This is a genomic window from Arthrobacter sp. CJL-S3 (assembly GCF_056711635.1).
Window position 1 is genome coordinate 3310104 of record NZ_CM160046.1, and the last position, 54929, is coordinate 3365032.

Here is a 54929-nt window from a genome sequence, read left to right on the forward strand (position 1 = left end):
TCCTACGCCCTGCTGACCTGCATGGTCGCCCAGCAGACCGGCCTGGAGCCGGGCGAATTCGTCTGGACCGGAGGCGACGTCCACATCTATGACAACCACATGGACCAGGTCCTCAAGCAGCTCGCCCGCGAGCCCTACGAGTCCCCGCAGCTGAGGATCACCCGCAAGCCTGCCTCCATCTTCGACTACACCCTCGATGACTTCGAGGTGGTCGGATACCAGCACCACCCGACGATTAAGGCCCCGATAGCCGTATGAGCAACGACGACCTCCAGGGCGCACCGCCCGCCGACTTCTCCGACACGCTTGCCGCCCTGACCGGGCTCGGCGTTGTCTGGGCCCAGACCAGCACCGGTGTCATCGGCAGGGACGGCGGGATGCCGTGGCGCCTGCCCGAGGACATGCGGCACTTCACCCGGCTCACCGCAGGCCACCCGGTGATCATGGGCCGCAAGACCTGGGAGTCCTTTCCCGACCAGTACCGCCCCCTGCCCGGTCGGACGAACATCGTCATCACCCGGCAGGAAGACTGGGGCGGGACACCGGCGGCGGAAGGCGCCATCGCGGTCAAATCCCTGGACGACGCGCTGCTGGAGTCCCAGTTCGCGCCGGGCCATGAGATGGTCTGGATCATCGGCGGCGGCAACATCTACGCGCAGTCCATGGATCTCGCCAACGTCGCCGTGATCACCACGATCGATGCCTCGACGGAGGGCGACACGTTCGCCCCGGACCTGGGCTACGACTGGACCCTGGGCGCGAGCCTGCCGGCCGACGGCTGGGAAACCGCCGACGACGGCACCCGCTACCGCATCAGCGTGTGGCGCCGGACGGAGGGCTAGAAGAATGCTGCAGAAACCCGAAACCCTTTTTGTCCTGGGCTACATGCTGCTGCCGCTGCTGGCGCTGCTGTCCGCGATCGTGGGGCTGACCATGATCCTGGGCGGCAACAAGATCGTCGGCGCCATCGTGCTCGTCGTCGTCACGCAGGCCTTTGCCTTCGGGGCGTTCTACGCCCTCCGGAAGCGGAAGCACGCGCTGCTCACGGAGCGCAGCGGCGAGTAGCCGACCCCGCCTGCCCGGGCTGACCGCGGATGGGGACATCACCCCATCGCCGGTTGCCGCGGCTCCGGCTACCTTGGTCCCGGTGAGGTACTCACGCCGGAATGCACCAGGTCCCGGCCGCAGCCGGTTAGGCTGATGCAGGTCCAAGGGGGAGGCACAATGGCAGGAAACTTGTGGGGCGCCGACGTCGCCCAGCTGCGCACACTCGCACAACAGTTCGGCAAGACGTCCGAGACGCTGCTGCAGCAGTCGACCGCGCTGACGTCGGCCATCAACAACAACACCGCCTGGAAGGGTGCCGACGGCGCCCGCTTCACGTCCGAGTGGAACAGCAGCCACCGCGCCCTGATCCAGAAGACAGCCTTCGCGCTCAAGGCAGAGTCCACGCGGCTGACGACGCACGCCGATCAGCAGGAGAAGGCCAGCAACGCGGCGGCGGGGTCCGGCGGCGGCCCGCTCGGTCCCATCGGGTCCGGGGCGGGCGCCCTGGGAGTAGCAGGCGGCGTCCTCACCGGCAGCGCCGCATTCCTCAAGAAGTTCATGGGGATCCAGAGAAACGTCAAGGCCCCTCTCACCTTGGCCAAGCATATTGGCCAGTACGGCTGGGTGCTCAAGAACCAGCGCGCGGAAATGGCCCGAGAACTTTTCACCAAAGGCCGCCATCGCTTAGGCGGACCGGCCTTCGAGACCCGCAACCTCTGGCAGACCACTGCCGGAAATAAGGCCTTGGAAGGACTGCTCCGGGAATCTTCCAAGGGCAGCCGCACGCTCAACGCCATCGACAAGGCCTCTGACGTCGCGTCCTTGAAGAACCTCAACAGCTTCATCAAGCCATTGGACAAGCTGGGAGGCCTCATTGCCGAGAAGCCCTGGCTGGGTGCAGGGACCAAATACGAGTGGGTTGGCAAGTCGGGCATTGCTCGCGGTCTCGGCTGGGCCGGCGTCGGTTTCAACACCTTCGATTCGGTCAAGAGCTTTGCGGATGGCGATATCAAAGGCGGAGCCATGAGTGGCGGCAAAGCCCTACTCGGCGTCGGCTGCTTCCTGCCGCCCCCGGCCGGAACCGTCTGCCAGGTCGCCAGCGTGGGGATCGCCGTCTACGAAAACTGGGACACCATCACAAGCGTCGGTAAGAACGTCGGAGAGGGCATCGTCAACGCTGTCAAGGATCCCGGCAAATTCGTCAGCGATACTGCAGGCAACGTCACGGATGCCGGCAAGTCCGTGGCCAAGTTCTTTGGCTTCGGGGATTAGGAGACTCAAATGACCGTTCAGCACGAGATCCACCAGGAGCCGCGGCTCGGGGTCGACGTCATTGGCTTTGGCGTGGGCGAGTTCGCCTACCTCCTCAACGTCTTGGAGGGCCCCGCCCGGGATCGCTCCGTGAGCGTCTTCAGGGCGGAGGAGCTCGTCGACGATGTCACATTAAGCACGGCAGGCGCCTCTTCCCTCCTGGCACGGGACCTCGCCGTCGTCGACGACGACGGCGACCTTGGCGTCAAGGGCGTTGCCGCCGCCGTCGCCACTGCCCTGGGCCTGTCGACGCGCTGGACCGAAATGTCCCTGCTGACCGAGGACAGTATGGACAACGTGGTGCTGCTCGAGGCTCCGGAGGTGTCCCTGATGCTGCAGCCCCGGGCGCTCGGCACCTGGTTCGCCTTCGCCCAGGATCCCACGATCAGCTCCGCGGAGGCCACGCTGCGGGTCATTCGCCAGCACGTGAATGAGCACCCAGGCGGCACGGCCTATCTCGTCTTCAAGACCCTCGACGACGAGAAGCACCTCCTCGTCCGCCACGACGGGAAATCCTGGGCCACCGGTGTGCCGGACTTCGCCACCGACGAGGTGACGGAGACCGGTCCGCTGGATAATGCCGGTCTGCTGAGCGCCATCGAGGAGTCCCGTGGCGAGGCGTAGCAGGGACGTCCCGCAGGAGCCCGGTTACGTACCGCCCCCTCCCCCGGAGGCGCCTTTGAAGCACCGCCTGGCCGAGAACGGCGAAATCGTCAGCTATACGGATGAAGAGTACGGGGTCAGGAAAGACGACGGCCTCGGCATCATCAAACCCGTGAACTCTTCGGGTGGCCTGCTGTTCCTCTCCCTCCTGATGTCTGCCCTGTTCGGGCTGATGCTCTACGGAATCGTTCAGATGGCCGTGACCGACCAGTGGGGAATCCTGGGCGAGATCTGGTGGATGTACCTGCTGGTCCTTTATCCGCTGTTCGCTGGCTGGTCCGGATACTTCAGGGAACGAAAAGCCGAGAAATTGCGCGGTGCCCGCAACCTGCCACGGCCGGTTGAGTAGCGTGTCACCCGGGAGGAGTGGGGCATCGGCGGCTCGCAACCCAACGGGAACTACTCGGCCCACACAGTCACCGGGCTCGTCACTGCCACGGCCCTGATGACCATTCCGGCCATTCTGGCCCCTCTGATGCTGGTCATCGCCGCCTTCAGGCTGGATCTCGGCATTGCCTTGTTGTCCCTGGCCTGCACGGCGCTTTTCACCGGTGGATGGTTCTTGGGACTGCGTGCACTCAGAAATGAGTCCGCCGCCGGCAGATTGCGGCGCCTGAAGGGCCTGCCCAAACCGCGATTCGCCGTCACCGATGACCAGGCACGCCAGTGGTTCGAGAAGATCCCTGCCGGGATACCGTTGACCCGGGAGAATTTCCCGGACAGCAGCCATCCCTTCCCCGAAGGAGATCAGTGACAAACGATCCTCTTCGTTCCGAGCGTGAACGCCGCAACGATGACGTGTATGCCGAACACAAGGAGGCGCTCGCACGGGGAGAAAAGCGCGTGCTGCGAAAGACCGACACCGGTGAACTGCACAGCTATCCCGCCGACGAAGTCGGCTTTTCTCCCGGCCGCGGACAGGTGCAGGTCCGGTCCTAGTGGGGCATGGGAATCCTCACCGCCGTGATGGGACTGCTCGTCATTCTGTCTTTGGTAGTAATGCTGGGACCCGTGGGCCGCGGTGAGCAGCCGTTCTGGGGCGCACTGTTTCTGACGGCACTCGCAGGGTTCGGCGCCTGGTATACCTTCGGCATAGCAAAAGACGAGTACCGGGCGAAAAAGCTGCGCAACGAGCGGCGTGTCCCCGAACCGGGAGCCGGGCATGTCCCCCGGTGACTCTCAAGCCAGGCACGCGGCGGCCACTGCAAAGCATGGCGAGCGGATCGTCCATCGCACCGTGGCTGGGGAACTCCACAGCTATTCGCGGGAAGAACTCGGAGTGGTCACCGCCAGTTCCCACCCCCAGGTGCGGTCTGCCGGCGGTTTCGTGATGACGGCCGTCTTCTTCGCCGCCGGTGCCGTCTTCTCCATCATGCTTTTCGCCGGCCCCAGCACCCGAGGCCAGGATCCATTCTGGGGTGCGTTGGTCCTGACAGTCGCTTCCCTGGCAGGCGTGGTGTACACCGCGCGGATGGCGGCCATAGCCTCCAAGGCCAAACACCTCCGCGCGGAGCGGGGAATTCCCGAGCCCACCGCCCGCCAATTGGCCAATAAGTAACGGCCACCCGTTGCGCAGGGACAAGGACCGCCCGCGGCCCGTCGAATAGCACGGCAGGCGCGGGCCGGCGCCGTACCTTGCGTAAACCGTTGGCGGTGACGTAACCGACTGCGCCCCGGGGCCGGCGAAGTCTAAACTGGGCCCATGACTACAGCAGCTACTCCGTCCATTGGACTCGTCGGTTGGCGTGGCATGGTCGGCTCCGTCCTGATGCAGCGCATGCAGGATGAGGGCGACTTCGCCAACATCAATCCGGTATTTTTCTCCACCTCGAACGCGGGCGGTGCCGCCCCCGCCTTCGCTGCAGGGGCCGGCAAGCTCGAGGACGCCTTCGACGTCGAGACCCTCGCGAAGCTGCCGATCATCGTGACCGCCCAGGGCGGCGACTACACCAAACAGGTCCACGGCGAGTTGCGCAGCCGCGGCTGGGACGGACTCTGGATCGACGCCGCGTCCACCCTGCGGATGAACGACGATTCGATCATCGTGCTGGACCCGATCAACCGCGAGGTGATCGACAAGGGCCTGGCCAACGGCACCAAGGATTTCATCGGCGGCAACTGCACCGTCTCCTGCATGCTGATGGGCCTGGGCGGGCTGTTCAAGAACGGCCTCGTCGAATGGGGCACCTCCATGACCTACCAGGCGGCCTCCGGCGGCGGCGCCCGGCACATGCGCGAACTGCTGAACCAGTTCGGCACGCTCAACGCCCAGGTCAGCACGGAACTGGACGACCCGGCGTCGGCCATCCTGGAGATTGACCGCAAGGTCCTGGCCCACCAGCGCACCGACATCGACGCCACCCAGTTCGGCGTGCCGCTGGCCGGGTCGCTGATCCCCTGGATCGACGCTGACCTCGGCAACGGCCAGTCCAAGGAGGAATGGAAGGCCGGGGTGGAGACCAATAAGATCCTCGGCACCTCCGGCGATGAGCACATCATCATGGACGGGCTGTGCATCAGGATCGGCGCCATGCGCTCGCACTCCCAGGCGCTCACGCTCAAGCTCCGCGAAGACCTCTCCGTCGCCGAGATCGAGAAGCTGCTGGACGCGGACAACGAGTGGGCCACCGTGGTGCCCAACACCAAGGAGGACTCCATGGCGAACCTCACGCCGGTGGCGGCCTCCGGCACCCTGGACATCCCGGTGGGGCGCATCCGCAAGCTGGAGATGGGGCCGCAGTACATCAGCGCCTTCACCGTCGGCGACCAGCTCCTGTGGGGCGCGGCCGAACCGCTGCGCCGCATGCTCAACATCGCCACCGGCAAGCTCTAAGGGCTTCACCACCCCGTTCAGGTGCCGATAAACCGCCGGTACTTCGCGGCCTGCAGCTCAAAGGATCTTTGGGCGGCAGGCCGCAGCCCGTTAACCTCATCGAAGGGCTCAGGCACCACCACCACGCCCCTTCCGCTGCGGGTGACCTCCCAGGTGCCGACGATCTGGCCGCCGGCGACAATCGTCCTCCGGAACACCCCGTTGCCGCCCGGGACGATCTTGTCCGCATGGGCCGGCGGCAGCACCAGCGACCGGTCCGTGTAGCCGAGCAGGAACTCGTCGAAGCCGGGCAGCGCCAGCACCAGCCGCCCTGCGGGGACGCCTTCGTCGAGCAGCGCCGCCGTCTCCGGGGACATCCAGTAGCTGGTCCCCTCGAAGGTCACCTCCGCCAGCTGGTCCTTCACCCCGGCCAGGGCCGCGCGGACCTCCGTCAGGGGAATGCCGGACCACCAGGAAAAGTCGCGCTCCGTCGCGGGCCCGTGGCTGCGCAGGTAGCGCAGCAGCCACTCGGCGGTGCCCTCCGCACGGTCCAGGACCCGCGACTCGGTGATCCAGTCGTCGAAGGCCACCACCAGCTGCTGGTTGCCGGCCAGCGGGCCCTGCACCAGCCAGCCCCGCTGGCACAGGATCCCCAGCAGGTGAATGCCGCGCTGGCCCGCCGCGGACTGGCCCGCCCGTTCGAAGGCCTGGAACAGCTCCGCCCGGCTGGCCGCTGCCCCGCCGGCGACCAGCCGCAGCGCGGTGCCCGCTGCGGCGTCGACGTCCGCGGGAGTGATGCCAAGTTCCCGGTGACGCCCGGCCAGGCCCCGGATCAGCCGATCGGAGGTGATGGCCAGCATCCATTTGAGGTCTTCGGGCGCGAGCAGGTGCAGTGTGCCGCGCATCGGCCAGGAGCGGACGATCTCGCCCCGGTCAAGGGCGCTGCGGACATCGCCGACCCGCGAACCCGGCACCCGCTGGCCCACGGCCCAGAGGGCGGACTGCAGATCCTGGGCCTGCATGGCCGTCATCCAGCGCACGGCCGCCGGGACGCTGCCGAATCCGGACCCGGCCAGCCCCTGCGAGGCCAGCCGCAGCCGTCCTAGGATCCCCCGGCTCAGCCGGGCACGCGCCGTTGCTGCCATGCACCCATGCTAGGACTCCTGGCGGGCGGTTCCCAGCCGCCGCCCAGCCGGACTCCCTACCCTTGATGGATGACCTTGAGTGAGATGTGGCCGCTGCTGCGGCCCCTGAGCCGGAGGCTCGCCCTGCTGGGCTGGGCGTCCAGCGCTGCCGGCATGGGCGCCGGGCTCGCCGTTGCCATCGCGAGCGGGACGCGGCTATCGCCCATGATGAGCACCCTGCAGCTCGTGGCCATGATGTCCATGGCCGTGGCGGTGACCAGTTTCGTCACGGCCGCCGCGGTGCAGCCGCGCCCTCCCGTGCGGGGCGCCGTCGAATCACCGGAGAGCCTGGACCCCCGGGAATTCCCGGACACCGCGCAGAGTTTCCTGCTCGGCTCCCTCGCCCTGCTGGCCGGGGCGGTCGCCTTCGCCCTCGCCGGCCTGGTGCTCCGCAGCGGGCCCAGCGCCCAGTCCGTGGCGTTCTGCCAGGTCTTCTTCCTGGGCGCCGCCGCGTCCGGCTTCACCTTTATGCTCTTCAGCAGGGTCGCCGGACAGCGCCGCGGGAACTGAGGCGCGCCGTTTCCTAGAGTTCGACGCCGATGAGCAGCGGTTCCGGGTGCAGTTCGATCCCGAAGCGTTCGACGACGCCGCGGCGCACCTCCCGCGCGACCGCCAGCAGGTCCGCGGTGCTGGCGTTCCCCCGGTTGGTGATGGCCAGGGTGTGCTTGGTGGACAGCGAGGCCCGGCCGCCGGAGACGCTGTCCGGCTCGAGCCCGAATCCCTTGCCGTAGCCGGCCTGGTCGATCAGCCAGGCCGCCGAGAGTTTCGTCAGCCCGTCCGCGCCGGCCGGGTAGCGCGGCGCGTCGTCGGGCAGCCCGGCGGCGACGGCTGCCGGCACGATCGGGTTGGTGAAGAAGGAGCCGGTGGAGTAGGTGTCCCGGTCCGCGGGGTCCCACACCATGCCCTTGGACGCCCGGAGCCGGAGAACCTCACGCCGGACATCGTTGGAATAGGCGCGCTGGCCGGCGTCGACGCCCAGTACTCGGGCCAGCTCGGCGTAGCGGACGGGGGCGCTCATCCTGCCCAGCGGCAGCTGGAACTCGACCGTGAGCACGACGTAGCGCGGGGAGCCGTTGACGGTGGTCTGCTTGAGGATCGAATCGCGGTAGCCGAACTTCAGCTCCGAACTGGTGAAGGTCTGCACGGCGTTGCGTTGCCGGTCCCAGGTCCGTACGGCGGCGATGGTCTGGGAAACGTCCGAGCCGTACGCCCCGACGTTCTGGACCGGGGTGGCGCCCGTGGCGCCGGGAATGCCGGAGAGCGCCTCGATGCCCGACCAGGCGTGCCGCACGGCGTGCTCCACCAGGGCGTCCCAGTTGTGGCCGGCCTGGACCACGACGGCGACGCCGCCGCAGGAGTCCTCCGCATTGACGGTGAACCCCTCCGAGGCGATTTTCAGCACGGTGCCGGGGAACCCGTCGTCGGACACCAGCAGGTTGGAGCCGCCGCCGATGATCAGCAGGGGCTCACCGGCGGCGTCCGTTGAACGGACGGCCTCGATGATCTCCGCCTCGGTGAGGGCTTCGATGAAGGAGCCGGCGGGACCGCCGACGGCGGCCGTGGTCAGGGCGGAAAGCAGTGTCTGGGTCACCCGACCAGCCTAGCCGGGTAACGCCGGACTCCCCTAAGCAGGGCCGCGCGCTAGGCGATCTTCCGGGCCACCGGGGAGAGCAGGAAGCTGACCACGAGCATCACCATCACGGCCAGCAGGGAGTGGAGGATGCCCACGTGCTCGGCCAGCAGGCCCAGCAGCGGCGGCCCGCAGAGGAAGGCGCCGTAGCCGATCGTGGAGACCACCGAGACCCGGGCGGCGGCCTTGAGCGGGTCGTCGGCGGCGGCGGACATGCCCACCGGGAACCCCAGCGAGGCGCCGAGCCCCCAGACCGCGAGGGCCACGTACGCGACCCAGGGCGCCGGAGCGAAGACGAACAGGCCCAGGCCCAGCACGGCCAGGGCCGCGCACCAGCGCATCACCGGGACCCGGCCGAAGCGGTCCAGCACCACGGTGCCGGCGAACCGGCCCACGGTCATGAACGTGACGAAGAGCCCGTACCCGGCGGCGCCCGCGGCGTCGGACTGGCCGTGGCCGTCGGCGAGCGCCAGGGCCACCCAGTCCCCCGCCGCGCCCTCGGCGAGGGCCAGCCCCAGCACGAGCACCCCCAGCAGGAGCGTCCGGCGGTCCCGCCAGGCCGCGGCAATCTGGCGCTTGCTGTCCAGCGGGGCCTCGGGCCGGGCCGTGTCCGGCCGGATGATCGGGATGGGCCCGGTGGAGGGATCCTCGAAGGTGTCGGGCCTGGCCGGCCGGAAGCCCGGGCCGCCCTCCACGGGGGTGATGTCCGCGCGGAACCAGGCGGCGGCGGTCGCCACGGAGCCCGCGACCAGCAGCCCCACCACGGCGAAGTGCCCGAAGACGGGTACACCGGCCGCGGCGGCCCAGGCGCCCGCCGCCGCGCCGGCGACCGTGCCCAGGCTGAACGATCCGTGCAGCCGCGGCATGATGTGCCGGCGGACGGCGCGTTCCACCGCGGCCCCCTCGACGTTGGAGGCCGTGTTCCAGCTGGCGGTGCCCAGGCCGATGACGGCCAGCCCCGCGGCGACGGCGAGCGGGTTGACCAGCACCGAGGTTCCCAGTCCGGTCAGGACCAGCCCGGCGCCCACCATGATGCTGCCGATCCGGATGGTCTGTTTGGATCCGAACCGCAACACGATCAGCCCGGACGCGGAGACCGAGATGAAGGAGCCCAGGGTCATGCACAGCAGCAGCAGTCCGACGTTGCCGGGCGTGAGGTCCAGCCCGTCCCGGATGGCCGGCAGCCGGGACACCCAGGTGGCGAAGGCGATGCCGCTGAACGCGTAGGCGGCCACGACGGCGTTCCGCCAGTGTGTGACCTCCGTGGCCCGGCCGGTGCTGACGCTCACAGCATCGCCATGCGGCTAGGCCAGCCTGACGACGGCCTGGGCCTTCATGAGCACCTTCAGGCCGGCGCTGGTGACGGTGAGGTCCACCCGGGCGGTCCCCTTGTCAGCGTCGATCGCTCCGATGGCGCCGCTGACCTCGATCACGGCGCCGGCGTCGGGCGTTCCCGTGGTGTCGGAGACCGGGACCGGTTTCGTGAAGCGGGTCTGGAAATCGACGACGGCGGCAGGGTCGCCGGCCCAGTCGGTGACGAGCTGGACGGCGGAGCCCATGGTGAACATGCCGTGCGCGATCACGCCGGGCAGGCCCACGCCGGTGGCGAAGGCCTCGTTCCAGTGGATGGGGTTGAAGTCGCCGGAGGCGCCGGCGTACTTGACGAGGTCCGTGCGGGTGACGTCGATGCTGCGGCTGCCGATGTCCTGGCCGACGGTGAGGTCCGAAAGTGTGGGTGTCATGGCTACTGTCCCTCTCCGCGGACCAGAATGGACGAGGTGGCGGTGGCGACGGGCTCGCGCCCGGCGTCTTCTGCGGCACCGGCGGAGGCACCGGCGGCGTCAGAGGCACCGGCGGGCAGGGCGAAGATCTCCTGGCGCGTGGTGATCATGGCTCCCCCGCCCATGGCGCGGACGCCGTCGACGTGCAGTTCCGCCACGAGCCGGTCCCCGGCGACGATGGGCCGGTGGTGGATGAACCGCTGGTCGGCGTGGACGACGCGGGAGAAGTCGATGCCGGCGTCGGGGTCCTCGATCAGCTGGGCGTCCGCCCGTTGCGCCACGATGATGGCGAAGGTCGGCGGTGCCACGAGGTCGCTGTGCCCCAGCGCCCTGGCCGCCTCCACGTCGAAGTGGGCGGGGTGGGTGGCCTTGACCGCGCGGGCGAACTCGCGGATTTTCTCGCGGCCGACGTCGTACACCTCTTTGGCAGGGTAGCTGCGCCCCTGCAGATCCGGATTGATAGTCATGGGTTCAAGCCTAACGGCAAGCCCCCGGGCGCCCGCGCCGATGACAGGGGGCCGGACAGAATGACGGCCATGCGGTATGATGAAAACATCATTTCATCAATTCACTGCCGGGTTCACGGATCCGCAGTGACGAGAAAGCCCAGGCAGCGATGATTTCACCAGCGCAGACCCCCTTGTACGAGATCAAAGCGAACCTGTTCAAGGCCCTCGCCCATCCGGCGCGGATCCGGGTGCTCGAACTGCTGTCCGCAGCGCCGGACAACGCGGCGCCCGTCAGCTACCTGCTGGCCGAGACGGGCCTAGAGGCCTCCCACCTGTCCCAGCACCTCGCCACCCTGCGGCGGCACGGGGTGGTGACCTCGTCCCGGACCGCGAACGCCGTCACTTACCGGCTGGCCCATCCGAAGATCGCCGAACTGCTGGCCATCGCCCGGACCTTCCTCCTGGACACCCTCGCCGATTCCAACGAACAGCTCAAACTCGCCCAGGGACTCCCCAGCGAGCATCTCCAGGGTTCCGCTTCATGAGTGCCCTGCCGGGCACGCTCACCCGGTTCCTGCCGTCCCGCCGTGACTACGAGGGGCTGCGCTCATCCTGGAAAACGGATCTGCTGGCGGGAATCACCGTCGGGATCGTGGCCCTGCCGCTGGCGCTGGCCTTCGGAGTGAGTTCCGGCGTCGGCGCCGAAGCCGGACTCATCACCGCCGTCGTGGCCGGTCTGGTCGCCGCGGTGATGGGCGGCTCGCACGTCCAGGTCTCCGGACCCACCGGCGCGATGGTGGTGGTGCTGGCCCCGGTCGTTGCGCTCCACGGGGTCGGCAGCATCGCGCTGGTCTCCCTGATGGCCGGGCTGCTGGTGGTGATCCTGGGCATCAGCGGGCTGGGCCGGGCCGTGGCCTTCATCCCGTGGCCGGTGGTGGAGGGCTTCACACTCGGCATCGCCGCGATCATCTTTCTCCAGCAGGTTCCCCTGGCCACCGGCACGGAGGCGGTGCCGGGCCACAACACCCTGCTGGCCGCCTTCGAGAGCGCCTCGCAGGCCACGCTGCCCACCGTTCTTCAGACGCTCGGCGTCGTCGCGGGGGTGGCGGCCGTGATGTTGCTGCTCCCGAAGCTGAAGAAGGCCCTGCCCGCGAGCCTGATCGCGGTGCTGCTGGCCACCGTGGCCGCCGAGCTGCTGCAGCTGGACATTCCCCGGATCGGCGACCTGCCGCATTCCCTGTCGGCACCGTCGGTCCCGGCCCTGGATCCGGCCCTGCTGGGCGGGCTGCTGATGCCGGCGGTGTCCATCGCGATGCTGGCCGCCATAGAGTCCCTGCTCTCCGCACGGGTGGCCTCCGGCATGGTCGGCCCCGACGGGAGGCCCTCCGGGGCGTACAGCCCGGACCGGGAGCTGATGGGGCAGGGACTCGCCTCGGTGGCCGCGGGGTTCTTCGGCGGCATGCCGGCCACGGGCGCGATCGCCCGGACGGCGGTCAACGTCCGCTCCGGAGCCAAGACCCGGCTCTCCGCGATTGTGCACGCCCTGGTCCTGCTGGCCATCATCTATCTGGCGGCGGGTCTGGTCGGGAAGATCCCGCTGGCCGTCCTGGCCGGGATCCTGATGGTCACGGCCACGCGCATGGTGTCCCGGCGCACGGTCACCGCCATTATGGGCTCCACCCGCGCCGACGCGTTCGTGTTCGTCCTGACGGCGCTGATCACCGTAGCCTTCGACCTGATTGTGGCCATCGAGATCGGGCTGGTCGCCGCGGCCATCTTCACGCTGCGGAAGTTCGCCTCGCTCAGCGGGGTCAAGCGCGAGGAGATTCCGGGACCGCGCGAAGAGGGGGACGAGCACATCGCGATCTTCCGGCTGGACGGGGCGATGTTCTTCGGCGCCGCGGAACGGGTCCTGCAGGAAATCAGCCAGGTCAAGGACATCCAGGTCGCCATCATCCGGCTCTCACAGGTGCGGATGCTCGACGCCACCGGGGCCCACACGCTGGTGGAGGTCATCTCGGCGCTGGAGCTGCGCGGTGTGACGGTCCTGTTGAAGGGCGTCCAGCCGCAGCACCTGGAGCTCGTGACCAACGTCGGGGTGATCCGCTCGCTGCGGCACCACAAACACCTGTTCACCACCCTGCCCGAGGCCGTGGCGCACGCCCGCAGCCATGTGCTGCGGAACGCGGCCGCTAACGCTTGAGGTTTTTGCGGATCGTCTGGCCGCGGACGACGATCCCGGCGATGTGCAGGACCAGGCCGAGTCCGATCACGGCCAGGGAGGCGACGGCCAGGTCCTGGTTGCCGGAGCTGTTGCCGACCAGGTTCAGGACGATGCCGACGCCGAGCAGGCCCATGGCACTGAAAACGAGCACCTTGTAGGTGGTTGGGGCGGAGTCCCAGAATTCTTTCAGCACCGTGCCAGTCTACTGGGGGCCGCCGGCCGTCCTGCGACACTCACAGTGCCTGTCGACACCCGGAATACCCTGCGACGCCCGAAATACCTGGCGACGCCGGAATACGGGCGCGTCCGGTATTCTGCGCGTCGCGGGGCGCCTTCCGCGTCAGAACCGCGTCAGAACACTGTCAGAACAGGGCTTCCTGGACCGCCGGGACGCCGGAGCCATGGTCCCCGAGCTCAATCGTGCGCGCCTTCAGCTGCCCGAGGTTGACGACGAATTCGAGATCGGCGCCGTCGAGCCGGGCCAGCGCGATGCTGCCGCTCAGCGAGTCGATCCGGAACCCGTGAGCTCCGGTGCTGAGCTCATGCGGGTAGGCGTGCCGGGCAGCCGGTGCGCAGACCTCATCCGACAGGCCCGGCCGCTGCCAGTGCTCGTCCACGACGCCGAAGCCGCCGCCCCCGGCTCCGGCCAGCAGCGCGCGGACCTCTGCGGCCAGCCGGCTGTTCCGGGCATCCAGTTCGGCGGCGGGCGCCGGCCCGGTAAGGGCTGCGGCTTTGGCGGCGGAGCGGATCTGCTGGGGGATGCCGGCGTCGCGGGTCACCAGGTCCTCGAGGTTCCTGACCACCCGGCCGTCGTCGGCGCGGGCGACGTAGCGGGCGGCGACGGCGCCCTGCTCCGCGAGCCTCTTCCATTTGCGCAGGTTCGCCGCGGTGCCCACCTTGCTGGCGCCGTTGGCGAAGGTGGCGATGTAGAGCCAGTGCGGCTGCATCAGGTAGGCCCGCAGCCCGGGCGGGACACGCCCCCCGCGGTGAAAGTCGTGGATGAGTCGCGAGTCGTCCACGACGAAGCACCGCTCGCACTGGCTGCCCTTCACGGCCGGTGCACGGTCCGGGCAGAGGACGTGATCGCGGTCGGCGGGCCCGTGGACCAAGTGGTGTCCGAGGCAGTGCTTCCCCGCGGCGGCGAGCCGGAAGCCGAGCCGGGTTCCGGCGTCGAGCGGCAGTTCGGTGAAGCCGCCGTCAGGGTCCTGCAGGCGCAGCGCCGGGGGCCCGCCGCCGGGCTCGCCCGCCGGACCGGCCTGGCCGGCGGGGCCGGCGGGGCCGGCATCCCAAAAGACCCCGTGGACCAGATAACGGGTATCGGTCACGGGGTCTCCTTGGGTCGGGGCAGGCTACAGGGCCGGCTGCACCCCAAAGGCTACCGCGAGCTTCATGATCTTCTCGGCACGGCCCAGGCGGGGCAGGTCGGAGCCGTCGCGGATGACGCGGCCGTTGGCCTCGAAGTCGGCCATGAAGTCGGTGGCCCAGGCGACGTCGGACGGCGTCGGGCTGATGACCTCGTTGATGACGTGGGTCTGGTCGATCGCGAGGCAGAGCTTGCCGGTCATGCCCATCATCACGGTGATCCCGGTCTGCTCGCGCAGGATCGGGTGGTTGGTGCCGACGGTGGGGCCGTCGATGGGGCCCGGCAGGTTCCCGACGCGGCTGGCCACGACGAGCTTGGCGCGCGGGTAGGCCATGGCCTCGGGGGTGGCGGCCATGCCGGTGTCGCGGCGGAAGTCGCCCGAGCCGAAGGCCAGCCGGAACGCGCCCTGGGCCTTGGCGATGTGGTTCGCTTCCTCGATGCCGACGGCGGATTCGACCAGCGGGATGACCGGCGTCTTGCCGTCCATGCGGTGGAAGCTCTCGGTGACCTGGTCCGCGGACTCGGTCTTGGCCAGCATCACGCCGAGCAGGCCCGGGGTGCCGCGGAGCCCGGCAAGGTCATCGGCCCAGAAGGGGCTCGTGGCGTCGTTGATCCGGACCCAGGCGCTGCCGCCGGCGGTCAGCCAGTCCACGACGTGTCCGCGGGCCTGGTCCTTCTGCGAGGGGTCCACCGCGTCCTCGATGTCCAGGATGATAGCGTCCGCGCGGGAGGCTGCCGACTGGTCGAAGAGCTCGGTCTTCATGGCATTGACCAGCAGCCAGGAGCGGGCGATTTCGGCGGGGATGTTGCGTTGGGTCCGGAGGGTCCCGGCAGTGGTGGTGGAAGTCATGTATCTACGCTATCCGCCCGGGGGCGTTTGCGGTTAAGCGATCCGGCCCTCCGGGGCGACCATTACGACCAAAATCACGTCCCCGCCCATCTGACTGGCAGCAGGGGCCGTTCTCGGCTGTCAGAACGGCCCCCTGCTGCGAGTTACATGGGTGGAGCGGGCCGCTAGGGGATGTTGCTGCCGCGCGCCGTGACCCAGAGCCGGTACCACTCGGCCCGGGTCATGGCCGCGGCGACCCCCGCCGCGTCCGCGCAGGCCCGGATGCGGTCCGGCCGGGCGGAGCCGATCACCGGGGCGATGCCGGCCGGGTGCTTCATCAGCCAGCCCAGCACGACCGATTCCCCCGTCGTCTTTTTCTCCGCGGCCAGCTGCGCCACGAGCCCGGCGGTCGCTTCCTCCGCGGCCGACGGCGCCGCGGCCGGGGCCCCGGTGTAGAGGCCCCGGGCCAGCGAGCCGTAGGCCTGCAGGGTGATGCCGTGCCGGACACAGTGCTCCACGGTGCCGTGCGGGAAGCTGTAGTCCGTCCCCTCGGCATGGTTGACCAGCACCGTGCTCTCCAGCCAGGCGCGTTTGAACAGGCTCATCTCCAGCTGGTTGGCGACCACCGGCGTCTCAAGCCGGTCCTGCAGCACCTCGATCTGCGCCCCGGACATGTTGGACACGCCCAGCGCCCGGACCTTGCCTTCGGCCATCAGCTGCCCGACGGCGGAGGCCACCTCCGCGGGGTCCATCAGCGGATCGGGGCGGTGGAGCATCAGCACGTCCACGTAGTCGGTGCGGAGCCGGCCCAGGCTCTCGTTGACCCGGGCCAGGATGGCGTCCCGGCTCAGGTCGTAGTAGCCCTCCAGGCCGTGCTCGTTGAGCCTGATGCCGCACTTGGTCTGCAGCCGGATCCGGTCGCGCAGCCCCGGGGTCTGTGCCAGCACCTCGCCGAACACGGCCTCGGACTTGCCGCCGCGGTAGATGTCGGCGTGGTCGAACAGGGTGATGCCGGCCGCCAGGGCGGCGTCGACGGCGGCAGCCGCCTCGTCCACGTGCGCGGACGAGTGCGGCTCCGGCGACCAGCTGCCGCCCAGGCCCATGCAGCCGTAAATCAGTTCCTGGGCCGGCTGCCCGGCGGGACGACCGGTTTCCCGGCCGGCCGGGGAACTCACCGCAGCCAGACGGTGGTGCTGCCCGGCAGGAGGTTCTTCTCCAGCGGTCCGCTGCTGAGCAGCACAGTTCCGGCGGGCAGCTCCACGGGTTTGTCACCGAAGTTGGTCACGGTCTGCCAGCCGCCGGGGCGGCTGAAGTGCAGCACCGCGGGGCTGGCCGTGGTGTGCCACTGCAGCTCTTCGGAGGTCTGCAGTTCCCGGCGCAGCTTCAGCGCCTGGCGGTAGAACTCCAAGGTGGAGCCCTCCACGCCGTCCTCGGCGGCGACGGCGTACCGGCCGAACCACGCCGGCTGCGGCAGGTGCGCCCCGCCGTCGCCGAAGCCGAAGGAGCTGCCCTCGGCGGCCCAGGGCAGCGGCACGCGGCAGCCGTCCCTGCCGATCTCCACGCCCTTGTTGCGGAAGAAGGTCGGGTCCTGCCGCTCGGCGTCGGGGATGTCCGCGACTTCCTGGAGCCCCAGCTCCTCGCCCTGGTACAGGTACGCGGACCCCGGCAGCGCCAGCATCAGCTGGGTGGCCGCGCGGGCACGGCGCAGTCCGAGCTCGACGTCGAGCTCTTCAGCCGGGGCGCCGGCCAGCAGCCAGCCCTTGCCGTCCTGGCCCTTGGCGTGCTTGCCACCGCCCTTGGGCAGCCCGTAGCGCGTGGCATGGCGGACGACGTCGTGGTTGGAGAACACCCAGGTGGAGGAGGCGCCCGACTCGGTGGCCTCGGCGAGGTTCCGGGTGATGATTTCGCGGAATTCGTCGGCGTCGAAGTCGGCCTGGAGGAGGTCGAAGTTGAACGCCTGGCCCAGGCCCTCCGGGCTCGCGTAGCGGCCGCGGCGGCTGGCGTGGACCCAGGCCTCGGCGACGGCGGTGCGCGGCGGGTTGTATTCGTTGAAGACCTCGCGCCACTCGACGTAGATCTCGTGGACCTCGTCGCGGTCCCAGAACGGGTGCGAGCCGTCGTCGAAGCCGTCGGTGCCGCTGTTGGCCTCGCTCAGCTCGACCTTGGACAGCAGCGGCTCGGTGAGGTCCTTGGTCAGGGCGTGCGCGACGTCGACCCGGAAGCCGTCCACGCCGCGGTCGGACCAGAAGCGCAGGGTCTTGAGGAAGTCGTCGCGGATTTCCCGGTTGGACCAGTTCAGGTCCGGCTGTTCCTTGGCGAAGATGTGCATGTACCACTGGCCGGGGGTGCCGTCCGGCTCGGTGATGCGTTCCCAGGCCGGGCCGCCGAAGACGGACTCCCAGTCCGACGGCGGGAGCTCGCCGTTCTCACCCTTGCCGTCGCGGAAGATGTAGCGTTCCCGGGCGTCGGAGCCGCGCGGGGAGGCGAGGGCTTCCTGGAACCAGGCGTGGCGGTTCGAGGAGTGGTTGGGGACGATGTCGGCGATCAGCTTGATGCCGGCAACGTGCAGGGCGGCGGACATCTCATCGAAGTCCTCCAGCGTTCCCAGCTTGGGGTCCACGTCGCGGTAGTCATCGACGTCGTAGCCGCCGTCCGCGAGGGCCGAGGGGTAGAACGGGCTCAGCCAGACGGCGTCGATCCCGAGCTGCTTGAGGTAGGGGACCTTCGCCGTGATGCCCTTGATGTCGCCGAGTCCGTCGCCGTTGGAGTCGGAGAAGCTGCGCGGGTAGATCTGGTACACGGAAGCCTGCCGCCACCAGTTGGGGTCGGCGGCGAGATCGGAACCGGACAGGGTTGCCAGCGTGGCGGTGTTGGACAAGGGGAGATCCTTCGGGTTCGGAGCGGTGCTTCTGATAATTTAGATACAAGCTAAATATATTGCCGGATCAATTATGGGTCCGCAGTCACGGGGAGGTCAAGATTCTGATGCCGCACGCAGCCGCCGCCACGCCCCAGCTGCTGCGCCGGGTCAACGCCCGCTCCGTGCTCGGCGTCATCCGGACCACGGAGGTGGCCACCGGGACCGAGCTGATGGCCCGGACCGGGCTGACGCGGGCCTCGGTGATCTCCGTCTGCGAGGACCTGATCCGCCGCGGCTGGATCCGTGAACTGGAGTCCCGCGACGAAGAGCAGCCCGGGAGTCCGCGCAAGGGGCGCCCGGCCCGGCGCTTCGAGCTCAACAGCGGCGCCGGGTATGTGCTGGGCCTCGACATCGGTGCCGCCACCACCACTGCGGCGGTCGCGGACCTGCGCGGCACCATCCTCGGTCGATCCAGCGAGAGCTTCCGGGCCGCCGACATCCCCGCGGAGGAGCGCATCGACGTCGTCGACCGTGCCTGCCGCCGGGCGCTGTCCGCCGCCGGGACGGGCCCGGACAAGGTCCTGGCCGTCGGTGCGGGCATCGCCGCCCCCGTGGACCGTGACGGCAACGTGCTGGTCACCCAGCATTTCTGGAGCCTGTTCGACGTCGGGCTCCGCGCGGCACTGAACGAGCTGCACGGCTGGACGGTACTGCTCGAGAACGACGCGAACCTGGCCGCCCTGGGCGAACGCTGGCGGGGCTCCGGCGCCGGCGTCGACGATCTCGTGGTGCTGCTGGCCGGCGAACGGCTGGGCGCCGGGGTGTTGGAGTCCGGGCGGCTGCTGCACGGCCGAGGCGGCGCGGCCGGCGAAATGGGCTACCTGGACCTGGTCGAGGGCGTCGGCTCCAGCGACGGCATCGCCAGCCTCGCCCGGCAGTGGTCCGCCGCCGGCGGCGGCCCTGCCGCGGGCGGTGCGGCGAGCGCGCGCCGTGTGTTCGAGGATGCCGCCGCCGGGGACCCCGCCGCGCTGGCCATCCTGGCGCGCATCTCGGACCGGATGGCACGGGTGATCGCCACCGTTTCCAGCTTCGTGAACCCGGAGCAGGTGGTGATCGGCGGGGCGGTGGCCGACTCCGCCGGCGCGCTGCTGCCGGGCATCACCGCCCTGCTCCCCCGGTACACGGCGACTCCCCCGCGCGTCACGGTCTCGCCCCTGGGCGACGCGATTGTCACCGTCGGCGCCGTCCGGCATGCCCTGGACTACGTCGAGGCGAACGCGCCGGAGCTGGAGCTCGCGCGGTAGGCCCCGGCACTCTGCGGCGGGGCGCACGGCACGGCGGGCGCACCGGCTTTGCTCAAGATTAGGCAACGATTCGCTACGTAAGACGCAAGATTTTTGCAGGTTCCCTGTTCTAACGGCGCGCCATCCGTAGACTGACCTCACTTCCCGGTCTCCCGGCCGTCCTGCTGAGGATTCAGTGGGGCGGCGGTCTCATGAAAGACAAAACGTGAACTCAATACGGAAGACGACGGCGCTGTTGACAGCGTTCGTCGTTACCCTCGCCTCGCTCAGTGCTGTGACGCTCTCGCCCGCCCTCGCGGATCCGGCGCCGCCACCCACGTCGACGGCGTCTGCCACGCCCACGGCTTCGGCCGCGGCGACGGCGACGGTCTCTCCGGCTCCGGCCGCGACGGCGACTGCCACGCCGGCGCCCGGTCCGACAACGACCACGGCGTCCCCGGCCACGGTGGAATCGGAGACCCTGACCAGTCCGGAGCCGCTGTTCACGGAGGTCATCGGCGGCAGCAATCCCACCTCCAGCCACGGGACGGAAGGCCACGGGCCCAAGGGCGCCGAACAGCACACGGCGGCCACCGAGGCTTACTCCATCGCCCGGAGCGGCGACATCAAGGTGAAGCTCGTTATGGTCCAGCTGGCGGACAAGAAGGCGACCATCCCGGAGGCGGACGCCCGGGCCGCCATCCAGACCAGCAGCCAGTACTGGCAGGCCATGTCGAACGGGCGGCTGTCGATGAGCGTCGACACCGTCGAAAACAGGTCGAGCAAGGCCACCTCAACCCAGAGCTACTCCTCGATGATGAACACCATCGCCGCCGAAATCGGCTGGGTGCCCACTTCCTTCACGGCCCTCGTAGCGTTTGTGTCCACTCCCACGTTGTCCGACGGGGCCTACGGCGCCGGCTGGAGCTACAACGGAACCAGCGGACGCGTCCTCATGCCGCTCCCGGCAGCCCTGACCAAGAGTGTGCTGACCCACGAGTTCGGGCACGTCCTGGGGCTGATGCATGCCAACCGGCTCCGGTGTGGCAACGGGGCCGTGGATACCGCCAGCAACGCGGACGGAACGTTCGCCAACGGCACGTGCAGCATCGAGGAGTACAAGGACAACCTGGACCTGATGGGGGTCTCGCAAAGCAGCCAGCCGGTGGTCAGCTCCCCCATCTACCAGTTTGGCGGATTCGGTTCCGGCAACGAGGTCAGGGACCTGGGGAAAGCGGTGGGCAAGAACTCCTACCAGTTGAGAGCCTGGGGAAGCGCGGACGACTACCGCGCGGTGAAGTTCTCGGATCCCATCAGCGGGGAGACCTACTATCTGGAGCTGCGTCTTCCGGTGGGCAACGACGCGGCAACCGCCCTCAACGGCAACCGCGGGGTGAAGGTGGTCCAGGCCTACGGCGCAGGTTCCATCGCGCTGCAGCCCAGCACCACCACGTTCAACGGCTACTACAGCTACAACCAGGCCTGGCAGGCCGGCCAGAGCTTCACCTCGCACGCCGGCACACGGGTCACCATCGACTGGGTCTCGGATTCCGCTGCGGGGATCACAATTGATGCGATGCCTCCGGCCAAGCCCCTGCTGGTCGCCCCCGGCGATTTCAACGGCGACGGAATCTCTGACCTCATGCAGCGCAAGGTCAACGGCGAGCTGTGGCTCTACCCGGGCGACGGCACCGGCAAGTCCCGGGCCGGCCAGCGGATCGGCACCGGCTGGGAAATCTACAACAGCATCCTCGGCACAGGCGACTTCAACGGGGACGGCAGGAACGACCTCGTCGCCCGGAAGTTCGACGGATCGCTGTGGTTTTACGCCGGGACGGGAAGTGTGTCGGCAGGCAACGAGGGGTACGCCGCCGCCGTCAAGATCGGTGAATTCGGCTGGAATGCCTTCGATGCGCTCCTGGGTGTCCGCGACTTCGATGGCGACGGCAAGGCAGACATCCTGGCCCGGCGCCCGGATGGCGTCCTGGTCCTGTACCCGGGAATGGGCACCGGCCGGCCGGGCACGCCCCGCGAAATCGACACCGGCTGGGAAGTCTTTGACCAGCTGATCCCGATCCACGACTTCAACGGCGACGGAACGAACGATCTGGCCGCCCGGCTTCCCAACGGTTCCCTCCTCCTGTATCCCAACTCCGGACCCGCGAAAGTCCTCCAGCCCGAGCTGATCGGGACAGGCTGGGGCATCTACACCACGGTCCTGGGCACCGGCGACGCCAACGGGGACCGGACTGCCGACTTCGTGGCGAGCCAGCCCGACGGAAACGTCTTCTTCTACGCCGGGACCGCCATGCGGGACGAGGGTTACGGCAGCGCACGGAAGATCGGTGACTTCGGCTGGGAAGTCTTCGACAACCTGACCGCCGTCGAAGATTTCAACGGCGACAAGGTCGCCGATCTCCTCGCCCGGAAACCGGACGGCACCCTGTGGTTCTATCCCGGCGACGGGAAGGGCGCCTACGGTGTGCCGCGGAAGATCGGTCTCGGCGGCTGGGAAGCGTTCAATGCGCTGGTCAGCGTCCGGGACTTCACCGGGGACGGCAAGAATGACCTCGTGGCGCGGAAACCCGACGGCACGCTCTGGATCTACCCCGGCACCGGCCGTGTCGACGCCGTCGACCCCGGTTACACGGCGCCGAAGAAGATCGGCACTGCCGGCTGGGACGCCTTCACCGCCCTGACCGGCACCGGCGACCTTAGCGGAGACGGAAAGAACGACCTGCTGGCGAGGAAAGCCGACGGCTCGATCTGGCTGTACCGCGGTACGGGCTCCGTCAGCGGCACCACCGAGGGCTACACCTCCCCGGTGAAGATCGGCGACTACGGCTGGGAGGTCTTTGACCGGCTGTTCGGTGCCGGGGACTACAACGCCGACGGTAAAAACGACGTCATCGCCAGGATGTTCGACGGCACCCTGTGGATGTACCCGGGAGACGGCACGGGGAAGCTCTCCACCCCGCGCAGAATCGGAACCGGCTGGTCCGTGTTTGACACCGTCCTGGGAGCGGGGAGCCTGAACGCGGACAGCTTCCCCGACATGGTGGCCCGCAGGCCCGACGGCTCGCTCTGGGCCTACTCGGGAACGGGCATGCAGACGAACGAGGGCTACCTCCCCCGCACCTTCACCGCTTCGGTGTTGTAGGCCGGGCGCAGGCCGCTGAGGGACCTCGCCAGTTAGCAGAAAGGGCCGGATCATCAATGATCCGGCCCTTTCTGTCGGCGGCGGGGCGGCGCCGCCGCGCGCTGACCCTGCGCCGCGGTGAGCTGACTTGCGCCGGCTAGCTCACCGGTTCCAGGGCCGCCGCCAGGGGCAGGGTGCCGTCCCGGAAGTCGATGGTGCGTCCGGCGGTGGAGGGCAGGCCCAGCACCGCCGCCGCGACGAGGGCCACGTTGGCACGGGCCGTTTCCCCGCCTCCGGAGCCTTCCGCCGGGTTGACCTCGATCAGGCCGTTGCCGGGCCCGTCAGTGAGCGCTCCCGGGCCCAGGATGGTCCAGTCCAGGTCCGTTCCCCGCAGATAGGCGTCCGCCGCGGCCTTGGCCTCGGCGTACGCGAAGAAGCTGTTGTCCTCGGGGACGCCGTGATCGGGACCGGCGCCAAGGTAGGAGACCATGATGTACCGGCCGACGCCGGCCTGTGCGGCCGCGTCCATCGACCGGATGGCGGCGTCCCGGTCCACGGCGTAGGTCCGCTCCGGGCTCCCGCCGCCGGCGCCGGCGGACCAGACCACGGCGTCGTGGTTCCGGAGCGCCTCGGCGATCTCCGCCGTCGTCGACTGCTCAACATCCAGGACCGCGGGAGTGGCGCCCGTGGCCGCGACGTCCTCCCGGTGCGCCGGGTTGCGGATGAACGACGTCACGTCCATTCCTTCGGCGGAGAGGATGCGGGAGAGTTCCAGAGCCACTTTGCCGTGGCCGCCAATGATTGCGATTCGCGTCATGGACCCATTCTGTCCCACAACCCCCCGTTGCCCTATCACTCTGCGCGGCCAAAAAGCCCGGTTAGGGCCCCGAAGTGATAGCGCAACGGGGGCCGGACACACCGGTTCCGGGGGTACGCAAATGAACTGCCGATCAGCGGCCTGCGGGTAGACTCATAGCGGCTCTCCAGTCCCCCCAGCTTGGAGAGCCGGGAGCCTCCGCGCTTGAGTCTTGGACTCGCGCGGAGGCTTTCCTCACATCTGGGGCCGTGACGGGGACGCCGGCGGCACTCCGCGGCCAGCGGGTAACTCCTTGACAGATGCCGCCCTCGGAGACAGTTCTCATCTTCCGGAGACCTGGGCGTTGCGTCGAAAGGCTCTATTGACAGCCGCTTTCCGGCACGAAACTGGAGTTGAAGTGGAAGGACGGCCGTGATGAGTGTTCAGGCGGTTCGAGGCTGGCGCACTTGGATGTGGTGTCTGTGGCTGGTCGCGGCGATGACGATGTTGGCGTTCCTCGACCTGACGGCCTATGGCCTGTTGATGCCCGTCTCGGCGCTGTTGCTGGCCGTGATTTCCGGGCCCGCAGCCTGGCGGCGGCAGGGTATCGATAAATTGGATCTCGCCGTGGTGGCGGCCCTCTATATCTCCGTCGTGGCTCTGTTCCGGGTGGCCTTTACCGTATTCACTGTTACGAACGTGTTGGGCCTCTTTCTGTGTTTTGCTGCAGGGCTGGTCCTGGGCGTCGCCGGCCCCGTCTTCTACACCGTAAGACGCGGGCGGCCACTGTCCGACCTGGGACTGTGGCTCGGCAACTGGAAGCCGGCTGTAGCCCTGGGAGTGGTTCTGGCGGCCATTCAGTTCGCCATCACGCTCCTCGGGTATCCTCTGCCGGAACCGGCCGGCTGGGTTCCCTTGCTGGTTATGTCTTTGACAGTGGGCGCATTTGAAACTGTTTTCTTCCGGGGCTTCGTGCAGACCCGCCTCAGTGCCAGTTTCGGCCGGGCCCCGGGCATAGCGGTCGCGGCCGCACTGTACGCCGTTTACCACGTCGGGTACGGGATGAGCAGCGAAGGCATGGTCTTCCTTTTTGGGCTCGGCATCGTCTACGCGGTCGCGTTCGATCTAACCCGCAGCGCCCTGGTCCTGTGGCCCTTACTCACTCCGTTGGGTTCGTTCTTCAATAACCTCAACACCGGGGACATCGAACTTCCCTGGGCCTCCATCCTCGGCTTCGCCGACGTGCTGGGCCTCATGGCGGCATCGATTTGGCTGGGTCACAGGCGGCTGCAGCGCAAGGGCCAGCAGGGAGAAACGAGCACTGGAAGGCGTGGACAGAGACACGCGCCGTGAGCCGTCACTCGCGGGATCACCCGGATCCGTAACCAATGTGCTCTAGGCAAATGGTGCTAATGGGTCTATAAATCATCACGGCAACTCAGTGCGTTGTCGGCCCTCTACCCGGGCGCCGGCAGCTGAAGTTCGCCCGCACCCGAGGGGGCAAACACACCGCCAGCGCGCCGTTGCCGAAGGGAAATCACAACAGCAGGCAGTGCAGACCATAGGAGGTCAAGATGCCGAGTCTAATTCGTAAAAGCCTCGATTCGCCCGAGGAGACGCGTCCCTTCGAAGGTGGTAAGGGTCAACTTCAACTCGTCAACCTGGAACAGGGCGGCGTGGGCCGCGCCACGTTCCTACCCGGATGGCGTTGGTCCGAGCACGTAAAACCGATCGCCAAAACGGAGAGCTGTCAGGCCTCGCACATGGGATATTTCATCTCCGGTCGAATGAAAGTCGTGATGAACGACGGCGAAGAAATGGAGTATGGGCCGGGAGACTTCGCCATGATGGCACCCGGGCACGATGCCTGGGTGTTGGGAGACGAACCCTGTGTCGTGATCGACTGGCAGGGATTCGTCGACTACGCCAAACCCTGACCCCAGGGATCCCCCACCCCAGGGATCCAAAGTACGCCCCGGCCACGGCCCGGGCTTCTCACCACCCCGGCGGCGACACCGGTGATCCCCACGGGCCCCGACCCGGGTATTGCAGGGTCCTGGACAGCGCGGGCCATCCCCGCCGCATCCCGCGGCGGGGATGGTAAGGGCGAGCGATGATGATCCTCCCGCCTTCGCCGCGGTGACTTCACGGAGCGGCTCAGACAAACCACGAGGCAAGACCGATCCGGCACTCGACTGACGACCGATTCAATTCGCTCAGCGCTGGTTTCGCTCATCGACGCGCCCGGGACCTCCTGCCGATTCGCACAGCAATTCCACAGGCGATCCCTATGGAGGACACAGTCGGCGGGCCCACTATTGTTCGAACTGGTGTAGCCGCGGATGCGGCGGTGGCCGCGACTTACTGGAGTCGGTGGCGGGCGGCAAGACGTTTCGCCAACCTCTGCCCCCATGCCCATCGGCATGATCAGCCGACACAAGCCCTGAACAGTGAGGTGCCTCTAATGTCACCAAAACGCGAACCACGCTTCTGGAACCGTGAAAATACTCCCCTGATTATCCTGGGCATCGGCATCCTCCTGGTGCTGATCGCCGCCGGGATAGTCGTATGGGTTATCAATATTGCCCCGGCCATCTCTCACCTCAGTGGACCGTAGGCGAACGCGGCTCGTCGCCGTATGCAAATCCAAGAGACCACCTCGGAGCGCACTCTTCCGGAGGTACAGCAAGACCCCCGGAATCTCAAGGATTCCGGGGGTCTTATCTGTAGCGGCGGGGAGGCTCGATCTCCCGACCTCACGATTATGAGTCGTGCGCTCTAACCAACTGAGCTACGCCGCCATAAATGAGGAAAACCTGCGCGAAGCCGGTCAAAAACCGCCTTGACACAGGCCCTCATTCAGAGCCCCCCACCGGAATCGATCCGGTGACCTCGTTCTTACCAAGAACGCGCTCTACCACTGAGCTAGGGGGGCAACGAGTAAATACTTTACCGGAAGATTCCGCTCCCAACAAATCGGGGCCGGGGAAGCCCTGAAAGCGCCAAAACCGGCGGAAATCCGGGCTCCCCGGGGCCCGGCGATGGTCCGCGGGCAGCCCGGCGACGCCGCCGGACGATCGGATGTGACCAAGGGTACTTAACGAAGAACGGGCCGGCTGTTGGGCCGGCCCGTTCTCAGGGGTGAATCAGTGCGTTAGCGGCTGATGGTTACCACTTGGTGCGCGGCTTGCGGGCCGCGTCGGAGCCGACGCCACGTTCGTTGCGGTCGCTGAAGGAGCGTCCGCCACGGTCAGCGGAGGTCCGCTCGCCGTCGCTCTTGCGGAATTCGCGCTTGAAGCCGCCGTTGCCCTTGAAGTTGCCGCCGCGGTCGCCGCCGCCGGAGAACCCGCCACGGTCGCCGCCGCCGGAGTAACCGCCGCGGCTGCCACCCTGGCCGCCACCCTGGTAGCTGCCGCGCTCGCCCGAGGGCTTGCGGCCGTTGTCCAGCTCGAGGTGGATCAGCTCGCCGCCGATCCGGGTGCGGGACAGGGCCTTCAGCTGGTCGGCGCTCAGGTCCGCCGGAAGCTCCACGAGGGAGTGGTCGGCGCGGATGTCGATGCCGCCGATCTGGGCCGAGGAGATGCCGCCTTCGTTGGCAATGGCGCCAACGATGGAACCCGGCATGACGCGCTGACGGCGTCCCACGGCGATCCGGTAGGTGGCGTTGCCCTCGGTGAGCGTGCGGGTCGGGCCGCGGGAGCCGAAGCCGTCCTTGGCGCGCTCGCGCTTCTGGAATTCAGGAGCAGCAGGCAGTTCCTTGACCAGCAGCGGCTGCCCGCCTTGGGCCATCACGGCCAGTGCGGCGGCGATTTCCGAGGCCGGAACGTTGTGCTCTTCCTCGTAGGAGGCGATGAGGTCGCGGAACGACGAAACATCCTCGGAGGCGAGGGTCTCGGTGATCTTTTCCGCGAACTTGCCCAGGCGCAGGGTGTTGACCGACTCGGCGGTGGGCAGGTGCATCTGCTCCACCGGCTGGCGGGTCGCCTTCTCGATGGACCGCAGCAGGTACTTCTCCCGCGGGGTCATGAAAAGGATCGCGTCGCCGGAACGGCCTGCGCGGCCGGTGCGGCCGATGCGGTGCACGTAGGACTCGGTGTCGTGCGGGATGTCGTAGTTGACCACGTGGCTGACGCGCTCAACGTCAAGGCCGCGGGCCGCGACGTCGGTGGCGACCAGGATGTCGATCTTGCCGTCACGCAGGGCCTCGACCGTACGCTCACGCTGCTGCTGCGGGATGTCGCCGTTGATGGCGGCGGCCTGGAAGCCCCGTGAACGCAGCTTGTCGGCGAGGTCCTCGGTGGCCATCTTGGTGCGGACGAAGGCGATGACGCCTTCGAACGGCTCGACCTCGAGGATGCGGGTCAGCGCGTCGAGCTTGTGCGGGCCCATGACCTGCAGGTAGCGCTGGCGGGTGTTGGCGCCCGTGGTGGTCTTGGACTTGACCTGCACCTCGGCCGGGTTGTTCAGGTACTGCTTGGACAGCCGGCGGATCTGGCTCGGCATCGTGGCGGAGAACAGGGCAACCTGTCGGCCCGCGGGGGTCTGCTGGAAGATCTGCTCCACGTCTTCGGCGAAGCCCATGCGGAGCATCTCGTCAGCCTCGTCCAGTACCAGGTACTGGAGTTCGGACAGGTCGAGGGAACCCTTGGTGATGTGGTCGATCACGCGGCCGGGGGTACCGACAACAACCTGGGCGCCGCGGCGCAGGCCGTTGAGCTGGGGGCCGTAGGCGGAGCCGCCGTACACCGGCAGAACGGTGAAGTCGTCGATGTGCTTGGCGTAGGAGGTGAAGGCCTCGGCGACCTGAAGGGCGAGCTCACGGGTCGGAGCGAGCACCAGGGCCTGGGTCTTGCGGGACGGGCCGTTGAGGTCGTGGAGCTCGGCCAGACGGGACAGCGCCGGTACTGCGAATGCTGCAGTCTTACCGGTGCCGGTCTGGGCCAGGCCCACGACGTCGCGGCCTTCGAGCAGCAGCGGGATGGTTGCTGCCTGGATCGGGGACGGCTTCTCGTAGCCAACGTCCTGCAGGGCAGCGAGGACGCGGCCGTCGATGCCGAGGTCCACGAACTTGACGCCTTCTTCTTCGGCGTCTTCTTCCTTCGCGGGGGCAGCCGGGGCTTCGGCCTTCGGTGCTTCGGCGGCAGCCGGAGCGTCGGCCTGCGGTGCGGCTTCGGCAGCAGCCGGAGCGTCGTTGTTCGCAGGAGCCTCGGTGAATACCGGGGCGGAGCCGGCTGCGGGGGCAGCCGTTTCAGAAGTCTCGACGTCGGCCTGGCTAGTCTCGGTAAAGAGTTCGGTTTCGACGGAGTTGTTCTGATTTTCGGGCATAGGTGAAATATCCTCATCCATAGGGGCCAAGCGGCACAACCCGAGGTGAGCGGAGCCGCAGTACGCGTGACCGAAATCGCCGGACATACTTTGACCGGCCGGTCACATAGAAGCCCGGCGCTTTCGCAATCCCGTGGCAGGACTTCCCGCTGCATCTCTTGGCTGCTATCCCAGCAGTCTGTACAGCGTTTTCTTTAGCCGGCTCTCCCTATGAAAATGCCCGCATCTCAATGCGCGGGCCCCAACACTTACCAGTCTTGCCTCAAGAATTGGGCAGGAAATAAGGGATTTCCGGAGTGGGGGATAGTTCAATTGTAGGGCATGGATCCGCCCATGGGTAACTCAGGGGCCCACGACGGCGGTGATCCTGCGCACACGGGCGCCTGTCCCGCTACACCCCGAGGCGGCGCTGAAGCTTCGCGAACTCCCCGTGGTACTCGGGCTGGAGGCGGATCTCGCCGTCGGCGTCGGCGTCCCGCAGGGCCTCCATGTCCTCGACCGTGGGGTCGGTGAACCACTTGCCGATGGTCACCCCGTGGGTGGGGACGAAGATCCGGTGGATGTGGTCGCCGGCCTGGATGCTGCCCACCCGCACCACCCGCAGATAGGTCCCCACCCGCCCGGCATCGCCGAACCGCTTGACCCAGTGCGGTTCGTGCATCCGGCGCTGGAAGGTCGCGCAGGGGGTGCGGGGCGAGGTGACTTCGACTTCGACGTCGAGACCGATCTTCCAGCGTTCACCGATGACGGCGTCGGTGGCGCTGATGCCGGCAATACGCAGGTTCTCCCCGAAGATCCCCGGCGGCAGTTCACCGCCGAGTTCCGCGGCCCAGTAGTCCGCGTCATCCTGGGAGTAGGCGTACAGCGCCTGGTCCTCGCCGCCGTGGTGGACCCGGCTGGCCTGGACGTCACCGCGCAGCCCGAGCCTGTGCACCCTGACCGGCCCGGCCACGGGACGCTTGTCGATCGCTGTGACGCCCACGGTTCCGGGGTCGTCCAGCAACTGGTGTACGCGGCAGACGGCGAGCACAGAAGCGGTGTCCATGGCACCAGTGTAGGCCTGGGCCCCCGGGGCCGCCCACGGGACATGTCCCCCGGCACACGACCGAAACCCGCGGCGCAGGACCCCAGCGGCCCCGAAACCGGTCCGGCACCCAATCCCCGCGACGCTCCAGCCCAGTTACATTCCGGCGCAGCCCGTTATTCCCCGGGCGACACCGGCGTGTTGGCCGGGATCCGGGCCCGTGTCCGGAAGTAACCGGGCAGGAACGTCGGGCGGGCGGCGGCGCCCAGACCGTAGGATGCTGAGATGAGCAACGAGGCTGGTTTTCCCCCTGGATCTGACGTTTCCGACGTTTCCGACATCCTGGCAATCGATAGCCTGCTGAGCGCCGGGGAACTGGCCCTCCGGGAGCGGGTCCGCGATTTCACCGAGCAGCGGATCCGTCCCGGCATCGCAGGCTGGTACGACGACGGCGTCTTCCCGCTGGAGCTGGCCCCCGAGCTGGGGGAACTCGGCGTCCTCGGGATGCATCTGGAGGGCTACGGCTGCCCGGGCCGCTCCGCCGTTGAATACGGCCTGGCGGCGATGGAACTGGAGGCCGGCGATTCCGGGATCCGGACCTTCGTCTCCGTGCAGGGCTCGCTGGCCATGACCGCCATCCACAAGTGGGGCTCCGAGGAGCAGAAACAGGAGTGGCTCCCCCGGATGGCCGCCGGCGAACTGATCGGCAGCTTCGCGCTGACCGAGCCGACCGCCGGCTCGGACCCGGCCTCCATGCAAACCTTCGCCCGCCGCGACGGCTCCGGCGACGACGCCGGCTGGATTCTGGACGGCACCAAACGCTGGATCGGGCTCGCCTCGGTGGCCGACGTGCTGGTGGTCTGGGCCATGACCGACGACGGCGTCCGCGGCTTCCTGGTCCCCGCCCGCACCCCCGGGGTCACCGCGACGCCGATCGGACAGAAGCTCTCGATGCGCGCCTCGATCCAGTGTGATGTCGCGTTCGACGGCGTCCGGCTGGGTCCGGAGGCCCAGCTTCCGGCAGCCCGCGGGCTGCGCGGGCCGTTCAGCTGCCTGAACGAGGCCCGCTACGGGATCGCGTGGGGTGCGATGGGCGCGGCCCGGGACTCCTATGAGGCCGCGCTGAAGTATTCGCAGGAGCGGCTGCAGTTCGGCAAGCCCCTCGCGGGCTACCAGCTGACCCAGGAGAAGCTCGTGAACATGCTGCTTGAGATCCAGAAGGGCACGCTCGTGGCGCTGCAGCTGGGACGGCTCAAGGATGCCGGGAAGCTGCGGCCCGAGCAGATCTCGCTGGGCAAATTGAACAACGTGCGTGAGGCGATCGCGATCGCCCGCGAGGCCCGGACCATCCTGGGCGGGAACGGGATCACCCTGGACTACTCCCCGCTCCGGCACGCCGCCAACCTGGAATCCGTGCGCACCTACGAGGGCACCGACGAGGTGCACACGCTGGTCCTGGGCCAGCACATCACCGGGCTGGCCGCTTTCCGGTAGCCCGGGCGCTCAGGCGGAGAAGCCGCCGTCGGCCTTGACCAGCTGCCCCGACACCCAGCGCCCTTCGGGTGAGAGCAGGAACGCTACGGTCCCGGCCACATCCGACGGGGTGCCGAGCCGGCCGCCCGGCTGGCGCCGGGCCAGTTCTTCGCGCAGCGGCCGGTCCATCCAGCCGGTGTCCACCGGACCGGGATTGAGCACGTTGGCGCTGATTCCCATTGGTCCGAGTTCCCGCGCGGCCGCGGTCACGATCCGGTCCAGCGCACCCTTGGACGCGCCATAGGGCAGGTTGAAGGCGGTGTGGTCGCTGGTCAGGGCCACGATGGCGCCGCCCTCGGGCGGGACCTGCCGGGCAAACGCCGCGATCAGCTGCCAGCCGGCGCGCGTATTGACGGCGAAATGCCGCTCAAAGCTCTCCAGGGACGTGTCCAGGATGCCCGAGTCCACGGATTCAGCGTGGCTGAGCACCATCCCCTGCAGCGGCCCGGCCTCCGCCGCGATGGCCGCCATCAGCCCGTCCACGGCCTGCGGGTCCTGGAAATCCGCCGGCAGCGCGACGACGGCGGCGCCGGCGGCCTGCAGTTCCGCGGTGAGCCGTCCGACGTCGTCGGGCTGGACACCCCACGGCATCCGGGCGTCGTAGTCCTGCCAGTAAGTCAGCACGAGGTCCCAGCCGTCGGCCGCCAGCCGGCGCGCAATGCCCGCACCGATTCCCGCCAGCCGGCCGACGCCGGTCACCAGGACAGTCTTGCGGTGCGCCGGGGGCGCGGCGGGCCGGCGTTCGGCAGGCTGCGGCACGGCAGGCGGGGTGGCATCCATGCGGACCAGCCTAGCGGCAGGTTTCGCGCGGACGGCGCCCACACCGCGGCCCAGCCCAGCGGATCCCGCCACTTGGTTGCCGCGGCAGGCTAGGCCCGAACGGGCGCGGGCTCTTTGGCGGCGATGTCCTTGCGGATGGTCGCGCTGATGACGGCGGCGATCGTGCACATCGCGGCGGCGCCGAACCAGGCGTAGGTGTAGTGTCCGGTGGCGTCCCGGATGGCGCCGGCGGCCAGAGCCGCGGCGGCCGCCCCGAGCTGGTGGGCGGCGAAGACCCAGCCGAACACGACGCTGCCGTCCGCGCCGAAGACCTCGCGGCAGATGGCGGCGGTCGGCGGCACGGTGGCGACCCAGTCCAGCCCGTAGATCACCACGAACACGATCATGCTGGGCTGGACGGTCGCGCTTAGCAGCAGCGGCAGGACCAGCAGGCCAATACCGCGGAACTGGTAGTAGACCGCGAGCAGGATCCGGGGATTGAAGCGGTCGGTGAGCCAGCCGGAGGCGATCGTCCCCACGATGTCGAAGATCCCGACGACGGCCAGCAGGCCCGCCGCGGTCGTCGTCGACATCCCGTGATCGTGGGCGGAGGGGATGAAGTGCGTGCCGATCAGGCCGTTGGTGGTCGCGCCGCAGATCGCAAACCCGGCGGCAAGCGCCCAGAACGTCCGCACCTTGCTGGCGCGCTTGAGCACCTGCAGCGCACGGACCGCGGCATTCCGGCTCGGCTCACCGGCTCCGGCGGTGCCGGCGGCGCCCGGTCCGGCGGAGCCCGCGGCGCCCGGGCCCGACGGCGTCCCGGTCCCCGATTCGGCACCGTAGGGCAGCACCCCGGCCTCGGCCGGTGAGTTCTTCAGGAACTTCAGCACCAGCGGCACCACGGCCAGGGCGCCGGCGGCGATCAGCAGCGACGCCTGCCGCCACCCCGCGTCCTGGGCGAGGGCGGCGATGAAGGGCAGGAAGACCAGCTGGCCCGCGGCACTGCCGGCGGTGAGGATGCCGATCACCAGGCCGCGGCTCTTGACGAACCAGGTGTTGGCGATGGTCGCCGCGAAGACCAGCGCCATGGACCCGGTCCCGAGCCCGATCAGCAGCCCCCAGGTCAGCAGGATCTGCCAGGACTCGTTGACCAGAACGGTCAGGGCGCTGCCGGCCCCGATCAGCACCAGCGCCACGGACGTGACAACGCGGACGCCGAAGCGTTCCATCAGGGCTGCGGCGAAGGGTGCGGTGAGGCCGAAGAGCACCAGGTTGATGCTGACCGCGGCCGAGAGCACCGTGGTGGACCAGCCGAATTCGCTCTGCAGCGGCACCATCAGCACCCCCGGCGCGGCGCGGAAGCCCGCGGCGCCGACGAGCGCGAGGAAGGCGACCGCGGCGACGATCCAGGCGGGATGGATCCGCCGTTTGGGCGCGGGCAGCAGAGTGGTTTCGGGGGCGCTCATGCGGCTGGTCCGTTCTGATGGGCGGCGGCGGTTCCGTTCTGATGGGCCGCGGTGCCGGCCGGTGCGGCGGCGAGGGCCACAGGTTCCGGGGTTCGGCTCAGGCTGTGCCAGCTCGTGTTGCGGGCCGTGAGCCGCTCCCCGCACACGGTGCAGCTGTCCGCGGAGGTCGTGCGGGAGCCGCAGCCGGTGTGGATCACGAACATGTGGGCCTGCTCGGACGGCGCCGGAAGATGCTTTTCGGCCCAGAGCACGACGGCGTTCAGCACCGGCAGTGCGTCCTCCCCCATCGCGGTGAGCACGTACTCCTGGCGGGTGCGGCCGCCGTCGTCGTACGGCTGCCGGCTGAGCAGCCCGGCCTCGATGAGCGCCGCGAGGCGTTTGGTGAGGACCGAGTCCGCGGCCCCCAGGCGGGACTTGATCGCGTCGAAGCGGCCGTTGCCGAAGAAGACCTCACGCAGGACCAGCATGCCCCAGGGGTCGCCGAGGATGTCCAGGCCGCGGGCCATGCTGCAGTTCCGCTGGGACCAGTCGGATCGAAGTGCCATGCCGACCAACCTAGCTGACTATCTTCAAGAAAGCCAGCAATTCCGCCGGGCTGTCATTTCAAGGAATGTTTCCGCGGACACTGCCGCGAGATGCAGGCTCGGCGGGGCTGACGGGCGTCGGCCGCTTATCCGCCCGGGCGGAGCGCGGCGCGGGAGGGCCGGTAGGCCAGCGCCCAGAACACCAGCATGGCGATCCCGCAGAGCACACCGAGGCTCGCCACGATCAGCTGCCACTGGGTCTGCGGGTCCTTGCCCCATTCGGCCGCCCCGGCCATGACCGACAGGTACTTGGGCGTCAGGTAGAAGGCCAGCGCGGAGAACGCGACGATAATCCACCCGGCGAGGCGCATCCGGCCGTTCCGGGACGGCACCCGGTGGATCGCGAAGCCCATGCAGGGCAGCGCCACGGCCATCCACACCCAGTGGTGGGACCAGGACACCGGGCTGATCAGCAGCATCAGCACGGCGGTGGCCGAGACCGCGACGAAGTTCTCGTCCGCGTCCACGGCCCATGCGATCACAAGCGCGGCCACCGCGGCCAGGGCCAGGGAGAGCACCAGCCACAGCAGGCTGGTCAGGCCGGAGTCCGGGAGTCCCAGGTGCAGCAGCAGGCCTTTGACCGAGAGGTTGTCCACGTAGGCCGGCCCGCCGATCCGTCCGGTGTCCGGCAGGATCTTGGTCCAGAAGGTGAGTGAGGCCGTGGGCAGGATGGCCCAGGCCAGGCCGATCGAGCCGAAGAAGCCGGCCGCCATCCAGCCGAGCGCCTTGAAGTCGCGGCGGACCAGGAAATACAGCCCGAACGCCAGCGGGGTCAGCTTGATTCCGGCCGCGACGCCGATCAGCAGCCCCGCGGGCCAGCGGATTTCCCCGGCCCGGGCTTTGCCGTGGAGGGCGAAGTCGGCGAGGATCAGGCCCATCAGGATGATGTTGATCTGGCCGAAGTCGAAGGTGTCCCGCCACGGGCCCAGGAGCAGGATCGCGGCCGTGCCGGCCAGGGCCACGGCCCGGAAGCGCCAGTCGGCGAATGCGTTCCGCCATCCGCCGAGCCGGAAGTAGTGCCGCGCGAGCCAGGCGGACACGGTCGCGGCGCCCAGCAGGGCCGTGCTGATGAACACGAGGCCGCCGCCGTCCTGGCCCAGCGTCGCCATCGCCGCGAACAGCAGCGCCGCGAACGGCGGGTAAGTGAACGGCAGCCCGTCCCGCGGTGCGTAGAGCTCGTTGACGCCGGTCTCCCCGGTCTGCAGCACCCGGCTGCCGCCGTAGAAGTACACCTCGAAGTCGTTCATCAGCGGGATGTAGGACGAGTACAGCACCACCAGGGCGAGGACGACGGCGAGCGCGCCGGCCGCCGTAGCGAGCCAGCCGCGCATGGTGGAGGGCGTGGCCCTGATGGTGGTGGTGGTCACGGGTGCTTAGCTGCCTGACTCGCCGGAACCGAGCTGCGCGAAGGCCTGCTCGAGGTCGGCGATCAGGTCCTCGACGTCCTCGATGCCGCAGGAGAGCCGGATCAGGTTGACCGGGACGGCGAGTTCGGTGCCCTTGACTGAGGCGTGGGTCATTTCCGAGGGATAGTTCATCAGCGATTCGATCCCGCCGAGGGACTCGGCCAGGGTGAACACGGAGGTGGACTCGGCCACCTTGCGTGCTGCCGCCTCGCCGCCCTTGAACTGCACGGAGATCATGCCGCCGAACTTCTTCATCTGCTTTTTGGCCAGCTCGTGCCCGGGGTGGGAGGGCAGGCCCGGGTACAGCACGGCCTCGACCTCGGGGCGCTGCAGCAGCCATTCGGCCACGGCCTGGGCGTTATCGCTGTGCCGGTCCATCCGGACGCCGAGGGTTTTGAGACCGCGGGTGGTCAGGAAGGCGTCCATCGGGCCGGAGATGGCACCGACGGCGAACTGCACGAAGCCGATCTTCTCGGCCAGCTCCGCGTCGTTGACGATGATGGCGCCGCCGACGACGTCGGAGTGCCCGCCGATGTACTTGGTGGTGGAATGCACCACGATGTCGGCGCCGAGGGCCAGCGGGTTCTGCAGGTACGGCGAGGCGAAGGTGTTATCCACTACGAGGAGGGCGCCGGCGTCGTGTGCCAGCTGGGCGAGGGCGGCGATGTCGGTGATCTTCATCATCGGGTTCGACGGCGTCTCCACCCACACGAGGCGGGTCTTGCCCCCGTTTGATCCACCCGCGGCCACGGCCTGCGCGACGGCGTCGAGGTTGGACATGTCCACCGGGGTGTTGCCGATGCCCCACTCCCCCAGCACCCGGGCGATCAGCCGGTAGGTGCCGCCGTAGGCGTCGTTGCCGAGCACGATGTGGTCCCCGGGGCGGGTGAGCGCGCGGATCATGGAGTCCTCGGCGGCGAGGCCGGAGCTGAAGGAGAACGCTGCGGTCCCGCCCTCGAGCGCGGCGAGCTGTTCCTGCAGCGAGTCACGGGTGGGGTTGGTGCCGCGGCCGTACTCGTAGCCGGCGCGCAGCACGCCGATCGCTTCCTGGGCGTAGGTGGTGGAGAAGTGCACGGGCGGCACGACGGCGCCGGTGCGCGGCTCGAACTCCTGGCCGGCGTGCACGGCGCGGGTGTTGAAGCCGGTGGTGGGTGCGGCGGAGCTTTCTGGCAAAGACATGTGCGTTCCTTTCGGCCGGCGGCCGGGCGGCCCCGGGAGGGCGGTCCGGCTGCCGGGTCAGTTGCTGAGGTCAGTTGCGGGCGTCAGTGGCTTCAGTTGCTCAGGTAGGCGAGGAGGTCGTGGCGGGTCAGGATCCCCACCGGGGCGCCGACGAACGTCACCATGAGGGTGTCCGCGTCGGAGAGGAGTTCCCGGGCCGTCTGGATCGATTCGAGTGATCCGATCACCGGCAGCCGGGCCTCCATGTGTTCGGAGATCTTGTCCGAGAGTTTGGCCTCGCCGCGGAACAGCTTGGCGGTCAGGGTGCGCTCGTCGACGGCGCCGAGGACCTCGCCCATCACCACGGGCGGTTCCTGGGACAGCACCGGGATGTGGGAGACGCCGAACTCGTTCATGATGTTGATGACGTCGCGGACGCTCTCGTTCGGGTGGATGTGCACGAGGTCCGGCAGTTCCCCGGTCTTGGCCTTGAGGATCTCGCCCACGGAGGCGTCGTCGCCGCTGGCCAGGAAGCCGTAGGAGCGCATCCACTGGTCGTTGAAGATCTTGGCCAGGTAGCCGCGGCCGGAGTCCGGCAGGATCACGACGACGACGGCGTTCTCCGGCAGGTCCTTGGCGACCCGCAGGGCGGCGACGACGGCCATGCCGGAGGACCCGCCCACGAGCAGGCCTTCCTCGCGGGCCAGCCGCCGCGTCATGTCGAAGGAGTCGGCGTCACTGACGGCGATGACGTCGTCCGGGACGGACTTGTCGTAGTTGGCGGGCCACATGTCCTCGCCGACACCCTCGACGAAGTACGGCCGGCCGGTGCCGCCGGAGTAGACCGAACCGGCCGGGTCCGCGCCGATGATCTTGACCACGCCGCCGTCGGCGTCCGCGCGGTGGGCGGAGACCTCCTTGAGGTACCGGCCGGTGCCGGTGATGGTGCCGCCGGTGCCGGCGCCGATCACGCAGTGGGTGATCCGGCCGTCCGTGTCGCGCCAGATTTCCGGGCCGGTGGATTCGTAGTGGCTGGCCGGGGCGGCCGGGTTGGAGAACTGGTCGGGCTTGTAGGCGCCGGGGATCTCGGTGACGAGCCGGTCCGAGACGCCGTAGTAGCTCTGCGGGCTGTCGGGCGGGACGGCGGTGGGCGTCACCACGACCTCGGCGCCGTAGGCCTGGAGCACGGCGCGCTTGTCCTCGCCGACCTTGTCCGGCACCACAAAGATGCAGCGGTAGCCCTTCTGCTGGGCCACGAGGGCCAGGCCGACGCCGGTGTTGCCGGAGGTGGGTTCCACGATGGTGCCGCCGGGCAGGAGCTTGCCGGTGCGTTCGGCCTCCTCGATCATCTTCACCGCGATGCGGTCCTTGATGGAACCGCCGGGGTTCAGGTATTCCAGCTTCACCAGGACCGTGGCCCCGATGCCGTCGGTGACGTGGTGCAGTTTGACGAGCGGCGTATTGCCGATGAGGTCCAGAACGGACTGGGCGTACTTCATAGGTACAAAGTTACCGTCTCCGCCCGCATGGAGCGGTCCCGGGCACGGCGGGGCGGCCCCGGAGGCGGCCGGTGCGAAGATTATGCGGTGAAACGTGGTGGCGACCGATGAAGCTGAAGAGTTATCTGCTGCCCGGCGGAATGCTGCTCGCCGGTGCCGCGGCGCTGCTCAGCGGGCTGCTGCCCTGGCCGGCCTTCCAGGAACTGGCCGGCCGCACCGTCCCGGTGCTCGCGTTCGTTGTGGCCATGTCCCTGGTCACGGAACTGGTGGACGACGCCGGGCTGTTCCGGGTGGTGACGGAGCGTCTCGCCGCGCTGGGCCGGGGCCGGGTCTTTCTGCTGTGGCTGCTGGTGGTCGGTCTGGCGACCGTCTCCACCGTGTTCCTGTCCCTGGATACAACGGCGGTGCTGGTGACGCCCGTCGTTGTGCTGCTGGCAGTGCACGCCGGGATCCCGCCGCTGCCGTTTGCCCTGACCACGATCTGGCTGGCCAACACCGCCTCCCTGCTGCTGCCGGTGTCGAACCTGACCAATCTGCTGGCCCAGGACCGGCTCAACCTGAGTCCGGCGGCCTTCGCCGGTCTCGTCTGGGCGCCGGCGCTGGTGGGGGTCCTGGTCCCGATCGGGCTGCTGTGGCTGGCGTTCCGGAAGGACCTCGCCGGCCGCTACGGGCCGCAGCCGGTCCATAAGCCGCGGGACAAGGGGCTGCTGTATGCGGCGTCCGGGGTGATGGTGCTGCTGTTGCCCGCGCTTGTCTCCGGCGTGCCCGTGCAGTTCCCGGCGATGGCCGCGGCGGCGGTCCTGCTGGGCCTGTTCCTGTGGCGCCGGCGCTCGGCGGTGCGCTGGTCCATGATTCCCTGGCGGCCGCTGATGCTCACCTCGGGGTTGTTCATGGTGGTGGAGGCCCTCCACGCGAACGGCCTCACGCGGTTCCTGTCCGGGTTCGCCGGCGCCGGCGAGGGCCTGCCGGCCCTGCTGCGGCTCGCGGGCCTGGGCGCCGGTGCGGCGAACGCGGTGAACAATCTGCCGGCGTACCTCGCGCTGGAACCGGTGGGCGATTCGCCGGTGCGGCTCGCGGCCCTGCTGATCGGGGTCAATCTGGGACCGCTGGTGACGCCCTGGGCGTCGCTGGCCACGCTGCTGTGGCACGAACGGCTCCGCACGCTCAACGTCGAGATCCGCTGGGGCGGATTCGCGGTTGCCGGCCTCGCCGCCGTCGTCCTCACCGTCCCGCTGGCGGTCGTGGCCCTCTGGCTCAGCACCGGGATGCCCTGAGGCCGGCGGGCCCGCGTGGCCCCGCGTGCCTCGCGCGCCTCAGGCGCCGATGTCGTTCGCCCCGGTCGAACCGGCGGAAGAGGCGCCTCCCTCCGGCGCGGCGTTCTGCCACAGGCCGATGATGTTGCCTTCGGTGTCCCGGAAATAGGCGGCCCAGCCCATGGTGCCGACCTCCTGCCGCGGCGTGACGGTGCTGCCGCCCAGGGCATTGATCTTCTCCAGCGCCGCGTCGATGTCCTCCACGTCCACCGTGACAACGGGCGACGTGAGTTCCCCCTCGCGGCGGAACATGCCGCCGTTGATGGACCCCGGAACGGAGGGCATGCCCGTCTCATCCGACGGCGTCGTCATGAGCATGGCGTAACTCAGCTCCGGCATGGCATCAATTCTCCAGCCGAACGCCGACCTGTAGAACTCCCGCGCGCGGTTCTCGTCGTCCGCGGGGATTTCGAAATGGATTACTCCACCAGCCATCACACTCTCCTTAGAACAGGAATTCGGTGCCTTGGTCCGTGGCGCGGGCGGTCCGCGCCACAGGGAAATTCTAGGTCTGTGCCGCGTTCTGCCACAGACCCACGATGTTGCCTTCGGAGTCCTTGAAGTAGGCATTCCAGCCCATCCCGCCCACCTGCATCTTCTCCCGGACCGTCGAGCCGCCCAGGGCGGTGATCTTCTCCAGCGCGGCGTCGATGTCGTCCACGTCCACGGTGACCACCGGGGCGGTGAGCCCCTCCCCCCGCTTGAACAGGCCGCCGTTGATCGAGCCGGGCACCGCGGGCCTGCCCTGCTCATCCAGCGGCGTGGTCATCGCCAGGCTGTACTCCATCTCCGGCATGACCTCGAAGCCCCAGCCGAACGCCGCACGGTAGAAGTCCCGGGCGCGGTTCTCGTCGTCCGCGGGGATCTCGAAATGCACTACTCCACCAGCCATCACATGCTCCTCAGAAGATTCGGCGGCCCTCAAGCGGGCGCGGGCGCCCACGCCACAGCCGGAGTCTAGTACCGCTCAACCCCGGGGCTAAGGGCCGTCCGGCCCATGCGTCGGTGGGCGGGAAGTGCGGGCAGCGGCGGCCGCTGTCAGGCGTTCGTGGAATCATGGTCGGATGACCATTGCAGACGTCCCCGCCGGCGTTGCCGCCGCGGCGGACGCCTCCCTGCGCTGGCTCCCGGGCGGCCCCTTCGACCTGATGCAGACCATCGGGACGCTGTTGCGGGGGCACGGCGATCCGTCCATCCGCACGGCGGCGGACGGCCTCTGGATGGCGTTCACCACGCCGTCGGGTCCGGCCACGCTCCGGCTGACGGTGGCTTATCCGTCGGACTGCGCGCCGGCGGGTCCCGCCGTCGAAATCCAGGCCTGGGGGCCGGGTGCGGCCGACGCCGCCGCGTCCGCGCCGCGGATGCTGGGGCGCGACGACGACTGGTCCGCCTTCGATGAGCCCGCGTTCCACGCCACGCTCCCCCGGATGGTGGTGGAGGCCCGACGCCGGAACACCGCCGTCCGGCTGCCCGCCACCGGCCGCCTGGTCGACTCCCTCGTGCCCACGATCCTGGAGCAGAAGGTCACCGTGATCGAGGCCCGGCGCGGCTACCGCTACCTGATGTACCGCTTCGGCACCCCGGCCCCCGGCGCCGGCACGGTTGCGCCGGCGAACCTGCTGGTGCAGCCCACGCCCGAGCAGTGGCTGCGCATCCCGTCTTGGGAATGGCACAAGGCCGGCGTGGGTCCCCAGCGCTCGGCGACCGTCATGCGCGCTCTGCGCTCCGCCGCCGCGCTGGAACGGCTGGCGGCGCTGCCGGCGGCGGAGGCCTCCGCGAAGCTGCAGACCATCCCCGGCATCGGCGTGTGGACCGCGGCCGAAGTCATGCAGCGCACGCACGGCTGCCCGGACTCGATCGCGGTGGGCGACTACCACCTGGCGGCGTATGTGGGGGCGGCGCTGACCGGGCGCCGGACCGACGATGCCGGGATGCTCCGGCTACTGGCCCCGTGGGCCGGCCACCGGCAGCGCGTGGTCCGGATGATCGGCCTCAGCGGCTTCCGCAAACCCACGTTCGGCCCCCGGATGACCATCCAGGACCACCGCGGCCACTAGCACCCGGCCGGTTCCCGCCCGTCGCAGCATCATTTTCCGTTGATGAGGTTCGTGGTAGCCGGGTCGTTGGGTTCCAACCCGGCGTTGTGCGTCTCTGCCCAGTTGGCCAGCAGCTGCAGCCCGTCGTGGGACGCGGAGCCCGGTTCCGCGGAGAACACCAGCATCTGGAGGGTGCGGTCGGACGCGAGGTCCAGCGCGAGGTAGCTCAGGTCAAGGTCGCCAACGACGGGGTGGTGGATGCTCTTGATGCCGGTCCGGTGTTCGCGGACGTCGTGCGCTCCCCAGAGCTTCCGGAAGAGATCGCTGCGGGTGGAAAGTTCACCGACGAGGTCGCTGAGCTGGCGGTCGTAGGGGGCGCGGCCCGCTTCGGCCCGGAGGAGGGCGACAATCTGGCGGGTGTTGGATTCCCAGTCCTGGTAAAACGTCTGTGCCCTGGCATCCAGGAAGACAAAGCGCGCGGCGTTCACCGGCTGGACGGAGCCGTGGAACATCTCCGAGAACAGGGCCCTCCCCAGACGGTTGGTGGCGACCGCGTCAAGCCGGCCGTTCTGCACGAACACCGGGACGGTCGACATTGCCTCGATGGTCTGCTGCAGGCTGGAGCTGACCTGCGTTTTGCGTGCCGGGCGCCCGCGCCCTGGATGGGCTCCGGCATTGGCTGAGCGGATGAGCTCGTGGAGATGAGAGCGTTCGGCGTCGTCCGGCTGGAGGGCCCGGCTGACCCCTTCGACGACGGCCTCCGACACCCCCTTGGCGTTGCCGCGTTCCAGGCGTTTGTAGTATTCCGAGCTCATCCCGGCCAGGAGGGCGACTTCCTCTCGTCGCAGGCCGGGAACGCGGCGCCGTCCGCCGTAGTCCGGCAGTCCGGCTTGTTCCAGGTCGAGCTTGGCCCGGCGGGAGATGAGGAACTTGCTGAGGTCGTCCTGGTTGTCCATGAAATCGAAGGTACTCCACCCCGCGCCCGGTAGCGGGTCCCTGTCAGGGAACCTCTAGGTAGGGTCTCGCTAGCCCCGGCGCTGGCCGGTTGACTTGAAACATCAGCCGCCCCGAACGGGCCGGTTTGGACTTGAGAAAGGCATCATCATGACCAACAACGTTTGGTTCATCACCGGAGCCGCCCGCGGCATGGGCGTCGACCTGGCCAAGGCCGCGCTCGACGCCGGCCACCGTGTCGTCGGCACCGCCCGCGACGCCGCCAAGGTCACCGCGGCTCTCGGCGAACACGAAAACCTTCTCGCCCTGTCGCTGGACATCACCGATGCCGCAGCCGCAGCGGCCGGCGCCGAGGCCGCCGTCGGACGCTTTGGAAGCATTGATGTTCTCGTCAACAACGCCGGCAACTTTTACGCCGGGTACTTCGAGGAGATCAGCGACAAGCAGTTCCGCAGGCAGATGGAAACCAACTTCTTCGGCCCGCTGAACGTCACCCGCGCGATCCTGCCGGTCATGCGCCAGCAGCGCCGCGGCCACGTCATCACCATCACCTCCGCCGCCGGCATCATCGGCCAGGAGTTCTGCGCCGCCTACGCCGCATCAAAGTTCGCCCTCGAAGGCTGGATGGAGTCCCTCCGGTACGACGTCGAGCCCTACGGCATCCACACCACCATCGTCGAACCCGGCTTCTTCCGCACCGAACTCCTGGTCGAGGGCGCGTCTTCCATGTGGCCCGAACTGTCCATCGACGACTACGCCGAGCGCACCGCCCGGACGATCGCCGCCTGGAAGGGCATGAACGGCCGGCAGGGCGGAGACCCCGCCAAGCTCGGCGCAGCCCTTGTCACGATCGCCGCACTGGAGACCCCGCCGCTGCGTTTCGTCGCCGGAGCGGATGTCGTCGCCGGTGTCGAGCGTAAGGCCCAGCTGCTGCTGGACCAGGTTGATGCCCACCGCGGCCTGTCCTCGTCCATGGCCATCGAAAACGCTTAGGAAATGATGAAGAAATCCCTGTCGCTCATCGCCCTCGTCTCCACGGCTGCGATCGCCCTCGCAGCATGCTCCACACCCGAGACCACCACATCCCCGACCGCGGCAACTACCCCGTCCACCGCAACCGCAACCGCGTCGTCGGCCCCGGCCGAGGCCCCGGCTGAGGGGACGGGTGAGGGGACGGGTGAGGGGACGGGTGAGGGGACGGGTGAGGGGACGCCGGTCACCATCACCGCCGGTGGTGTGGTCATGACCGCGACCCTCAACGACACCCAGGCCGCCCGGGACTTCGCGGCCACGCTCCCGGTGACGCTGCCCTGGTTCCGCAACGCCGGCATCGAGTACATCACCGAGCTCTCCGCCCCCATGACGGAGACGGGTCCGTTCTATACGGACGTGCAACCCGGAGACATCGTCTACTACAACCCGCTCGACAGCATCACCATCATCTACGAGGAGACCAGCTCCGTCCCCACACTCACGAAGATGGGAGAGATCACCTCGGACCTGACTGTGTTCGAGAACCTCCCCGACACCGTCGACATGCTCGTAGAGCTCGGCTGACACCCCTGTGGACGGCCCTGCCGGTTGGGTATAGCGTGGCGGCATGGCGCCCGGCAGCCCCGGGCGCCCGGGCCTCACATCCCCGGAGTACCAGTGATCCACACGCAGAAGCTCACGAAAAACTTCGTCGTCAAGAAGGAAACCGTCGAGGCGGTCAAGGGCATCGACCTTGACGTGGCCCCCGGCGAACTCGTGGCCTTCCTCGGCCCGAACGGCGCGGGAAAATCCACCACCCTTCGTATGCTGACCACCCTGCTGAAGCCCACCACCGGCACCGCCACGGTGGCGGGCCTGGACGTCGCAACGGATCCTGCCGGCGTGCGGGCCAGGATCGGCTACATCGGACAGGGCAACGGCGGCGGCCACAGCTTCCGGGTCATCGACGAGATGGTCATGCAGGGCCGCTTCTACGGCATGAACAGCGCGGGCGCGCTGGCCCGGGCCGATGAGCTGCTCAAGTCCCTGGACCTCACCGAGTTCGCGAAACGCACGGTCATCAAGCTCTCCGGCGGCCAGCGGCGGCGGATGGACGTGGCCCTGGGGCTGATGCATTCACCCCGGCTGTTGTTCCTCGACGAACCGTCCACCGGCATGGACCCGCAGAACAGGGCCAATCTCTGGGAGCACATCATGCGCATGCGTGCCGAGCACGGAACCACCATCGTGCTGACCACCCATTACATGGACGAGGCGGACGCCATGTCCGAGCGGGTGGTCGTGATCGACCACGGCACCATCATCGCCGACGACACTCCCGCGCGGCTCAAGGCGGATCTGGCCGGAGACCTGCTGGCCGTGGAAGTGGCCGCGGGGTCGGCAGCCGCGGTGCGGGGGCTGCTGGAGCGGACCGCCGCGGACGGCGGACTCGACGAATCCGAGGCCGACGGCGTAGTCCGGTTCCGGCTGCGGCTCACGCACGGCTCCCGGCTGGCCCCGGCCCTGCTGCGGCAAATGCACGACGCCGGAGCACCCGCGCTGTCCCTGGAACTGAAGCCGCCGACCCTGGATGACGTGTTCCTCGAACTGACCGGGCGCAGCCTGCGGGAAGGAGCGAAGGTCTGATGCCCGGGAACGGCCGGCGGCCCGACGCCGACGTGAAGCAGGCCGGGCAGCTCCTGCGGGACATCTGGTACGTCTTCCTGCGCGAGATGCTGCTTCCGCTGCGGGACCCCTTTTCGCTGGTCTTCTCCCTGCTCCAGCCGCTGATATTTCTCGCCCTCTTCGGACCTCTTCTCGGATCCGCCGTGGGGGCACCGGCCTTCGGGGGCCAGTCGACGCTGCAGTGGTTCCTGCCCGGCGTCGTGGTCATGATCGCCCTGTTCGGCACGTCCATGACCGGCTCCAACCTGCAGTACGAGCTCATGACCGGTTCCTACGAGCGGATCCTGGCCACACCCCTGTCCCGTTCCTCGCTGATGATCGGCCGGGCGCTCAAGGAGTGGGCCCCGCTGGTGGTGCAGGGCCTCCTGATCGCCCTGGTGTGCGTTCCCTTCGGCTTCGCCTTCTACCCGCTGCACGTGCTGTTCGGGCTGGTCATCCTGGGAATTTTCGGCATCGGACTCGGAGCGCTGTCCTATTCACTGGCCCTGGTCTCGCAGAGCAAGGAGTGGATATTCTGGGCCGTCCAGCAGACCCTCCTGTTTCCGCTCATGATCCTGTCCGGCATTATGCTGCCCATCGAGGCCGGGCCGGACTGGATGCAGGCGGCGAGCCTGTTCAATCCCCTGACGTACCTTGTGAACTCCGAGCGCGAACTCTTCGCCGGGGCCGTGGGGGTGGACACGCTGCTCGGGCTGGCCGCCGCCGGCCTGACAGCCGCCGTCGGTCTTGCCGTGGGCATCCGGACCGTCCACCGGAACACGCACTAGAGGCCCAGCCGGGCCACCGCTTCCTGCCGCATGTCCACCTTGCGGATCTTGCCGGAAACCGTCATCGGGAAGTCCTCGCGCACGTCCACGTACCGCGGGATCTTGTAGTGCGCCAGCTTCCCGCGGCAGAACTCGGCCAGGCTGCCGGCATCCAGCGGGGCGGCACCGGGCTTGAGGATGACGCAGGCCATCAGCTCCTCGCCGTACTTGGCGTCCGGCACGCCGATCACCTGCACGTCCTGGATGTCCGGGTGGGTGTACAGGAACTCCTCGATCTCGCGGGGATAGACGTTCTCGCCGCCCCGGATCACCATGTCCTTGATCCGTCCCTCGATGACGATGTAGCCGTCCTCGTCCATCCGGGCCAGGTCCCCGGTGTGCATCCAGCCGTCGGCGTCGATCGCCTCGGCGGTCTTGTCCGGCTGGTTCCAGTAGCCCTTCATGACGGAGTATCCGCGGGTGCACAGTTCACCGATCTCGCCGCGCTGCATCACGTCACCGGTCATCGGGTCCACCACCTGGCTCTCCAGCTGCGGCATGGTCCGGCCCACGCTCTGGGTGCGCTGCGCCATCGTGTCCACACTGCGGGTCATGGTGGACACCGGCGAGGTCTCCGTCATGCCGTAGCAGATCACCACATCGGTCATGTTCATTTCCGCGATGACCCGGTTCATCACCTCGATGGGACACAGCGAGCCCGCCATCACCCCGGTGCGCAGGGTGGAGAGGTCGTAGGAGGCAAAGTCCGGCAGCGCGAGTTCGGCGATGAACATCGTGGGAACCCCGTACAGCGATGTCCCGCCGAAGTCCTGCACGGCCTCCAAGGCGGCGGCGGGCGTGAACCCCCGGCCCGGGATAATGGTGGCGCAGCCGTGACTGAGGGCGGCCAGGTTTCCGATCACCATGCCGAAGCAGTGGTAGAACGGCACCGGCAGCACCACCCGGTCGTGCTCGGTGTACCCCATCAGCTCGCCGATCGAGTAGCCGTTGTTCAGGATGTTGTGGTGCGAGAGCGTGGCCCCCTTGGGGAACCCGGTGGTCCCGGAGGTGTACTGCAGGTTGATCGCGTCATAGGGGTCCAACTCCGCCATACGCGCCTTCAGCACGGCGTGCGCGACGTCGTCGGCCCGCTTGAGCAGCTCAGCGAACGTGCGCTCCGCCGGGGTTTCGGGGACGCCGGCGGTGAGGCCGGGCAGGCCGGCGTCGGGCAGGAACACGAGTTCGTGCAGCTCCGGGCATTCGGCCAGCGCCTGCCGGGCCATGGCGGTGTAGTCGCTGTTGCGGTCCGACGGCGCCGCGACCAGCATCCGCATGCCGTTCTGCTTGACCACGAATTCCAGCTCGTGGCTGCGGTACGCGGGATTGACGTTGACCAGGATCGCCCCGACCTTGGCCGTCGCGTACTGCAGGATGGTCCACTCGGCGCAGTTCGGGCTCCAGATGCCGATCCGGTCCCCCTTGGCCACGCCCAGGGCCAGCAGCGCGCGTGCCACGCGGTCGACGTCGTCGTTCAACTTGGTGTAGCTCCAGCGCCGGGCCTCTTCCCCCGGCACCGCCGCGGCCTCGATCAGGGCGTCCTGGTAGGGGAACCGGGCCACGACCCGTTCGAAATTGTCGCCGATGGTTTCCTCGAGCAGCGGGACGTCAGTGTCCCCGGCTGTGTATGCAAGCATGATGTGACGCTACCAACACTCGGCCCCCAAAAGAAGAGTAAAGCTTGGATGTCCTACGAAATCTTCGGGACACATTGCCCGCGCCCGGTATTGTAAAAACCATGAGCGCACCCATTGACCTTCAGGCCATCTTCATCCCCAACGACGGCGAGTTCTTCCGTGTGAAGCTCGCGCTGGAGATCGCGATTGACGAGGTGGTCAACGAGCCCGGCTGCATCCGGTACGAGCTCACCGAAGCCAGCGAGGACAAGCTGGTCCTGACCGAACGGTGGGCCTCGCAGGAGGACCTGGACAAGCACTCGAAAGGCACCGCGGTCCAGGACCTCAACGAATCCCTCAGCGCCCTGCTGGCCGAGCCGGTCAAACTCGTGAAGCTCTAGCCGGACCCGGAACCACGACGGAACAAAACGCGGGGTCGCCCCTCGCCCATTAATCCGAAGATTATGGGCGCGGAGCGACCCCGCGTTGCCGTTTGCCGGTCAGTTGCTATTGCCCGTGAGCGGTGGCGCTATTGCCGGTGAGCGCTGGCGCTTAGGCCTCGGGGACCTGGCTGCCGTCCTGCGTGCCGGACGCGGCGGCGGCCTCGGCCTGGGACCGGGCCACGTGTGCGTGCACTTCCTCCATGTCGAGGGCCTTGACGGCGTCCACGACCTGCTCCAGCTGCTGGGCATTCAGCGCGCCCGGCTGGGAGAACACGAGCACCTTCTCGCGGAACGCCATCAGCGTCGGGATGGACGTAATACCGGCCTCGGCCGCGAGCTGCTGCTCGGCCTCGGTGTCCACCTTGGAGAAGACGACGTCCTGGTGCTTCTCGGACACTGCGGCGTAGGTGGGGCCGAACTGCTTGCACGGGCCGCACCATTCGGCCCAGAAATCAACGAGGACAATGTCATTGTCCTCGACGGTAGATGCGAACTGTTCACCTGTAATGTCTACGGTAGCCATGGGTCAACGGTACGCGAGCAGCCCCGGCTTGTCCCCTGCATTTCGCTGTTGGCACATCCATGTGACGGCCCTCCCCCGCCCCCTGCCCTCCGGCCCGGGGCCCTAGGACCCTAGCCTCCACGGCGGCCGCGGCCTACCATCGGCGCCATGCCCCCGGACCCGGAAAACACCGCCAGCCAAGCCATCACGGTCGACTCCCTGGTCAAGAGGTTCGGCCGGCGTGAAGTCCTGCACGGGGTCAGCTTCGGCATCGAGAAGGGCTCCGTCTTTGGTGTGATCGGGCCCAACGGTGCCGGCAAAACGACCGTCATGCGGTGCCTGCTGGACATCATCCGGCCCAACGCCGGCACGTCGACGGTGCTGGGCGAGAACCCCCGGACCGCGGGCCCGGCGCTGCGCCGCCGGATCGGATATCTGCCCGGCGAACTGTTCCTGGAGGGGCGGATCACCGGCCGCAAGCTGCTGTCCCATTACGCGGACATCAGCGGCCCCGTCCGGCCGGGCCGGGTCGATGCCCTGGCCGAACGGCTGGGCCTGGATCTGGACCGACACACCCGCAAGCTCTCCAAGGGCAACAAGCAGAAACTGGGGCTCGTCCAGGCCTTTATGCATGATCCCGAACTGCTCGTGCTGGACGAGCCGACCAGCGGGCTGGACCCTCTGGTCCAGCAGGAATTCCTCACCATGGTCCGCGAAGCCCAGGCCAACGGGCAGACCGTGTTCCTCAGTTCCCATGTGCTCAGCGAAATCCAGCAGGCCGCCGACCAGGTCGCGATCCTCCGCGACGGCCGCATCATCACCGTCGCCACCGTGGACAGCCTCCGGGAAGGCGCGGTCCGGCACGTGCGGTTCACCGCCGCCGGGATTTCGGCGGCCGACGCCGGTGCGCTGCTGGCCGGGGTGCCCGGGATCGGGCACCTGGAGGTTCTTCCCGCGGGCGACGGCGTCGAGCTGTCCGCCACGCTGGGCGGCGCGATCGGGCCGCTGCTCCAGATTCTGGCCACCCTCCAGCTCACCGACCTGGTGCTGGAGGAGCCCGACCTCGAGGAATCGGTCCTGGAGCTCTACGGCACCATCCGCGGCAACGGCAATGGCGCCGGCACCACGAACGGCGGCGGACGCCGCAGACGGAAGGGACGCGGCGCATGAGCAAGCCGCTGCCGCTGTTCACGCGGGCGTTCGTGGACTCCTGGCGCTCCACGCTCGGGTGGGCGGCAGGGCTCGCCGCCACGATCCTCATCTACCTGCCGCTTTACCCCTCGATCGGCGGAAGCCCGGAGATGCAGGGCGTGATGGATGCCTTCCCGCCGGAGATGATCAAGGCCCTCAACTACGACCAGATCACCTCGGGACCCGGGTACACCCAGGCCACCATGTTCGGGCTGATCGGCTTCCTGCTGATGACCATCGCCTCGGTGGCGTGGGGTGCGGCGGCGGTCGGCGGGGACGAGGAATCGGGCCAGCTGGAACTCACCCTGGCGCACGGCGTGACCCGCACGCAGGTGGTCCTGGAGCGCGCCTTGGCCATCCTGCTGCGCGTGCTGCTGCTCGTGGCCCTGATATTCGTGCTGATCCGGCTGCTGACCGATTCAGCACAGCTGAACATCAGGCCGGAAAACCTTTTCGGCGTCTCGGTCCTGTTCGCGGGGCTGACCATGCTCTCGGGCAGCACGGCACTGTTCGCCGGCGCCGTGACGGGGCGGAAGACCTACGGGCTGGCCGCTGGCGCCGGCGTCGGCGTCCTGGGCTATGTGTTCAATGCCGTGGGCCGGCAAAGCGAGGAGGTCGACTGGCTCCTGAACCTCTCGCCCTACAGCTGGGCGTACGGCAACAACCCGCTGGCCACCGGGGCGGACTGGGCGGCCGCCGGCTGGCTGTGGGGCATTACCGCCGTTCTCGTGGCGCTCAGCGCGGCGGCGCTGAGCCGGCGCGACGTCGGAACCTACGGCTAGACCGTTTCAGGCCCAGACGTGCGGCGCCGGGCGCCGCGCGCCGGGGAGGGCGTTGGTTTCGCGCCATTCGTGGATCCATTCGGGCAGTACCAGGTCCGCAGGCGGCGCCCCGAACTCACGGAGGATGTCCTCCTGGCTGACCGGCTTGCCCTTGCAGACCAGGCGGGTGGCGATGAAGGCGCGGGCATAGATTTCCCCGTCCACCACCATGCGCTGCTCAAAATAGATGGCCTTCTCGTCCAGGCCGATGATCTTCGTTTCGATCGTGTACCGCTGCCACAGCTGCAGCGACCGGCGGAACGCGATGGTCTCCCCCGCCGCCACCGGGCTCCATCCCCGGCGGCGCATGGTCTTCCAGGTTCCGCTGCGGGCCATCAGGTCGAACCGGCCCAGGTCCATCAGCGAGAAATACATGCCGTTGTTGACATGCATCGCGATGTCGATGTCGGTCGGCAGGACCTTCAGCGGCAGCGACGCCGTGTCCCAGATGCTCAGCGGGGAGCGTCGGGCTGACGTGAACAGCAGGACAAGCGTGCGGAGGAGCAGATGCATGGGGACTATGTTACCCGCGAGTAATAACGCTGCCAAGGACCGAGACCGTGGCTTTGAGTCCGGGACCGCGGACCAGCCAGCAGTTGTTGGTCCCGATCACCCCCTGCTCCCCCGGGTCCGCGTGCGGCAGCACCAGGGCCGTGTTCTCGTCGACAGCCACCGCCCTGTCCACCATGCCATGCACGACGGCGGCGACCGCACGGCCCAGCGTGCCGGCCTGCGCGGCGTGGACGTCGACGGCGAAAGAGACAAGGCCCAGCCCCGCGCGCAGCTCCACCTCCCCGAGCCCCTCGGACGCTTCCTCGGGGCACACGTCGACGCCGCGGACCCGGTAGCCGCCGGCGATCGCCCGCGCCGGCGCAATCATGGCCCCGGCGGAGAAGCCCAGATAGGGGGCGCCCGCGGCCACTGCCTGGCGGATGGCGGGCGCGGCGGTCTGCAGGCCCTCGGCGTAGACGGGGGTGGGGCCGCCGCCGACGACAATCGCGTCGACGCCGTCGAACGCCCGGGGGTCCGCCTGTCCGTGGCGGCGGAGCAGGACCGTGGTCACCTCACTCGGCGTCCGGCGGTGCAGGGGATCCAGGTAGGCGGGGAGGAAGTATTCGGCGCTGCCCTCGTGGTCAACGAGCACCACGGCGATTCGCGGCGGCCGGCTGCCGCCGGCGCGGTGCCGGGCCTCCGCGGTGAACTGGTCGAAGATCACGGGCGTCGACACGGTATCCGGGCCGCCGCCGACCAGAAAGATGCTCATAACTTCAAGGTACCCGGATCGCTGACGGGGGTGGGCGGAGATGCGTATTACGCTGTGCGGATGACATCAGAGCTGACCGTCCGGGCCGCCGTCCTGGACGACGCCGCCGGCATTGCGCGGGTGCACCTCCAGGCCTGGCGCGAGAGCTACGCCCATCTGCTGCCGGCCGGCACTCTGGCGGGGCTGCAGCAAGGCCCGCGGGAGGAGCGCTGGCGCGCCATCATCGCCGCCGCCACCTCGGACACCTGGGTGGCCTGCGCAGGGACGGACATCATCGGCTGGGCGAGCGCGGGGGCCGGCCGCGATGACGACGGACCCCGGCCCTGGGAGCTGAAGGGCATCTACGTGCTCGCCAGCCACTACGGCTCGGGGGCCGGACAGATGCTGCTGGACGCGGCCGTGGGAGACGCCGGCGCGTACCTCTGGATTGCGGAGGATAATCCCCGGGCCTTCGCTTTTTACCGGCGCAATGGCTTCGTCCCTGACGGGGCGACCGCGGTGCATGAACTGGCCGGCACGCCGGTCCGGATCCTGCGGATGGTGCGCTGAGCCGTGCCCTGAGCAGTGCGCCGAGCAGTGAGGGCGGGGCGTCAGTCCGTGGCGATCAGCTCGGCTTCGAAGCCGTCGGAATTCACCAGGTACGCGGCGAAGTGCTCCGGGCCGCCGGCATGCGGATATTTCTCCGGGAACAGCTCACGCCAGCCGTGCCCGACGGCGGCCGCGGCCAGCGCGTCGACCTGCTCCCTGGTCCCGGCGCTGAACGCCAAATGGTTCAGCCCCGGAGCGGTGCGGTCATGCTCCCGGCTGCTGAGCGCCGGGGACTCCTCGACAACGATGTACGTCGGCCCCCGCCGCCAGCTGCACCCGTCCGGCCAGTCCTGGTAGTCCTCATAGCCCAGCCGGGCCAGGAGCCAGCCCCATTCGTCCCTGGCGCGGCCCAGGTGCGGGACCCACAGTTCAACATGGTGCAGGGCCCCGAGCGATTCATCAGTCACCCAGAGAGTCTCGCACGCCCGGGCCGCCGGTCCCCGCGGGCGCCGGCGCTTCAGAACAGGATGCGCTGGAAGAGGATGTGGTCCCGCCAGCCCCCGGCGATGTTGAGATAGGCCGGTGCCACGCCGATTTCCGTGAAGCCCGAGCGTTTGAGGATCTTCTGCGAGGCGGTGTTGTGCTGGAGGGTGGCGGCCTGCAGCCGGTGCAGGCCCAACTCGTCCCGCGCCGCGTCGACGGCGAAGGCGACCGCCGCGGAGCCGATCCCGCGCCCGGTGTGGTCCTTGTCCACCCAGTACCCGAGGTGGGCGCTGAGGAACGGCCCGCGCACGATGCCGCTGAGGGTCATCACGCCCACAATCGTTTCCCCGTCCGTCAGCACCCACGGAACGTCGGATCCCGCGATGAAGAGGGCCAGCTTGGACTGGACGCTCATCATCTGGCCGTCAACGGTGAAGAACTCCTCGGCCCGCAGCGGCTCCCAGGGCGCCAGGTGTTCGCGGTTGCGCAGGTACGCGGCGCACATGGCTTCCGCGTCATCGGCTCGCAACACGCGGATCCGGACGCCGCCCGCGAGCGCCCTGCTCGTCCCGGTCATCCGGGGCTCAGTCCGGGGCCAGCCAGCAGGGCTGGCGCTGGCGTTCCGGCGGGGGCCGGAAGTTCGTCGAAGTAGGACATGATCTCATCCTTGCACCGCCGTCTACCCGGCGCGGAGTTCAATGTTCCGTGTGGGGGACGGGCCGGGCGGGGTGCGTGGCGCCGTCGAAGGTTGACAGTGACCAAGGGCAATGGGCACGATCAAGGCATGTCTTGAGAAGTCCGGCTGTCAGCGCTTCCTGAGAGGACGTCATGACCGACGACAAGATGCCGCCCGGGGCACCTCAGCGTGTGACGGCTGAACATGCCCGGCTGGCCGAGGCCACGGGCGCGGCGGAGGACGACGTGTTCGAGGCGAATCCCTGGTACGAGTGGGGGCCGTACCTCTCGGAGCGGGCCTGGGGCACGGTTCGGGAGGACTACAGCGAGAACGGCAACGCGTGGGAGTACTTCCCGCACGATCATGCCCGGTCCCGTGCGTTCCGGTGGAACGAGGACGGCATGGCGGGGCTGTCCGATATCCACCATGACCTGTGCATGGGGCTGGCGCTGTGGAACGGGGCCGATCCGATCCTGAAAGAGCGGATGTTCGGGCTGACTGGCCCGCAGGGCAACCACGGCGAGGACGTCAAGGAGTACTGGTGGTACCCGGATGCGCTGCCCAGCCATGCATGGCTGCGGTGGCGGTATCACTATCCGCAGGCAGCGTTTCCGTATCAGCGACTGATCGATGAGAACGCCCGTCGTTCCCGGGACGAACCCGAGTTCGAGTTGCTGGATACCGGTGTATTCGACGGGGGCCGGTACTGGTCCGTGGATGTCGCCTACGCGAAGGCCTCACCGACCGAGGTGCTTGCCCGGATCACCATCGAGAACCATTCGTCCGAGGAAGCGGTGCTTTCGGTGCTGCCTACACTGTGGTTCCGCAACACGTGGCGGGTTTCAGGGGGTGAGGCGCCGTCGTTGTTCCTGGACGGGGACGGGGTCGCTGTCGAGCACCCACGACTGTCCGGCTACCGGCTCGATGCCGCTCCCACTCAGGAGGGTGTGCTGCCGCAGGCCTTGTTCTGCGACAACGAGACGAACACGGTCCGCCTGTTCGGGGCGGCTCCGGTCACCGCCTATCCAAAGGACGGCATCAACGACCACGTGGTCTCCGGTGCGGATACCGTGAATCCGCAAAATCAGGGGACCAAGGCATCTTGGTGGTATCAGGTGGCCGTTCCGGGCGGGGGGCGGGTCGAGCTTCGGCTGCGGCTGCACCGGCCACTCCCGGACCAAACCGCACGCCCTGGCTGGTCCGACTCCTACTTCGATGACGTCATGGCAGCCCGGGAGCGGGAAGCGGACGAGTTCTATGCGGCGATTGCCCCCGCCGAGATCGGCGCCGAGCCGATGCAGGTCATGCGCCAGTCCTGCGCGGGACTGATCTGGAGCAAGCAGATGTACCCGTACCGGGTCAACCTGTGGCTGGACGGCGACCCCAGCCAACCGAGGCCACCGGCCGGGCATCGCAGCGGCCGGAACACGGGGTGGCGGCACCTGGACTCGTTCGACGTGCTCGCCATGCCCGATCCGTGGGAGTACCCGTGGTTCGCGGCCTGGGATCTGGCATT

At 68.6% G+C, this 54929-nt stretch carries 59 protein-coding genes and 2 tRNA genes (2 of these 61 cut by a window edge); 31 read left to right on the plus strand and 30 right to left on the minus strand.

Annotated elements, in window-relative coordinates:
• The 11 genes from AC06G6_RS15065 to asd form a co-directional block, all read left to right on the plus strand.
• Positions 1–258, plus strand: the 3' end of a protein-coding gene (locus AC06G6_RS15065) for a thymidylate synthase (protein WP_479823295.1). 546 nt of this gene lie to the left of the window's left edge; only the last 258 of its 804 coding nucleotides appear in the window; its start codon lies off the left edge, out of view; it ends in the stop codon at positions 256–258.
• A complete protein-coding gene (locus tag AC06G6_RS15070) occupies positions 255–842 on the plus strand; it encodes a dihydrofolate reductase (protein WP_479823297.1) in 588 nt (195 codons plus the stop codon). The genes AC06G6_RS15065 and AC06G6_RS15070 overlap by 4 nt, the downstream gene beginning before the upstream one ends.
• A gap of 4 nt (positions 843–846) precedes the next feature.
• Entirely contained in the window at positions 847–1065 is a 219-nt protein-coding gene (locus AC06G6_RS15075) for an NF038396 family protein (RefSeq protein ID WP_479823299.1), read from the plus strand.
• 159 nt (positions 1066–1224) lie between these two features.
• Positions 1225–2319 (plus strand): WXG100 family type VII secretion target, encoded by a 1095-nt coding sequence (locus AC06G6_RS15080; RefSeq protein WP_479823301.1) that lies wholly within the window; start codon positions 1225–1227, stop codon positions 2317–2319.
• Between the two features lie 9 nt (positions 2320–2328).
• Positions 2329–2982 carry a hypothetical protein gene (locus AC06G6_RS15085; protein WP_479823303.1) on the plus strand — a complete coding sequence of 218 codons (654 nt, stop codon included), beginning with the start codon at positions 2329–2331 and terminating at the stop codon, positions 2980–2982.
• 55 nt (positions 2983–3037) lie between these two features.
• Complete coding sequence (locus AC06G6_RS15090; protein WP_144671255.1) at positions 3038–3370, plus strand: hypothetical protein; 333 nt, start codon at positions 3038–3040, stop codon at positions 3368–3370.
• A 96-nt stretch (positions 3371–3466) separates the two neighbouring features.
• Positions 3467–3775: a hypothetical protein gene (locus AC06G6_RS15095; RefSeq protein ID WP_479823305.1), complete on the plus strand. Its 309-nt coding sequence runs from the start codon at positions 3467–3469 to the stop codon at positions 3773–3775.
• Positions 3772–3960: a hypothetical protein gene (locus tag AC06G6_RS15100; RefSeq protein ID WP_479823307.1), complete on the plus strand. Its 189-nt coding sequence runs from the start codon at positions 3772–3774 to the stop codon at positions 3958–3960. The genes AC06G6_RS15095 and AC06G6_RS15100 overlap by 4 nt, the downstream gene beginning before the upstream one ends.
• Positions 3961–3966: 6 nt before the next feature.
• The gene (locus AC06G6_RS15105; protein ID WP_479823309.1) at positions 3967–4197 is read left to right on the plus strand and encodes a hypothetical protein; all 231 of its coding nucleotides are present in this window, start codon (positions 3967–3969) and stop codon (positions 4195–4197) included.
• A gap of 61 nt (positions 4198–4258) precedes the next feature.
• Positions 4259–4579 carry a hypothetical protein gene (locus AC06G6_RS15110; RefSeq protein WP_479823311.1) on the plus strand — a complete coding sequence of 107 codons (321 nt, stop codon included), beginning with the start codon at positions 4259–4261 and terminating at the stop codon, positions 4577–4579.
• A gap of 144 nt (positions 4580–4723) precedes the next feature.
• Entirely contained in the window at positions 4724–5854 is a 1131-nt protein-coding gene (gene asd / locus AC06G6_RS15115) for an aspartate-semialdehyde dehydrogenase (protein ID WP_479823313.1), read from the plus strand.
• Positions 5855–5871: 17 nt separating this feature from the next.
• Here the strand turns inward: asd and AC06G6_RS15120 are convergent, their stop codons facing one another.
• Entirely contained in the window at positions 5872–6978 is a 1107-nt protein-coding gene (locus AC06G6_RS15120; RefSeq protein WP_479823315.1) for a winged helix DNA-binding domain-containing protein, read from the minus strand.
• A 69-nt stretch (positions 6979–7047) separates the two neighbouring features.
• Here AC06G6_RS15120 and AC06G6_RS15125 point away from each other — a divergent pair, with 69 nt between their 5' ends.
• Positions 7048–7527, plus strand: a complete 480-nt coding sequence (locus tag AC06G6_RS15125) for a hypothetical protein (protein ID WP_479823317.1) — start codon at positions 7048–7050, stop codon at positions 7525–7527.
• 13 nt (positions 7528–7540) lie between these two features.
• Here AC06G6_RS15125 and AC06G6_RS15130 read toward each other — a convergent pair whose 3' ends face one another.
• Genes AC06G6_RS15130 through AC06G6_RS15145 form a run of 4 tightly spaced genes read right to left on the minus strand, consistent with a single transcriptional unit; the run spans position 7541 to position 10895 of the window.
• Positions 7541–8608, minus strand: coding sequence for a UDP-N-acetylmuramate dehydrogenase (locus tag AC06G6_RS15130; protein WP_479823319.1), 1068 nt, complete (start codon positions 8606–8608; stop codon positions 7541–7543).
• 50 nt (positions 8609–8658) lie between these two features.
• The gene (locus AC06G6_RS15135; RefSeq protein ID WP_479823321.1) at positions 8659–9936 is read right to left on the minus strand and encodes an MFS transporter; all 1278 of its coding nucleotides are present in this window, start codon (positions 9934–9936) and stop codon (positions 8659–8661) included.
• Between the two features lie 15 nt (positions 9937–9951).
• On the minus strand, positions 9952–10389 hold the full coding sequence (locus tag AC06G6_RS15140) for a MaoC family dehydratase (RefSeq protein WP_479823323.1): 438 nt from the start codon (positions 10387–10389) through the stop codon (positions 9952–9954).
• Positions 10390–10391: 2 nt separating this feature from the next.
• Positions 10392–10895 (minus strand): FAS1-like dehydratase domain-containing protein, encoded by a 504-nt coding sequence (locus AC06G6_RS15145; protein ID WP_479823325.1) that lies wholly within the window; start codon positions 10893–10895, stop codon positions 10392–10394.
• Positions 10896–11044: 149 nt separating this feature from the next.
• Here AC06G6_RS15145 and AC06G6_RS15150 point away from each other — a divergent pair, with 149 nt between their 5' ends.
• Positions 11045–11422, plus strand: coding sequence for an ArsR/SmtB family transcription factor (locus AC06G6_RS15150; RefSeq protein WP_479823327.1), 378 nt, complete (start codon positions 11045–11047; stop codon positions 11420–11422).
• Positions 11419–13080: a SulP family inorganic anion transporter gene (locus AC06G6_RS15155; protein ID WP_479823329.1), complete on the plus strand. Its 1662-nt coding sequence runs from the start codon at positions 11419–11421 to the stop codon at positions 13078–13080. The genes AC06G6_RS15150 and AC06G6_RS15155 overlap by 4 nt, the downstream gene beginning before the upstream one ends.
• On the opposite strand, the gene AC06G6_RS15160 is transcribed toward AC06G6_RS15155, so the two are convergent.
• The 5 genes from AC06G6_RS15160 to AC06G6_RS15180 all read right to left on the minus strand — a co-directional run bounded on the left by AC06G6_RS15160 (position 13070) and on the right by AC06G6_RS15180 (position 18171).
• The gene (locus tag AC06G6_RS15160) at positions 13070–13294 is read right to left on the minus strand and encodes a DUF3188 domain-containing protein (protein WP_282379689.1); all 225 of its coding nucleotides are present in this window, start codon (positions 13292–13294) and stop codon (positions 13070–13072) included. The two genes, AC06G6_RS15155 and AC06G6_RS15160, sit on opposite strands and share 11 nt — an antisense overlap.
• 169 nt (positions 13295–13463) lie before the next feature.
• Positions 13464–14426 carry a DUF2797 domain-containing protein gene (locus AC06G6_RS15165; protein WP_479823331.1) on the minus strand — a complete coding sequence of 321 codons (963 nt, stop codon included), beginning with the start codon at positions 14424–14426 and terminating at the stop codon, positions 13464–13466.
• 24 nt (positions 14427–14450) lie between these two features.
• A complete protein-coding gene (locus tag AC06G6_RS15170) occupies positions 14451–15314 on the minus strand; it encodes an HpcH/HpaI aldolase/citrate lyase family protein (protein ID WP_479823333.1) in 864 nt (287 codons plus the stop codon).
• A gap of 164 nt (positions 15315–15478) precedes the next feature.
• Positions 15479–16396: an aldo/keto reductase gene (locus tag AC06G6_RS15175; protein WP_479828708.1), complete on the minus strand. Its 918-nt coding sequence runs from the start codon at positions 16394–16396 to the stop codon at positions 15479–15481.
• 68 nt (positions 16397–16464) lie between these two features.
• Positions 16465–18171 carry a glycoside hydrolase family 13 protein gene (locus AC06G6_RS15180; protein ID WP_479823335.1) on the minus strand — a complete coding sequence of 569 codons (1707 nt, stop codon included), beginning with the start codon at positions 18169–18171 and terminating at the stop codon, positions 16465–16467.
• Positions 18172–18278: 107 nt separating this feature from the next.
• On the opposite strand from AC06G6_RS15180, the gene AC06G6_RS15185 reads away from it, so the two are divergent.
• Together AC06G6_RS15185 and AC06G6_RS15190 are read left to right on the plus strand one after the other, a co-directional pair.
• Positions 18279–19457, plus strand: coding sequence for an ROK family protein (locus tag AC06G6_RS15185; RefSeq protein WP_479823337.1), 1179 nt, complete (start codon positions 18279–18281; stop codon positions 19455–19457).
• Between the two features lie 205 nt (positions 19458–19662).
• Complete coding sequence (locus tag AC06G6_RS15190) at positions 19663–22596, plus strand: FG-GAP-like repeat-containing protein (RefSeq protein WP_479823339.1); 2934 nt, start codon at positions 19663–19665, stop codon at positions 22594–22596.
• Between the two features lie 136 nt (positions 22597–22732).
• Here the strand turns inward: AC06G6_RS15190 and AC06G6_RS15195 are convergent, their stop codons facing one another.
• Positions 22733–23392, minus strand: coding sequence for an NAD(P)H-binding protein (locus AC06G6_RS15195; RefSeq protein WP_479823341.1), 660 nt, complete (start codon positions 23390–23392; stop codon positions 22733–22735).
• A gap of 414 nt (positions 23393–23806) precedes the next feature.
• On the opposite strand from AC06G6_RS15195, the gene AC06G6_RS15200 reads away from it, so the two are divergent.
• The 3 genes from AC06G6_RS15200 (at position 23807) to AC06G6_RS15210 (ending at position 25988) form a co-directional block, all read left to right on the plus strand.
• The gene (locus AC06G6_RS15200) at positions 23807–24724 is read left to right on the plus strand and encodes a CPBP family glutamic-type intramembrane protease (RefSeq protein ID WP_479823344.1); all 918 of its coding nucleotides are present in this window, start codon (positions 23807–23809) and stop codon (positions 24722–24724) included.
• A gap of 221 nt (positions 24725–24945) precedes the next feature.
• On the plus strand, positions 24946–25308 hold the full coding sequence (locus AC06G6_RS15205; protein WP_307460657.1) for a cupin domain-containing protein: 363 nt from the start codon (positions 24946–24948) through the stop codon (positions 25306–25308).
• 527 nt (positions 25309–25835) lie between these two features.
• Positions 25836–25988, plus strand: coding sequence for a hypothetical protein (locus AC06G6_RS15210; RefSeq protein ID WP_479823345.1), 153 nt, complete (start codon positions 25836–25838; stop codon positions 25986–25988).
• A gap of 110 nt (positions 25989–26098) precedes the next feature.
• On the opposite strand, the gene AC06G6_RS15215 is transcribed toward AC06G6_RS15210, so the two are convergent.
• The 4 genes from AC06G6_RS15215 to AC06G6_RS15230 all read right to left on the minus strand — a co-directional run bounded on the left by AC06G6_RS15215 (position 26099) and on the right by AC06G6_RS15230 (position 29741).
• Positions 26099–26172: transfer RNA gene (locus tag AC06G6_RS15215), tRNA-Met, on the minus strand.
• 62 nt (positions 26173–26234) lie between these two features.
• Positions 26235–26306, minus strand: a tRNA-Thr gene (locus AC06G6_RS15220).
• A gap of 233 nt (positions 26307–26539) precedes the next feature.
• Positions 26540–28696: a DEAD/DEAH box helicase gene (locus AC06G6_RS15225; RefSeq protein WP_479823346.1), complete on the minus strand. Its 2157-nt coding sequence runs from the start codon at positions 28694–28696 to the stop codon at positions 26540–26542.
• Between the two features lie 391 nt (positions 28697–29087).
• Positions 29088–29741, minus strand: a complete 654-nt coding sequence (locus AC06G6_RS15230) for an MOSC domain-containing protein (RefSeq protein WP_479823348.1) — start codon at positions 29739–29741, stop codon at positions 29088–29090.
• A 264-nt stretch (positions 29742–30005) separates the two neighbouring features.
• Between AC06G6_RS15230 and AC06G6_RS15235 the strand changes: the two genes are divergently transcribed.
• The gene (locus AC06G6_RS15235) at positions 30006–31214 is read left to right on the plus strand and encodes an acyl-CoA dehydrogenase family protein (protein WP_479823350.1); all 1209 of its coding nucleotides are present in this window, start codon (positions 30006–30008) and stop codon (positions 31212–31214) included.
• A 9-nt stretch (positions 31215–31223) separates the two neighbouring features.
• Here AC06G6_RS15235 and AC06G6_RS15240 read toward each other — a convergent pair whose 3' ends face one another.
• The 6 genes from AC06G6_RS15240 to AC06G6_RS15265 all read right to left on the minus strand — a co-directional run bounded on the left by AC06G6_RS15240 (position 31224) and on the right by AC06G6_RS15265 (position 38125).
• Complete coding sequence (locus AC06G6_RS15240) at positions 31224–32033, minus strand: SDR family oxidoreductase (RefSeq protein WP_479823352.1); 810 nt, start codon at positions 32031–32033, stop codon at positions 31224–31226.
• A gap of 89 nt (positions 32034–32122) precedes the next feature.
• Entirely contained in the window at positions 32123–33478 is a 1356-nt protein-coding gene (locus AC06G6_RS15245) for an MFS transporter (RefSeq protein ID WP_479823354.1), read from the minus strand.
• Positions 33475–34023, minus strand: coding sequence for a winged helix-turn-helix transcriptional regulator (locus AC06G6_RS15250; RefSeq protein ID WP_479823356.1), 549 nt, complete (start codon positions 34021–34023; stop codon positions 33475–33477). Before AC06G6_RS15250 ends, AC06G6_RS15245 begins: the two co-directional genes overlap by 4 nt.
• A 125-nt stretch (positions 34024–34148) precedes the next feature.
• On the minus strand, positions 34149–35429 hold the full coding sequence (locus AC06G6_RS15255; protein ID WP_479823358.1) for a glycosyltransferase 87 family protein: 1281 nt from the start codon (positions 35427–35429) through the stop codon (positions 34149–34151).
• Positions 35430–35435: 6 nt separating this feature from the next.
• Entirely contained in the window at positions 35436–36647 is a 1212-nt protein-coding gene (locus AC06G6_RS15260; protein ID WP_479823360.1) for a cystathionine gamma-synthase, read from the minus strand.
• A 92-nt stretch (positions 36648–36739) separates the two neighbouring features.
• Positions 36740–38125, minus strand: coding sequence for a cystathionine beta-synthase (locus tag AC06G6_RS15265; RefSeq protein WP_479823362.1), 1386 nt, complete (start codon positions 38123–38125; stop codon positions 36740–36742).
• Between the two features lie 107 nt (positions 38126–38232).
• Here AC06G6_RS15265 and AC06G6_RS15270 point away from each other — a divergent pair, with 107 nt between their 5' ends.
• Complete coding sequence (locus tag AC06G6_RS15270) at positions 38233–39399, plus strand: ArsB/NhaD family transporter (protein ID WP_479823364.1); 1167 nt, start codon at positions 38233–38235, stop codon at positions 39397–39399.
• Positions 39400–39438: 39 nt separating this feature from the next.
• Here the strand turns inward: AC06G6_RS15270 and AC06G6_RS15275 are convergent, their stop codons facing one another.
• Complete coding sequence (locus AC06G6_RS15275) at positions 39439–39873, minus strand: VOC family protein (protein WP_479823366.1); 435 nt, start codon at positions 39871–39873, stop codon at positions 39439–39441.
• 70 nt (positions 39874–39943) lie between these two features.
• On the minus strand, positions 39944–40330 hold the full coding sequence (locus AC06G6_RS15280) for a VOC family protein (protein ID WP_479823368.1): 387 nt from the start codon (positions 40328–40330) through the stop codon (positions 39944–39946).
• A 172-nt stretch (positions 40331–40502) separates the two neighbouring features.
• On the opposite strand from AC06G6_RS15280, the gene AC06G6_RS15285 reads away from it, so the two are divergent.
• On the plus strand, positions 40503–41495 hold the full coding sequence (locus AC06G6_RS15285; RefSeq protein ID WP_479823370.1) for a DNA-3-methyladenine glycosylase family protein: 993 nt from the start codon (positions 40503–40505) through the stop codon (positions 41493–41495).
• A gap of 29 nt (positions 41496–41524) precedes the next feature.
• Here the strand turns inward: AC06G6_RS15285 and AC06G6_RS15290 are convergent, their stop codons facing one another.
• Positions 41525–42430 (minus strand): helix-turn-helix transcriptional regulator, encoded by a 906-nt coding sequence (locus AC06G6_RS15290; protein WP_479823372.1) that lies wholly within the window; start codon positions 42428–42430, stop codon positions 41525–41527.
• A 148-nt stretch (positions 42431–42578) separates the two neighbouring features.
• Here AC06G6_RS15290 and AC06G6_RS15295 point away from each other — a divergent pair, with 148 nt between their 5' ends.
• The 4 genes from AC06G6_RS15295 (at position 42579) to AC06G6_RS15310 (ending at position 45853) form a co-directional block, all read left to right on the plus strand.
• On the plus strand, positions 42579–43421 hold the full coding sequence (locus AC06G6_RS15295) for an SDR family NAD(P)-dependent oxidoreductase (RefSeq protein WP_479823374.1): 843 nt from the start codon (positions 42579–42581) through the stop codon (positions 43419–43421).
• Between the two features lie 3 nt (positions 43422–43424).
• Positions 43425–43985, plus strand: a complete 561-nt coding sequence (locus AC06G6_RS15300; protein ID WP_479823377.1) for a cyclophilin-like fold protein — start codon at positions 43425–43427, stop codon at positions 43983–43985.
• Positions 43986–44078: 93 nt separating this feature from the next.
• Positions 44079–45047 (plus strand): ATP-binding cassette domain-containing protein, encoded by a 969-nt coding sequence (locus AC06G6_RS15305; RefSeq protein ID WP_479823379.1) that lies wholly within the window; start codon positions 44079–44081, stop codon positions 45045–45047.
• Entirely contained in the window at positions 45047–45853 is an 807-nt protein-coding gene (locus AC06G6_RS15310) for an ABC transporter permease (RefSeq protein ID WP_479823381.1), read from the plus strand. Before AC06G6_RS15305 ends, AC06G6_RS15310 begins: the two co-directional genes overlap by 1 nt.
• Here AC06G6_RS15310 and AC06G6_RS15315 read toward each other — a convergent pair.
• Positions 45850–47526: an AMP-binding protein gene (locus tag AC06G6_RS15315; protein ID WP_479823383.1), complete on the minus strand. Its 1677-nt coding sequence runs from the start codon at positions 47524–47526 to the stop codon at positions 45850–45852. The genes AC06G6_RS15310 and AC06G6_RS15315 overlap by 4 nt on opposite strands.
• A gap of 101 nt (positions 47527–47627) precedes the next feature.
• Between AC06G6_RS15315 and AC06G6_RS15320 the strand changes: the two genes are divergently transcribed.
• Positions 47628–47906, plus strand: coding sequence for a putative quinol monooxygenase (locus AC06G6_RS15320; protein WP_307460717.1), 279 nt, complete (start codon positions 47628–47630; stop codon positions 47904–47906).
• 151 nt (positions 47907–48057) lie between these two features.
• Here AC06G6_RS15320 and trxA read toward each other — a convergent pair whose 3' ends face one another.
• Positions 48058–48471: a thioredoxin gene (gene trxA, locus AC06G6_RS15325; protein ID WP_479823385.1), complete on the minus strand. Its 414-nt coding sequence runs from the start codon at positions 48469–48471 to the stop codon at positions 48058–48060.
• Positions 48472–48618: 147 nt separating this feature from the next.
• Between trxA and AC06G6_RS15330 the strand changes: the two genes are divergently transcribed.
• Positions 48619–49620 carry an ABC transporter ATP-binding protein gene (locus AC06G6_RS15330; protein WP_479823387.1) on the plus strand — a complete coding sequence of 334 codons (1002 nt, stop codon included), beginning with the start codon at positions 48619–48621 and terminating at the stop codon, positions 49618–49620.
• Positions 49617–50423: an ABC transporter permease subunit gene (locus AC06G6_RS15335; protein WP_479823389.1), complete on the plus strand. Its 807-nt coding sequence runs from the start codon at positions 49617–49619 to the stop codon at positions 50421–50423. Before AC06G6_RS15330 ends, AC06G6_RS15335 begins: the two co-directional genes overlap by 4 nt.
• Before the next feature lie 6 nt (positions 50424–50429).
• Here the strand turns inward: AC06G6_RS15335 and AC06G6_RS15340 are convergent, their stop codons facing one another.
• Complete coding sequence (locus tag AC06G6_RS15340) at positions 50430–50975, minus strand: acyl-CoA thioesterase (RefSeq protein WP_479823391.1); 546 nt, start codon at positions 50973–50975, stop codon at positions 50430–50432.
• A 10-nt stretch (positions 50976–50985) separates the two neighbouring features.
• Entirely contained in the window at positions 50986–51726 is a 741-nt protein-coding gene (locus AC06G6_RS15345; RefSeq protein WP_479823393.1) for a Type 1 glutamine amidotransferase-like domain-containing protein, read from the minus strand.
• A 60-nt stretch (positions 51727–51786) separates the two neighbouring features.
• Between AC06G6_RS15345 and AC06G6_RS15350 the strand changes: the two genes are divergently transcribed.
• Positions 51787–52275 carry an N-acetyltransferase family protein gene (locus AC06G6_RS15350; protein WP_479823395.1) on the plus strand — a complete coding sequence of 163 codons (489 nt, stop codon included), beginning with the start codon at positions 51787–51789 and terminating at the stop codon, positions 52273–52275.
• A gap of 41 nt (positions 52276–52316) precedes the next feature.
• Here AC06G6_RS15350 and AC06G6_RS15355 read toward each other — a convergent pair whose 3' ends face one another.
• A complete protein-coding gene (locus tag AC06G6_RS15355; protein WP_479823397.1) occupies positions 52317–52721 on the minus strand; it encodes a VOC family protein in 405 nt (134 codons plus the stop codon).
• A gap of 50 nt (positions 52722–52771) precedes the next feature.
• Positions 52772–53314 (minus strand): GNAT family N-acetyltransferase, encoded by a 543-nt coding sequence (locus AC06G6_RS15360; protein ID WP_479823399.1) that lies wholly within the window; start codon positions 53312–53314, stop codon positions 52772–52774.
• 251 nt (positions 53315–53565) lie between these two features.
• On the opposite strand from AC06G6_RS15360, the gene AC06G6_RS15365 reads away from it, so the two are divergent.
• A protein-coding gene (locus AC06G6_RS15365) for an MGH1-like glycoside hydrolase domain-containing protein (RefSeq protein ID WP_479823401.1) crosses the window boundary here: on the plus strand, positions 53566–54929 show its 5' end (the start). Its footprint extends 1402 nt past the window's final position; 1364 of the gene's 2766 nt are visible here — the first part of the coding sequence; the start codon lies at positions 53566–53568; the stop codon falls past the right edge of the window.

Coding starts and splice junctions, on each gene's coding strand:
- AC06G6_RS15070 (WP_479823297.1), top strand. CDS start 255: ATGAGCAACGACGACCTCCAGGGCGCACCGCCCGCCGACTTCTCCGAC.
- AC06G6_RS15075 (WP_479823299.1), top strand. CDS start 847: ATGCTGCAGAAACCCGAAACCCTTTTTGTCCTGGGCTACATGCTGCTG.
- AC06G6_RS15080 (WP_479823301.1), top strand. CDS start 1,225: ATGGCAGGAAACTTGTGGGGCGCCGACGTCGCCCAGCTGCGCACACTC.
- AC06G6_RS15085 (WP_479823303.1), top strand. CDS start 2,329: ATGACCGTTCAGCACGAGATCCACCAGGAGCCGCGGCTCGGGGTCGAC.
- AC06G6_RS15095 (WP_479823305.1), top strand. CDS start 3,467: ATGACCATTCCGGCCATTCTGGCCCCTCTGATGCTGGTCATCGCCGCC.
- AC06G6_RS15105 (WP_479823309.1), top strand. CDS start 3,967: ATGGGAATCCTCACCGCCGTGATGGGACTGCTCGTCATTCTGTCTTTG.
- asd (WP_479823313.1), top strand. CDS start 4,724: ATGACTACAGCAGCTACTCCGTCCATTGGACTCGTCGGTTGGCGTGGC.
- AC06G6_RS15120 (WP_479823315.1), bottom strand. CDS start 6,978: ATGGCAGCAACGGCGCGTGCCCGGCTGAGCCGGGGGATCCTAGGACGG.
- AC06G6_RS15125 (WP_479823317.1), top strand. CDS start 7,048: ATGACCTTGAGTGAGATGTGGCCGCTGCTGCGGCCCCTGAGCCGGAGG.
- AC06G6_RS15140 (WP_479823323.1), bottom strand. CDS start 10,389: ATGACACCCACACTTTCGGACCTCACCGTCGGCCAGGACATCGGCAGC.
- AC06G6_RS15145 (WP_479823325.1), bottom strand. CDS start 10,895: ATGACTATCAATCCGGATCTGCAGGGGCGCAGCTACCCTGCCAAAGAG.
- AC06G6_RS15150 (WP_479823327.1), top strand. CDS start 11,045: ATGATTTCACCAGCGCAGACCCCCTTGTACGAGATCAAAGCGAACCTG.
- AC06G6_RS15155 (WP_479823329.1), top strand. CDS start 11,419: ATGAGTGCCCTGCCGGGCACGCTCACCCGGTTCCTGCCGTCCCGCCGT.
- AC06G6_RS15170 (WP_479823333.1), bottom strand. CDS start 15,314: ATGACTTCCACCACCACTGCCGGGACCCTCCGGACCCAACGCAACATC.
- AC06G6_RS15175 (WP_479828708.1), bottom strand. CDS start 16,396: ATGGGCCTGGGCGGCAGCTGGTCGCCGGAGCCGCACTCGTCCGCGCAC.
- AC06G6_RS15185 (WP_479823337.1), top strand. CDS start 18,279: ATGCCGCACGCAGCCGCCGCCACGCCCCAGCTGCTGCGCCGGGTCAAC.
- AC06G6_RS15195 (WP_479823341.1), bottom strand. CDS start 23,392: ATGACGCGAATCGCAATCATTGGCGGCCACGGCAAAGTGGCTCTGGAA.
- AC06G6_RS15200 (WP_479823344.1), top strand. CDS start 23,807: ATGAGTGTTCAGGCGGTTCGAGGCTGGCGCACTTGGATGTGGTGTCTG.
- AC06G6_RS15205 (WP_307460657.1), top strand. CDS start 24,946: ATGCCGAGTCTAATTCGTAAAAGCCTCGATTCGCCCGAGGAGACGCGT.
- AC06G6_RS15210 (WP_479823345.1), top strand. CDS start 25,836: ATGTCACCAAAACGCGAACCACGCTTCTGGAACCGTGAAAATACTCCC.
- AC06G6_RS15225 (WP_479823346.1), bottom strand. CDS start 28,696: ATGCCCGAAAATCAGAACAACTCCGTCGAAACCGAACTCTTTACCGAG.
- AC06G6_RS15230 (WP_479823348.1), bottom strand. CDS start 29,741: ATGGACACCGCTTCTGTGCTCGCCGTCTGCCGCGTACACCAGTTGCTG.
- AC06G6_RS15235 (WP_479823350.1), top strand. CDS start 30,006: ATGAGCAACGAGGCTGGTTTTCCCCCTGGATCTGACGTTTCCGACGTT.
- AC06G6_RS15240 (WP_479823352.1), bottom strand. CDS start 32,033: ATGGATGCCACCCCGCCTGCCGTGCCGCAGCCTGCCGAACGCCGGCCC.
- AC06G6_RS15245 (WP_479823354.1), bottom strand. CDS start 33,478: ATGAGCGCCCCCGAAACCACTCTGCTGCCCGCGCCCAAACGGCGGATC.
- AC06G6_RS15250 (WP_479823356.1), bottom strand. CDS start 34,023: ATGGCACTTCGATCCGACTGGTCCCAGCGGAACTGCAGCATGGCCCGC.
- AC06G6_RS15260 (WP_479823360.1), bottom strand. CDS start 36,647: ATGTCTTTGCCAGAAAGCTCCGCCGCACCCACCACCGGCTTCAACACC.
- AC06G6_RS15265 (WP_479823362.1), bottom strand. CDS start 38,125: ATGAAGTACGCCCAGTCCGTTCTGGACCTCATCGGCAATACGCCGCTC.
- AC06G6_RS15270 (WP_479823364.1), top strand. CDS start 38,233: ATGAAGCTGAAGAGTTATCTGCTGCCCGGCGGAATGCTGCTCGCCGGT.
- AC06G6_RS15275 (WP_479823366.1), bottom strand. CDS start 39,873: ATGGCTGGTGGAGTAATCCATTTCGAAATCCCCGCGGACGACGAGAAC.
- AC06G6_RS15280 (WP_479823368.1), bottom strand. CDS start 40,330: ATGGCTGGTGGAGTAGTGCATTTCGAGATCCCCGCGGACGACGAGAAC.
- AC06G6_RS15285 (WP_479823370.1), top strand. CDS start 40,503: ATGACCATTGCAGACGTCCCCGCCGGCGTTGCCGCCGCGGCGGACGCC.
- AC06G6_RS15290 (WP_479823372.1), bottom strand. CDS start 42,430: ATGGACAACCAGGACGACCTCAGCAAGTTCCTCATCTCCCGCCGGGCC.
- AC06G6_RS15295 (WP_479823374.1), top strand. CDS start 42,579: ATGACCAACAACGTTTGGTTCATCACCGGAGCCGCCCGCGGCATGGGC.
- AC06G6_RS15300 (WP_479823377.1), top strand. CDS start 43,425: ATGATGAAGAAATCCCTGTCGCTCATCGCCCTCGTCTCCACGGCTGCG.
- AC06G6_RS15310 (WP_479823381.1), top strand. CDS start 45,047: ATGCCCGGGAACGGCCGGCGGCCCGACGCCGACGTGAAGCAGGCCGGG.
- AC06G6_RS15315 (WP_479823383.1), bottom strand. CDS start 47,526: ATGCTTGCATACACAGCCGGGGACACTGACGTCCCGCTGCTCGAGGAA.
- AC06G6_RS15320 (WP_307460717.1), top strand. CDS start 47,628: ATGAGCGCACCCATTGACCTTCAGGCCATCTTCATCCCCAACGACGGC.
- trxA (WP_479823385.1), bottom strand. CDS start 48,471: ATGGCTACCGTAGACATTACAGGTGAACAGTTCGCATCTACCGTCGAG.
- AC06G6_RS15330 (WP_479823387.1), top strand. CDS start 48,619: ATGCCCCCGGACCCGGAAAACACCGCCAGCCAAGCCATCACGGTCGAC.
- AC06G6_RS15335 (WP_479823389.1), top strand. CDS start 49,617: ATGAGCAAGCCGCTGCCGCTGTTCACGCGGGCGTTCGTGGACTCCTGG.
- AC06G6_RS15340 (WP_479823391.1), bottom strand. CDS start 50,975: ATGCATCTGCTCCTCCGCACGCTTGTCCTGCTGTTCACGTCAGCCCGA.
- AC06G6_RS15345 (WP_479823393.1), bottom strand. CDS start 51,726: ATGAGCATCTTTCTGGTCGGCGGCGGCCCGGATACCGTGTCGACGCCC.
- AC06G6_RS15350 (WP_479823395.1), top strand. CDS start 51,787: ATGACATCAGAGCTGACCGTCCGGGCCGCCGTCCTGGACGACGCCGCC.
- AC06G6_RS15360 (WP_479823399.1), bottom strand. CDS start 53,314: ATGACCGGGACGAGCAGGGCGCTCGCGGGCGGCGTCCGGATCCGCGTG.